The following is a 57,671-nucleotide window of genomic DNA, read 5'->3' as shown; positions in this document are numbered from 1 at the left end:
GGACAAATGTTGCGCGAAGTGATTCTTTCCGCCGCCATGTCTCAATTTTGGCATGATCACCCGAAAGGAGTACTTCCGGTACCTCCCAGCCATTAAACTCACGCGGTCGTGTATATTGCGGATACTCAAGAAATCCATTATAAAAGGAATCATGTTGGGCGCCGTCATTTGCCCCAAGTACTCCAGGAATCATTCGCGCTACTGCATCGGTAATTATCATAGCGGGCAATTCGCCGCCAGTTAACACATAATCACCAATGGAAACAGCTTCATCAACAACTTGCTGGCGGATGCGGTCATCAATACCTTCATAATGCCCGCAAACTAACACTAATTGTTCATAACTTGCAAGTTCCCGCGCCTTTGCCTGATTAAAAGGCTGTCCACCCGGACACATCAGCACAACCCTCCTGTTAGAGGAATTAGCCGCATTTACTACATTTTCTACAGCGCGGAATATCGGCTCAGGCTTCATAACCATACCGGAGCCGCCGCCGAAAGGATAATCATCAACAATATGATGCTTGTCATAAGTAAAATCACGCGGATTGGTTACCTGGACAAATATTAGATTATTATCCTGGGCCCTCTTAAGTATGCTATGTCCCAGCGGGCCTGTAAACATATCGGGAAATAACGAAATAATGTCAATACGCATATCGACCTCGTCAGTCCATCTCTTCTTGAAGTTTGACTACCATCTGCTTACCACTGATATCAATTTTTTTAACCACTTGCTTAATCGCAGGGATTAATAGGTCCTGTTTACCTTCCTGCTGTACGACATACACATCATTACTCCCTGGTTGCAATACTTCAGTGATAACGCCGAGTAATTCGCCTGTTTCGTTAAATACATTGAGACCAATAATATCAAAAATATAATATTTGCCTTCTGGTAGTTTGACTAAATCTTTTCGTTCAATTTTTATCAGCTTATCCCGAAGCCGCTCTGCATCGTTCATATTGTCAATTCCGGCAAGCTTAAGCAATATAAACTTATTATGTTGTTTAGCTGTTTCTAGTTTAAGTTGGCCAACATCATCAACAATAACTGTTTTAAGTTCATGGAATCGGTCAGGAAATTCTGTAAGCGGTACTATACGAACGTCACCCCGCACACCGTGCGGGGCAACAATTTTACCGACAATAATCAGTTCGGTTTTAGACATGTTAGCTGCGGAAAGCAACAACTTTGCCGTCTTCCAGCAAAATCTCAGTTGCCATTAGCTTGTGGAGATCATCGCCAACATTGATTGTAACGATTCTTTCCATAGTACCCTGAACTACTTCCGCACCGATTTCCAATTGCGCTGTTTCTTTCAGTTTTTCCAGCATATGATTTTTAAACTCAAGTCTTTTTTGGCGCTCGGCATCGATTTGCTGACGCAAACCTACTAATCCTTGCGCGTCTTGCTTAGCTTGTTCAGCCATCATGCGTTTAGCATGAAACTCGATTTGCTGGAGTTCCAAATCCGCTTTTTTAATAGCTTCCTGAATTTCAGCCGCCAATTGCGCTTTAAGATCTTCTGTTACTTTAGCTTTAATGGTTACCGGACACTTTATTGTCAAGTTCTCGATACTAGCCATTAATCCCACCCCTTTGGTTTCAGCGTAATAGTTGTAACTATATTATTTCCACCATGACTCGTTTATTTTCCCGGGTGGCGGCAGCTTTAACCACAGTGCGGATAGCTTTGGCGATACGTCCTTGCTTGCCAATTATCTTCCCCATATCCTCCGGGGCTACCTGCAATTCATAGACTGTTCCCGAATTATCGGTAGTCTCGTTAACATTGACTTGATCCGGGTTTTTCACTAACGCTTTGGCGATAACTTCGACTAATTTCTTCATGTAGTTATCACGCCTCGTTTCTACGGTTCTTTACTTGGAACGCTTTACTTCATCCCATTTTTTCAGAATGCCCGCTTTGCTGAGCAGATTCTTAACAGTATCAGTAGGTTGAGCACCTTTTTGGAGCCATTCCATAGCTTTTTCCTCGTCAATCTTGATAACTGCCGGCTCAGTAGTTGAGTCGTAATGACCCAGAGTTTCAATAAAGCGTCCGTCCCGCGGCGAACGGGAGTCAGCAACTACTACACGGTAAAACGGACGTTTTTTAGCGCCCATACGCTTTAAGCGAATTTTAACTGCCATTATAAAGTCACCTCCTTCACAAAATATATACTATATTTTTAAGATGAGTTACTGCATAAAAGGAAGTTTAAAACTTGGTTTCCTACCACTTTTTTGCATTTCCTGGATGCGTTTCATCATCTTTTTAGCTTCACCAAATTGCTTCAGCAGTCTGTTTACATCCTGAACCCGGGTACCACTGCCAATAGCGATACGTTTCCGCCTGCTGCCGTTAATAATGGACGGATCACGACGCTCTTTAGCTGTCATGGACCGGATAATTGCAATGATATGCTTAACTTCTTTATCATCAAAATCCAAACCTTGCAATTGTTTGAGCTTGCCCATGCCCGGCAGCATTCCTAAAATTTGATCAAGCGGCCCTAATTTGCGTACTTGTTCAATTTGCTCCAGGAAATCATCAAGAGTAAATTCTTCTTTACGAAGCTTTTTCTGCATTTCCTGTGCTTTTTCTAAATTTATAGCAGACTCAGCCTTTTCGATAAGGCTAAGTACATCGCCCATTCCCAAAATCCGGGAAGCCATTCGGTCTGGGTGAAATGGCTCCAATGCATCAAGTTTTTCGCCCATACCGGCAAACTTGATTGGCTGACCGGTTACAGCTTTGATGGAAAGCGCGGCACCACCGCGTGCATCGCCATCAAGTTTGGTTAGAATAATACCGTCAATACCAAGGTCGTTGTTAAATGATTCTGCAACATTAACTGCATCCTGACCTGTCATGGAATCGACTACTAGCAGGATCTCATGGGGTTTGACCGTTTGCTTAATGGATTTGAGCTCATTCATAAGCTCTTCATTAATATGCAGACGACCGGCGGTATCGATGATTACAATATCACGGGCCATCATTAACGCCTGGTCAACAGCCTTTTTCGCAATAGTAACCGGGTTTTCCTGGCCCATAGTAAATACCGGTATCTCAAGGTTTTCCCCAAGCACTTCTAACTGTTTTATAGCAGCCGGCCGGTAAATATCTGCAGCTACCATAAGCGGCCGTTTACCTTGCCGCTTTAGAAGATGTGCCAGTTTACCTGCAGTAGTAGTTTTACCTGCACCTTGGAGACCAACTAGCATAATGACTGTCGGCGGCCGGGAAGCTATTGCAATACGGCTTTGTGTTCCACCCATCAAAGCAGTAAGTTCTTCATTTACAATTTTGATTACATGCTGGGCCGGTGTTAAGCTTTCCAGTACTTCTTGCCCTACTGCCCGCTCTTTAATTTTAGCGATTAAATCTTTTACTACTTTAAAGTTAACATCTGCCTCCAAAAGAGCCATACGTACCTCTTTAAGAGCGTCAGCAACATCATCTTCTGAGAGCTTGCCTCTGCCACGCAGTTTCTTAAAAGTCTGCTGGAGTTTATCGGCCAAACTTTCAAAAACCATATATAGGTTACACCTCCCGGGTGTCTTCTAACAAAGAATTTATCTTAACTAATGCCTCATTGATCGCGGATAACTTGCGTATATCTGATGGCAGCTGTTCCAAGTCTGTTACGACTTCTGCCAACAGTTTGCGCTCATCGCTATAACGGACAGCCAAACCAAGCTTCTGCTCGTATTCCTCCAAAGTTTGTTCAGCCCGCCTTAGGATATCATGTACTGCTTGACGTGATACGCCAAACTCTTCAGCAATTTCGGCAAGTGATAGATCTTGTAGATAATGCATATTGAGACAATCACGTTGTTTTTCGGTTAAAAGAGCATTATAAAAGTCGTACAACTGCCCTATTCTTAACACTTTATTTAGCATACTATCCATAAAGCTCACCTGTTTCATGTGGCAAGTAAAATTACTTTACACCACAGATTATATCTAAAATCGGAAGGCATGTCAAGCAAAATTACTTGTCAGTAAATAAGGCATCAGCAAATTCTCCTGCATCAAACGGTCGAAGATCATTAACGCCTTCACCGACACCTACCCATTTAACCGGCAAGCCAAGTTCATTTTTAATAGCTATTACTACACCGCCTTTAGCTGTACCGTCTAATTTTGTTAGCACTACGCCGGAAAGTTTAACAACATCGCCGAAAATTTTTGCCTGATTAATTGCATTCTGGCCTGTTGTCGCATCAAGGACTAACAAAGTTTCATGCGGCGCATCAGGTATTTCTTTACCTATTACTCTATTGATCTTTTTGAGCTCTTCCATCAAATTCGATTTTGTGTGCAGCCTCCCGGCAGTATCAATAATGACTATATCAGCTTTCCGGGCTTTAGCGGCTTGTACAGCATCGAAAGCGACGGCAGCAGGATCAGAGCCTTCCGCATGCTTGATTACTTCGGTGCCAGTCCGCTGCCCCCAGATTTCAAGCTGGTCAATAGCGGCTGCCCGAAAGGTATCAGCGGCGGCAACAAGTACTTTTTTCTTATTTTCACTATAATAATTTGCCAGTTTACCAATTGTCGTTGTTTTGCCAACTCCATTAACACCAACTACTAGAACGACAATGGGTGGCTCGTGTGGAACCAAGGCAACTTGGTCTTGGTCTATCAGCATTCCACTGATTTTATCCCTTAAAAACGGTTTTAGATCCTCTGGTGTATTAATTAATTTTTCCTTAATCCCCTTGCGAATTTCCGCCATTAACTTAACAGTAGTCGCCACACCGACATCGGCGGACAACAATACCGCTTCTAAATCTTCGAGAAATTCATCATCAATCGAAGCGTAGCCAACTACTAGCTGCTCAATCTTTTCTGTAAAGCTCTTTCTGGTCTTTTCCAACCCAGCTTTCAGTTTATCAAAAAAACCCATTATGTTTCCTCCAAACCAAGTTTAAATATTTTTTATCCGCTGACTAACTCGCTCTAAAACTCCCATCTCTTTAGGCAGGAGTAAGAGCGACTAAGTCCCTGGATAATTCCGACGAAGCTTCAGATGGGGTAAAATCCCCACCGGAAGCAAGTCTCCATTTATCCCGCTTTGTCCATAAACTTTACCGAAACTAGTCGGGATATTCCTGAATCCTCCATTGTAACACCATGTAATACGCTAGCCGCTTCCATAGTCCCTTTACGATGAGTCACAACAATAAATTGAGTATTTTGTGCATAATCTCGTAAAAACTCGCTAAACCGCTGTACATTGGCTTCATCTAATGCAGCATCAATTTCATCAACCACACAGAATGGCGCCGGCCGGTAGGTCAGAATAGCAAATAGCAGCGCTATTACCGTAAATGACCGCTCACCACCGGATAAGAGGGCAAGATTTTGTAGCTTCTTTCCAGGTGGCTGCACAATAATATCTATTCCTGTTTCCAGAATGTTATTAGGTTCAATAAGTACAAGTTCTGCCCGTCCGCCGCCAAACAATCGAACAAACACATCCCCAAAATATTCATTAATAGCTTTGAAAGCAGTATTAAATTGGCGCGACATTGTAATGTCTATATCTCTTATGACCGACTTTAAATAATCTCTAGCCTGTGTTAAATCCCCGATTTGCTCCTGTAAAAAACTGTATCTTTCTTGCACCCGGTTATACTCATCAACAGCTGCTGGATTAATAGGACCAAGTGCTGCTATCTGTCGTTCAAGTTCGGCTACGCTTTTTAATATCTGGTCAATACTGCCGGATTGCTTCAATTCGCGTGCCTCATCAATATTCATTGCCAATTGTCCGGTGATTTGTTCACTGCAGTTTGCGGCCTCATAACTATACTTAGTAATGAGTAATTCTATTTCGTGAAGCTTAGACTGTGTCTCGGCACTCTGTCTGCGTAAGTCTTTCATTTCCTTTTCCAGCTTTTGCATAGTAGCCAGCAATTCCAGCTTAGCCGCGTAATGTGCTTGACGCATTTCTGTTAATTGTGCCTTATTCTCTTGCAAGCTTTTTCTGCGTTCAGATAATAAGACAAGCTCGCCTTGCGCTTGTTCGTTTTCACATTCGATTTGCCTTTTCTCACTTTGTAAACGAGTAATTTGATTATTTAGTGAAGTTTTAAGCTGTTCTACTTGTTCGCAGGCTGAATGACTGGCGGCTATTTCCTGACTAATAACGCTTATTTTAATTTTGGTATCAGTTACTTCATCGCTTAGCAGCTGTTGTTCTTCTTTCGTCGTTTTTAGCTCGTTCTGCCAATCAGCTACCTTTGATTTATGACTACTCTCCCTGTTTTCTAACGAAATAATAACCGTTTTACTTTGTTCAATTTTTTGTTGACAAGCTAAAAAATCATTACGGCATTCCGCTATTTCGTTGCTTATTGTTTTAATCGCCAAATCACACCGCTCTACATCCGCGCTTGCTTTATCTAAATGAATTGCTATTTCAGCCTGACGCAGCTCTGTTCCTTGGTAATCGGCTTCAAGACAAGCAAACTGAGAATTAATGTTATCAATATCAGTACCAATTGTATTTCTATGCTGGTCCAAATCAGCTAGCTGGTCTTTTAAATTAACTAAGTATTGTTTAAGGGTATCAATTTCATTATTTCGAGCAATAAAACTGGCTTCTTTTCGTCCCATACTACCACCGGTCAAAGATCCGCCCGGGTTAATAAGCTCACCGTCAAGAGTGACTATTTTGACTGAGAAGCCGCTATTTCGCGCAATACTAAGCGCATCATCAATTGTTCGTGCAATAATGACCCTTCCAAGTAAATAATTAACTACAGGTCTGTATCGCTCAGCAACCTCAATAACATCCGTGGCAAAACCCAATGCGCCATTGCTGCTTGCAGACAGTACTTCTATTTCTCTTGGCTTAACTATTCTTATTGTGTTTAAGGGTAAAAATGTTGCCCGGCCTAAATTCTGGTTTTTCAAAAAAGCAATTGCTTGCTTTGCTGTCTGATCTGTATCAGTAACAAGGTGTTGTTGGGCCCCACCAAGGGCCACTTCAATAGCGTGCACATACTTATCCGGGACAGTTAATAACTGCGCTACTGCCCCACAAATGCCACCACGCCAGCTACTCTGTGCTTTAAGTATCCCCTTTATGGCACGGCCAAAACCTTCCAGCTCATGCTGCATACTGGTTAAAACATTGAGACGGGAAGAAGTTTCATTTAGCTTATTAAACAGCTGTTGTTTTTGCTCCAATAACTTTGCCATTTTTAGTTCAAGGCTTGTCCTCGCTTGCCGGGCATCATTAAGACGTGTTTCTAAATCACTACGTTGGCCTATAATGTTATCATATTCTTCTTTAAGTTGTTTTATTTTAACATTAAACTCATCTTTTTGATTCAAATACTCATCATATTCTTTAGCGAGGTTGCTTTCCTTGGTGGTTAAAGTCGATAAATCACGTTCAAGCATGCGAAAGCTGTTACGTTCATTTACTAGCTGCTGCAGATGATCAAATGTTTGTTCCTTACCTAGTTCTACCTGCTGCTCAACTTCTTGGATACGGCTAAGCATTCGTTCATTTTTACTGTTTTTTTCCGTTAACAATGTATTTATAGCAGCAAATTCCTGCTGTTTTTCGGATAGAGAATTTTGTAGTCCGATAAGCTTTTTTACCGCAGATTGCTGTTCATCTACAATTCGGGTAAATTCGCCTTCAATTCGAGCTTTAGCCTTGTGGCTTTGTTCAATTCGTTCAGTCAATACTCCATTCCGACTGTCTATATGTTCTATTTCGTTGGTCACTTCTTGAATCTTTTGGTCATTTTCAGTAATTTGCTCGTCTGCTTGTGCTATTTGTAAAGTTAATAAATCCTTTTCATTATCTGCTGAAGCCAAGCGAGTATTAACTGCAATATTTCTGTCAGTTAGCTGGATTTGTTCCAAATGAGCACTTTCAACCATTTTTTCTGCTTTTTCCAAGCGTTCTAATAATATAGTTGCTTGGCAAGCTTTTAACTCTATAGTCAAATGATTACACTGAGTGGTTCTGGCCGCACTCTCCTTTAGTGGTTCAAGTTGACCTTGAAGCTCAGCCGTAATATCTTGAACCCTGGTTAAATTTTGTTCCGTATCCTCCATCTTGCGCAAAGCGTCTCGCTTACGATGTTTATACCTAGTGATTCCGGCGGCTTCTTCAAATAAAAGGCGACGTTCTTCAGGCTTACTGCTTAATATTTCGTCTACTTTATTTTGGCCAATGACTGTCATAGAATCACGGCCTAAACCGGTATCCGCCAGCATGTCGTGAATATCTTTCAGGCGGCAAGCAGTTTTGTTGATAAAGTATTCACTTTCACCAGACCGAAATACACGCCGGGTTATAGTGACTTCATTATAATCAAGAGGCAGTTTTCCGTCGCTATTATCAAAAATCAAGGAAACTTCTGCCACTCCTAAAGCTCTGCGATTAGCGCTGCCGGCAAATATGACATCTTCCATTTTTGCGCCCCGCAAAGTTCTGAGACTTTGTTCGCCAAGGGCCCAGCGAATAGCATCCGATATATTACTCTTGCCGCTGCCATTTGGGCCAACAATGGCAGTAACGCCTTGGCCGAATTCTAACTCAGTTTTTTCGGCAAATGATTTAAACCCATACGCCTCAAGTCTGCGTAACAGCACAGCAACCACCCTTACTCTATATTTCAAGTCACTCAAAATTTTACCATGCGGTGTACAGTAATACAAGGATGTATATTTGTACTTTACTCTAGTTATTCCAGCAAAATATAAAAAAGCCTGTAGCATAACATGCAACAGGCTCTTTCACTTTAAAAAACTTAAGTCCATTAACGGGGCTCAACAATAAACCTTATAGCCGTACGTTCTTCTCCATCAATAGCAATTTCCGCAAAAGCTGGTATGGTAACCAGATCAATGCCATTGGGAGCGACAAAACCACGTGATATCGCAATAGCCTTGATTGCTTGATTAACCGCCCCTGCGCCTACTGCCTGCACTTCTGCGGTGCCTTTTTCCCGCAAAACTGCCGCCAGAGCGCCTGCTACGGATTTGGGATTTGATTGTGCAGATACTTTCAGCACTTCCATTTTTCGCTCTCCTCCTTTGAATTCAGGGCCTATGCTAAATGGTATTCTGCTTATTTCCTAAAAATTCCTTCTTTTACATGATTTTTAAATACAATTTATCATATTTTTGTTAAAACCATAACTTAGCCCCTGATAATCAAGTAAGAGAGTACCTTTTTTTACTGCAATATTTTCGCACAGCTTAATGGTTTTTAAATTATACCGTTGCTCTAACCGGGTAATACAACGGTTATGTTGTCCCCGCACCTTTGAACTATCTTGAGGATGAAGGTGAATAATTAAATCTGACTCCGTAGTTGTAACGTTTTGTTCAATAAAGCCGGCCAGCATTAAATAAAAAATATGCGAATCTACTAATTCACCAAAAGCGGGATGATAAGGCCCCGCAAGAACAGTTACTCTATTATCAAGTTCTTCTGATGCCTGCAAACCTGTACGAACAACCTGAATACTCTGACGCTCAAAAAGCAGCTTACTATACGCGGAGCGGACGACAGCCTGTTCTAAAGTCAAAGGTCGATAAATCCCTTTAGAGTACATCTCGGCAAGAACTGTGTCGGCAATAACGATCGCCGGATATATGCGAGTAAAATCCGGGCTTAAACGAATAGCGTGGCGAACAGTTTTAATTAAACTTGGCCAATCTTCTCCCGGCAAACCAGGCATAAGCTGCAGTCCACAGGTTATATCCGCATTTTTTAGTAACTTAACAGCATCCACTACCGCCTGACTGTTGTGCCCACGGGCCGCTCCAGCGAGTACATTATCATCAAGTGATTGAACACCAAGCTCGACAATAGATACTCCTTGTCTACGTAAATTAGCCACAATTTGCTCATTTATGCAATCCGGTCTTGTGGACAAGCGTATAGCATGAATTTGACCATGTTTTAGGGCTTGACTGGCTGGTTCCAAGAGTTCATTCTGAATAGCTTCAGGTAGTGCTGTAAAACTTCCACCATAAAAAGCGACTTCAATCCTACGGTCTTGATTAATGGTAACTAGCCTCTCTTTAATAATTGCTGCAACTTGTTTACCAGTAACCGGAGTTTGTCTGCCAGTTATTTTTCTTTGATTACAAAAAATGCATTGATGTAAACAACCTAGGTGGGGGATAAATATTGGAATAATATAATATTTCATGCTTCTCCTATACAGAAAGGACGGCCATTAGGCCGCCCTAAACTATTTATTGAGTTATTTCGCCAAGTTTGATTAATGCTTGCTTAGCGGACTGCTGCTCAGCTTCCTTCTTACTTTTACCCCATCCGGAACCCATACGTTGATTGCTGAGCAATACGGCTACTTCAAAAGATTTATCATGGTCAGGACCACGTTCATTAATAACTTCGTAAGCAATCTTACTGTCATTATTTTTTTGCACTATTTCCTGTAACCAAGTTTTATAATCTTTTAAGTAGTCGCCACGTTCAACTAAAATCACTTCGGATTTTAGCTGATTTAAAACATACTTAGCAGCGCTCTTAAAGCCTGAATCAAGATAAACAGCGCCAATTATGGCTTCAAATGCATCGGCCAAAATTGATATCCGTTCTCGCCCACCTGACAATGCTTCCCCTTTGCCTAATAAAAGATATTCACCAATTCCTAATTCTAACGCTCGTTTTGCCAGAGTTTGTTCACATACAACCTGTGCTCTTGCTTTAGTAAGTTCGCCTTCAGGTAAATGAGGACATTGACTAAAGAGATAAGAACTGATGATAAGATCCAAAACAGCATCTCCCAAAAATTCCAAACGTTCATTATGTCTAACATTGATACCTTTGGTTTCATTGGCATAGGAAGTATGGATTAAGGCTTGATGCAACAGTTTATAGTCGCTGAAGGTAACTCCCAGAGTGCGGCACAATTCGGCTAATGCCTGCAAACGAGTAGTATCCAGCGTCCCTTTAGCTTCTTTCATAAACAGCACTTACGCCTGGTATTTTTTCACCAAGATGGTTGCATTATGGCCGCCGAAGCCAAATGAATTGGAAAGCGCTACGTTTACGACTTGCTCTTGAGCTTTATTAGGCACATAATCCAAATCAAGTTCAGGATCTTGGTTTTCAAGGTTAATCGTCGGTGGAATAACTCCGTTAATAATTGTAAGCACAGTTGCAATTACTTCAACACCACCGGCTGCACCTAAAAGATGGCCTGTCATGGATTTAGTGGAGCTAACTTTAAGTTTTTTGGCGTGCTCGCCAAACAGCGTCTTAATCGCCATAGTTTCATTCTTGTCGTTAAGCGGGGTCGAAGTTCCATGAGCATTTATATAATCGATTCCACTAGGCTCTATACCAGCATCTTTTAATGCCATTTCCATACATTTAGCAGCTTGTGCACCTTCAGGAGCCGGTGCAGTGATATGATAAGCGTCAGCATTGGTGCCATAACCAACAACTTCGGCGTAAATCTTAGCACCCCGGGCTAAAGCATGTTCTAAAGTTTCCAAAACCACTATGCCAGCGCCTTCGCCCATAACAAAACCTTCGCGGTCTTTATCAAAAGGACGAGATGCTTTTTGCGGTTCGTCATTACGTGTAGACATAGCCTTCATAGCACAAAATCCCGCTACTGCAGTTGGTGAAATAGCTGCCTCAGTACCACCGGCAACCATAACATCAGCATCGCCACGCTGAATAACTTTGAAAGCGTCGCCAATAGCATTTGTACCTGTAGCACATGCAGTGACCACACAACTGCATGGACCTTGCAATCCAAAGGTGATGGAAGTTTGTCCAGCAGGCATATTGGCTATCATCATGGGAACAAAGAAAGGACTAATTCGTCCTGGTCCTTTGTCAAACAGAGTCTTAAATTGATCGTGCAGTGTATCCATGCCACCGATACCGGTACCAATCAAAGTACCCATGCGGCTGAGGTCTTCTTTTTCGAAGTCAATACCCGCATCTTCAAATGCCATTTTAGCAGCAGCTACGGCGAATTGAGTGCACCGATCCATGCGTTTTGCTTCTTTTTTGTCAATGTATTGAGCCGGCTCGAAACCCTTAACTTCGCCAGCAATTTGAGTAGAATAATCGGTAGGATCAAATCGGGTAATACGATCAATACCCGATTTTCCTGCGATCAAGGATTGCCAAAAATTCTCTGTACCAATTCCAACAGGTGTGATTGCTCCTAAACCTGTAATTACGACTCTCTTTTTCAAAAAAAGTCACCTCACTAATTTATTTCCTCAACTTCTTTAAGAAGCCGTGCAAAAATTTCTTTAACAGGTAATATTTCATCTATTTTATGAATATACTCGCCGGTAAACACTAGTCCGGTATCAACATCCCCTTGTTGAGCCCTAATTAACGCATTAATTATACAAAAATTCTTTTCACAATGCTTCAAACAGGCTCCACATTTATCGGGAACAGCGGCAGTACATTCAAGAATTTTCTCAGCAAACGGATTTTTTATAGCACGTCCCGGTAGTCCAACTGGGCTTTTAATTAGCACTACATCCTCATGTTTAGCTTTTAAATAAAACTCTTTTAACGCTGGCGCAGCATTGGACTCTACGCTAGCAGCAAATCTAGTTCCCATTTGAACACCATCGGCACCAAGCTTCATTACTTCAACAATATCCCGGCCTGATATTATCCCACCGGCTCCAATAACAGGAATACTCACACTTTTTTTGATATCAGGTAATATATCTCTCAAAGATTGATCAGTACCTAAGTGACCACCAGCTTCTTTTCCCTCAACAATGACAGCAGCAGCCCCTAGTTTTTCCGAAATTTTTGCTCCTTTAGCTGTTGATACAATTGGCACGATTGGAGTACCAGACTTTTTACCCATTGGGAATACATCTCGCGAAAATCCAGCTCCTGCCACCACTATATCGATTCCTTCATCTATAGCAGTTTCCACATAGCGTGCAAATTCTCTTGCCGCCACCATAATGTTTATACCGATTATTCCTTTAGTTAAGCTGCGTGCAAGACGTATTTCATGACGCAACTCCTCAAAAGCCATGCCAGATGCTGCTATAAGTCCAATACCGCCGGCCTCAGCTACTGCCGCCGCTAGCCGTGCAGTAGAAAGTCTTATAGCCATACCACCTTGGATAATAGGAATCTTAGCAACATGTTGACCGATTTTAAGCTCCGGAAGTTTCAAGTAACAACTCCTCCAATCACTTACCATACCCATAAACTAACATATACCGCATTACCTTTAAGAAAGCCCCGCGAAAAAACTTCCACGGGACTTTCTTCGCTTTTTATAAGGTAATGTCAATTACAACGCCAGTAAAACTCTTAGTTACGCTTGCTTTTCCTTGTCTATGTACTCCACAGCGTCTTTTACTGTTTTGATTTTTTCAGCTATTTCATCCGGAATTTCGATACTGAATTCCTCTTCAAAGGCCATAATCAGTTCAACAATATCCAGTGAGTCAGCGCCAAGATCGTCAATGAAAGTAGAATTCATTGCTACATCAGCTTCATCAACGCCGAGCTGTTCAACCACAATCTCTTTAACCTTGTCAAAAGTTGTCATGATGGTGTTCACCTCCTTCCAAGGCATCTTAGAATATATTTCTGAAACCATATATTACATTACCATACCGCCGTCAATATTTAAAGTCTGTCCGGTAATATAATTCGCAGAATCTGTTGCTAAAAATACTGCTGCTGCAGCAACATCTTCAGGTGTTCCCAAGCGATTAAGCGGTATTTTTGCCGCTAGATCTTCTTTAACCTGGTCAGATAAGCCGTGGGTCATGTCGGTTGCAATAAAACCCGGAGCAATCGCATTAACAGTAATCCCTCGCGATGCAAGTTCTTTTGCCATCGATTTGGTGAACCCTATAACACCGGCTTTGGCAGCAGCATAGTTTGCTTGTCCGGCATTTCCCATAATACCGACAACTGATGTCATATTAATGATTTTGCCGCTACGTTGTTTCATCATACTTTTTGATACGGCCTTGGTGCAATAGAATAAACCCTTTAGATTGGTATTCATTACTGCATCCCAATCTTCTTCTTTCATTCGCATCAAAAGGTTATCACGCGTTATACCGGCATTGTTTATCAAAATATCAATTTTTCCATAGGCTTCTATAGTCTGCCGAACTAAACTGTCTACTGCTTCCTGATTGGCAACATCAGCTTGAACAGTAATTGCCTGCCCGCCATTATCTGTGATGAGTTTGCGAACTTCCTCAGCAGCAGCAGTGTTACCGGCATAATTGACTACAACCTTTGCCCCGGCTTTTGCTAGCGCGATCGCTATCGCCCGGCCAATTCCTCTTGAAGCCCCGGTAACTATTGCCACTTGTCCGTCTAAATGCATTTTAGCGAACCTCCTTGAAATAATCAAGGACTTTTTCTAAAGATTCTATGTCCTCAATATTCAATGGCACAATTTCTTTATTGATTTTTTTGTTGAATCCTGTAAGTACTTTTCCTGGTCCGACTTCAAGCATAGTAGTAGCTCCAAAGCTTACTATTTGTGCCACACAGTCTTCCCAAAGCACCGGATTAGCCGCTTGTTTGACGAGAGATTCTTTAATTAATGAACCCTGTGTTACGATTTCTCCGTTAACGTTAGCCACAACTGGGATATTAGCATCACTAATATTTATTTTGTCAAGTTCGACTCCCAGGCGAGCTGCGGCAGGCTGCATTAAAGTGCTATGAAAAGGAGCGCTAACCGGTAAGGAAACCGCACGTTTTGCCCCTGCTGCCTTCATTAATTCGTTGGCTTTATCTACCGCCTCAGTTTTTCCGGCGATAACAATTTGGCCGGGACAATTGAAATTTACTGCCTGTACTGCACCGATTTCAACTTCAACCTGTTGGCAAATTTCTACAACTTTGCCTCGTTCAAGACCCAAAATAGCAGCCATACTGCCTTCACCAAGCGGCACAGCTTCCTGCATGAATTGCCCACGCTTTCTTACCAGCTGTACAGCATCTTTGAAGGATACAGCTCCTGCAGCAACCAGTGCCGAATATTCTCCCAAACTATGGCCACCCACAATATCGGGAGTTATACCATGCTGCTTCAGCACTTCATAGTAAGCCACGCTTACAGTTAAAATTGCCGGTTGTGTATTATAGGTTTTCTTCAATTCTTCTTCTGGACCGTTAAAGCACATATCGGTAATTGAAAAGCCTAGAGCTTCATCGGCTGAATTAAATATAGACCGGACTATTTCAAACTTGTCATATAAGTCCTTACCCATACCTACGGTCTGAGAGCCCTGTCCTGGAAAAACGAACGCAAGTTTTCCCATTTTCTTCCCTCCTTATATATTTCCATATTATTTCAAATTATTTACATACGTTTCGTAAGTTCAGTAATAACTTCAGGTATATTTTTGACAATTTCCTGCATAATCTCCGCTACCGGCCGGATAGCACCAATCATTCCAGCCACTTGCCCAACCATAACTGAGCCGTACTCTATATCACCGTCACGTACCGCGGCTTTGAGTTTACCTGCTCCTAACTGATCGAGCTCTTCAACAGTAGCCCCGCGCTTTTCCATCTCAGTAAAATCACGGGTCAGTCTATTGGCGATAGTCCTGACCGGATGCCCTGTGGATGCACCCGTAACAATAGTAGAACGTTCTTTGGCTTTGACAATGGCTTCCTTGTATTTCGGATGTGCCGTACATTCACTCGAAGCCGCAAACAAAGTACCTATTTGAACTCCCTGCGCACCTAAAGCCAATGCAGCTACCACTCCACGAGCATCACCGATGCCACCTGCAGCAATAACAGGAATTGAAACAGCGTCAACCACTTGGGGTACTAAAGCCATAGTTGTTACTTCCCCCACATGGCCACCGCTTTCCATTCCTTCAGCAATTATGGCATCAACACCTACACGTTCCAATCGTTTTGCAAGAGCAACTGATGCAACAACAGGAATCACTTTAGCCCCAATTTCTCTTAGTGCTGGAATATATTCTCCCGGATTTCCTGCCCCAGTAGTAACAACAGGTACTCGTTCATCAATAACTACCTGCATGACCTCTTTGACAAAAGGCGACATGAGCATTATATTGACGCCAAACGGCTTATCTGTCAACTTTTTTGCTTTTCTTATTTCAGCTTTTAGTGCGTCTGGCGGCATGTGCCCGGCACCAATCAGACCTAAGCCACCAGCGTTGGAAACTGCTGCGGCTAGCTCAGCGGTAGCTACCCAGGCCATACCTCCTTGTAATATTGGATATTTAATATTTAAAAGCTGGCAGATTTTGCTATTTAGCAATATTATCGGCCTCCTTGCCCCATTTTATAACAACAGATGCCCAGGTTAATCCTGCACCAAAACCAACAAGTACAATATTATCGCCTCGTTTCACTTTGCCCCCGTGTACAGCTTCTTCAAGAGCAATTGGAATAGAGGCTGCTGATGTATTACCATATTTATCAACATTTACCATAACTTTATCCATAGGCAGTTTAAGGCGTTTAGCAGCTGATTGGATTATTCGTATATTCGCCTGATGCGGAATCAAGCAATCGACATCACTAGCACTTAGTCCAGCATTCTCCAACGCCTTCATAGCAGCTTCTCCCATAACTTTAACAGCAAATTTAAATACTTCGTTACCATTCATATGGACAAAATGCATTCTTTGGGAAACAGTTTCCTCGGTTGTCGGTTTGCGCGAACCACCAGCAGGTAGTTTTAACAAATCCCCGCCAGATCCATCCGCACCTAATTGAGCTCCCAAAATGCCATAACCTGTCTCAGTTTCAGCCAGCACTGCGGCACCGGCCCCATCACCAAACAAAACACAGGTGTTTCGGTCTGTCCAATCAAGTATTTTAGAAAGAGTCTCAGCACCAATAACTAACACCTTTTTATACAACCCAGCTTTGATAAACTGGGTGCCAGTAACCAATCCGTAAACAAATCCAGAACATCCTGCCACTAAGTCAAAAGCAGCTGCATTAGTAGCTTTAATATTTGCTTGCACTAAACAAGCTGTTGAAGGGAAAAACATATCCGGTGTCGCTGTAGCCACAATAATAAGGTCAATCTCTGCAGGAGCAACACCTGCATCTTCAAGTGCCTTTTGCGCAGCGCGGCTGGCTAAATCAGAGGTTGCCAAATCAGAAGTAACTATCCTGCGCTCTTTAATACCGGTACGTGAAACAATCCATTCATCGGAAGTTTCCACTATGCTTTCCAAATCTTTATTAGTCACTATTTTTTCAGGTACATAGGTACCCATACCAATAATGCCTACATATCTATCATTCTTCATTATTCAAAACCCCCTCGTTGGCAATGGTCTCGCGAATATGGGCAACTACCTCTTGTTCGGTAAACTCTTTAGCTACTCTAATAGCGTTTTTTATCGCTTTCGCCCGCGAACTACCATGACAAATTATAAAACCGCCGTTTACTCCTAAAAGTGGAGCACCGCCATACTCGGCATAATCTAGTTTTTTCTTCAAACTTTTTAACGCCGGTAATACAAACATGGAAGCCATTTTAGTCCAAAAGCCGCTGGCTTTAATGGAGTCTTTAACTAATTGCAAGATAGCACTCGCTAAACCCTCACCTAATTTTAACACAATGTTACCAACAAATCCGTCACATACCACAACGTCCACTGTTCCTTTCGGTATATCACGGCCCTCAACATTACCAATAAAATTCACAGTATTAAGCTGCTTTAACAAAGGATAAGTAGAGAAAACCTGTTCATTCCCTTTACTTTCCTCTTCACCAATATTTAAAAGACCTACTCTAGGCCTTGGAATATTTAGAACATATTCTGCATAAATAGAACCCATTATAGCATTCTGTACTAAATGTTTTGGCTTACTGTCAACATTTGCACCCGAATCCAAAAGTACTGTTGTACCCGTTAGATTGGGCATTGGTGTTGCTATTGCTGGTCGTTCAATCCCATTTATCCGACCTAAACCAAATAGTGCCGCCGCCACGGCAGCGCCCGTGCTACCGGCACATATCGCAACATCACAAATCCCCTGTTTTACAAGCCCTGTCGCAACAACCACCGATGCATCTTTCTTTTTCCGTACAGCAGCACCAGGTGATTCATGCATATCAATAACTTCACTGGCATGATGAACAGTTATATTCAATTCTTTCCAATTGCCCTGACGATCAAGAGCCTGAGTAATTTTCACTTGGTCGCCGACTAAAACAATTTCAACACCTTCATTTATGTACTCTCGGGCGGCCTGTATTGCACCTAAAACAATCTCGTCGGGCGCATAGTCTCCGCCCATAGCATCAACGGCAACCTTCATGCAATATCTCCCTTCACAACACCGGAAAAATGTATAGAGCCCTTGTTATTTATGGCTTTCAGGTTCTAGCGATACCATAATAAATTTAGCACGAAATACTTCTTGAGTATCATTCCTAGTTTTAACCCAAATAAAATATTTATTGCCTCTTTTTTTTACGTTCTCGGCCTTGGCAACGAGCTTATCACCTTCACGCACGGCAACCTTATATTTAATGTTAGCAACCCCTGTTACAGCCATGGGAGCGTCAATAATAGCTAAAGCTAACGAGTTTGCCTGAGCAAAAATATAATGTCCACGGGCTACCTTAGTTTTCTCAAAAACCATATCGGCAGTTACCGTCATTAGAGATATACCGGTTTTGCCTAACTCCAAATCAATTAACTCGCCAACAACATCCGCACTGGCAATAGTTTTTAGCTTATTTTGAGCTTCTTCAGCCATCTGCTTAGTTCGTTCCCGAAGCTCAGGTATCCCCAGTTCCAATCGGTCAAGACGAATTGTCTGTACACTAACACCCAAGTAGGCTGCCAGTTCTTCATCGGTAAGAAAAGGTGTAGTTAACAACTTCTCTTTTAATTGTTCCTGGCGTATTTTTTTTTGAACTCGCGCCATAACATCACCTAGTTTTATCAGTAAGTTATATTACCAATTATTAATATCTATAATTATAGCTAGTCAATATCAATTTTGCAAGAAAAAAAGTGAGCAAGATAAAATTAATTGCCTTTTATCTTGCTCACTGATTATTTTTTTATTCTGCTTGAACCACAACTTTACCATTATAATGACCACATTCAGGACACACACGGTGAGGCATCTTCTTTTCGTGACATTGGGGGCATTCTACTAAACCAGGAATAGTAAGTTTCCAATTAGCACGACGCTTATCACGGCGCGCTTTGGACATTTTACGCTTAGGTACTGCCATCTGTTTCCACCTCCTTAACAAAATTAGCCGACCTGCGCAACTTCAGTCCTTGGGCAGAAGTTTTTGTAAAACAGCAAGCCTCGGATCGGTTTTAAGCAAGTTGCAGTTGCAGGTGCTTATGTTCATGTTGGCACCACACTCGGGACACAGTCCGCGGCACTCCTCGCCGCAAACCGGCTTAAGCGGTTTCGCCAACAATATATTCTCACGAACTAGGTCGGTGATTTCAATATCATCACCATCGAAATAAGTAACTTCTGACTCAGATACTTCACTGAGTTCTTTAAAATCAACTTCCCGATATTCTTCACAGAAAGGTATGTTAAGTACGATAACAACAGGTTCTAGACATCTACTGCAAAGATCATTCATTGTAGCTTTAATTGTCCCTGCTACTTCATAAATGGTTCCCTTGTTTTTTACAAAACCTTCAGCTGAGACATCGCCTGTCCAAATTTCTTCCTGTTTTTCAAGACCAAGTTCTGCAACTGGAATCTGAAAAGAAAAAGTTTGGGTACTCCCAATCTCTTTTTTTAACTGGGCTATATTAATTTTCATCATTTTCCACCAGCCTTCATCTATTATATCGACACCCATAAAGTTTGTCAAGAAATTAGAAAAGCAGGGAGCGAAGTGTCCCTGCCTATCATATGAAGGTTATGTGGACGTTATGCAAGGTTGCCGCAGATTGATTTAGTATCGCGGGCGATAACAAGCTCTTCATTAGTTGGAATAACAAAAATTTTAACTTTAGCACCATCAACGCTGATTTCTTGGGCCTTACCACGAACATTGTTTTTAACAGGGTCAATTCTGGTTCCAAGGAATTCAAGACCGTTACAAATTTTGTCCCGCATGGAAACCGAATTTTCTCCAAGACCAGCAGTAAATACAATCGCATCAACGCCACCCATTGCGGCGGCATATGAGCCAATAAATTTACGTACTCTGTAAGCAAACATCTCAAGAGCCAGTTCGGAACGCTCATTGCCCGAATTAGCTGCATCTTCAATATCACGGAAGTCGCTGGAGACACCAGAAACACCTAAAACACCAGATTTTTTATTCAAGTAGTTATCTACTTGTTCGGCTGTCATATTTTCTTTTTTCATCAGGAAAGGAATAATAGCAGGGTCAACACCACCCGAACGAGTTCCCATTACAAGACCTTCAAGCGGAGTAAATCCCATGCTGGTATCAATGCACTTGCCATGTTTAATAGCAGCTAAGCTGGCACCATTACCCAAGTGGCAAGTAATTACTCTGAGATTAGTCAGATGTTCGTCCATAAGCTCGGCAGCTTGCTGTGATACATATTTATGGGATGTTCCGTGGAAACCGTAACGTCTAACACCATATTTTTCATATGCTTCATAAGGAAGCGCATAAAGGAAAGCATGTTTGGGCATTGTTTGATGGAAAGCAGTGTCAAAAACACCTACTTGTGGAACATTCGGCATAATCTCGGAACAAGCATTTATACCCATAATGTTAGGCGGGTTATGAAGCGGAGCCATTTCGATGCATTCTTCAAGAGCTTTCATAACAGCAGGAGTAATCAATACAGAATCGGCAAACTTTTCACCACCGTGCACAACGCGATGTCCAACGGCTGAAATCTCTTGCATGCTGGAAATTACACCATGCTGAGCATCAGTTAATGCCTCAATAACAAGCTTAATACCAATGCTATGATTGCTGATATCAGCATTAATAACTACCTTGTCTTTGCCTGCGGGCTGGTGAGTTAGTACCGAACCGTCCAAACCAATGCGCTCAACCAAACCTTTAGCCAAAACAGATTCGTCGTTCATATTAACAAGCTGATACTTAATTGAAGAACTCCCACAGTTAACAACTAAAACTTTCACAACAAAATCCTCCTCATTCATTGGGTATGTATCACGTGGTCAAACCACTAATCCAAAGCCCAAAACTTATTATCAACAATTTTTATCTTTTCGACACGAGCCTTAGTTTCCCTTCATTTGGCGAAATTATTTAATAAAAATTTTCACAAGCGCTAATTTTAGTATACAATAGTTTATAGGGTGATATGTATGATACACGCAGTAGGTATGATCGTTGAATATAATCCCTTCCATAACGGTCATTTATGGCATTTAAACGAAGCTAAAAAAAAATCCGGCGCAGCATTCTCCATAGGTGTTATGAGCGGTAACTTTCTACAGCGCGGCGAACCGGCAATGTTAGATAAATGGTCTAGAGCAGCTATTGCTGTTAAGGCCGGCGTTGATTTAATAATCGAATTACCTGTTGTATTTGCTGTACGCAGCGCTCAATATTTTGCCACTGGTGGCGTTCAATTACTTAACCGGTTGGGTATTGTCAGCCACCTTTGTTTTGGCGCGGAAACACCCGAGATAAAAAAGCTTTCCGTTGTTGCCAATGCGTTAAACCAAGAAAATACTATAAATGCAATGCTTGAAAAAATGAAAACCGGCCAAACATACGCCGCTAGCATAGCAGCCGCCCTCTCGGCTAATTGCGAGATAGACGCACAGCTCCTTCAATCCCCAAATAACCTGTTGGCAATTGAGTATATAAGGGCTATTGGTGCCTATGCCCCACAGCTTATCCCTTTATCAATAAAGCGTCAAACTGCAGATTATCATGATGTTGCAATTACTTCTTCAATTGCCAGTGCCACCGCTGTAAGGACGGCAATTATAGAAAACGGTACAATAGTTCCAAATAGTGCAGCCTGGCAAACAGTTCCGCTAAATTGCGCTCAGCAAATTAATGAATTAATTCACGCCGGCAAAGGACCCGTAACTTTAGATTCATTTAATAATATCATCTTAGCCAAGATGAGAACAATGGATCTGAATCAGTTGGCTCTTTTACCGGATGTTACAGAAGGCCTTCATAATAAAATTAGCAGTGCCGCACTAAAGGCGACTACCGCTCATGAACTACTCTTTAATGTAAAAAGCAAACGTTATACGATGACTCGTCTTCAACGAATTATTATCCATGCCCTGTTAGGAACAACCAAGCAAAAACTTACAGAATTTGATCGCCTGGGACCTTTATATGCACGAGTACTTGCCTTTAATGATAATGGACGTATGTTACTAAAAGAAATCCACAAAAAAGCTGCAATACCTGTAATAACCAAAACTTCTCATCATCTTACCAGCAAGCAACATCATACTAACCAATTAACCCCTTTACAAAATATGCTGGCTTATGATGTTACCGCAACCGATATTTTTACATTAGGGTTTCCTAATTGTGCATGGAGATCCGGTGGCCTGGACTATCGATTTTCGCCCCTTTACCTGCCTAACTAAACAAAAGTTTCTTAATTTCCGGAATAGCCGCCTCGGCAGCCACTTCACCAGCTAAAGCGCATTTATCCATTGCATCAAAAGAGCTGGGTGAAAAATTGCCAACATCAGGTTGTATCATAATATCACAGTGATGTTGGCGATGCTTACATAATTCCCTTTCCATAATATCGATAGACTGGATAATTACATCAAACATATTGCTGATATTGCATACAGTACCGGCATGAGCTAAATCTACCGCAATTACAATATCCGCTCCCATACCCCGTGCAGTATCAATTGGCGTGGGATTAACGACTGCACCGTCGACAAACAACACATTGTCAATAGCGAACGGAATAAAAACACCAGGTACTGAAATACTGGCTCTTACCGCTTTTGCAATATCGCCTTCAGTAAAAACAATTTCCCTGCCGCTATTTAGCTCTGTCGCAACAACAGCTAAAGGAATCTCAAGATCGGAAAATTGTTTTTGTTTTGTTAAGAGCCGGATTGTGGCCAATGCCCTTTCACCGGAGACCATTCCCATCTGAGGAATAACAAAATCTAACCAGTGCCTTTTTTTTAAACTCTTAGCTAATTTTAGCATGGTTTCAGGATCTAAACCAGCTGCGTATAAAGCCCCTATCAAACTGCCAATACTGCATCCGGCAATGTAATCTATCGGTATATTATTTTTTTCCAACACCTTTAAAGCCCCAATATGGGCAATACCCCGAAGCCCGCCTGATCCAAGCGCTAAACCTATTTTAGGACGCATTATAATCTCCCCCAGTATAACTATTGAGTAGTATTTGCACCGCATTTTAGTTATATTACCTCTGCCCTGTCAATATATATATTATCAAACCGCACGGCTTGGAGGAGGAGATTAATATATGCGGATTTGGGGCAGTGGCAGACGATATCGTTCACGGTTACTAGCATATTTTATGGCTTTTTGCACTGTATTTATAACCATAGCCATGGTAACTTATCCCAAAGATGCCTTTGATTCGGCTATTATGGGTTTAAATTTATGGTGGAATGTAGTATTCCCCGCACTACTGCCTTTTTTTATTTTATCAGAAATACTCATGGGGCTTGGGGTCGTCCACTTTATTGGTGTTCTGCTTGAACCCCTGATGAGACCAATATTCAATGTGCCCGGTGTAGGGGCGTTTGCTATGTCTATGGGGCTGGCTTCCGGCTATCCGATGGATGCCGTAATAACGTGCAAATTTCGCAAAAATCAGCTCTGTACCGCCGTCGAAGCTGAAAGACTGCTGTCTTTCACAAATACAGCTGATCCATTGTTCATGTTTGGCGCAGTGGCCGTAGGTATGTTTGGGATGCCGGAGCTAGGTGCTACAATTGCTTTGGCTCATTATATATCGAGTTTTTTAGTTGGCGTAGCATTTAGATTCCATGGACGTAGCAGAGATAGCTATACCCAGGAAAATAGAACAGTAAAAGGAAACATTATAATCAGGGCGTTTCGCGCTCTATATAATGCGCGCCAAGAAGACAAACGCTCAACAGGACAATTACTTGGCGATTCTGTCAAATCTTCGATGAACACCATATTGCTAATTGGTGGCTTTATTATTGTGTTCTCGGTATTTATTCGCATTATGACTGTTGTTGGTATCACCGAAGTATTAACAGATATGTTTGCCGCAATGTTAAGCTTAATCGGCTACAGTACAAACTTGGCCCCATCATTAGTAAGCGGTTTATTAGAAATTGATTTAGGCACATTGGCCGCCAGCCAGGCTGACGCGCCATTAGTTCAAAAAGTCGCCATCGCTAGCGCTATTATTGCTTGGAGCGGACTTTCTGTTCATGGGCAAGTAGCCAGTATTGTTATCGAATCAGGTATTCGTATGACTCCTTATATGATAGGCAGACTACTGCATGCCATAATTGCAGCTATACTGACAATTTTACTGCTTGGGCAAGGTCAAGTGATTACTAAACTGTTAGTAATTCCAGCATCTATGAGTTTAGCCCAAAGCAATAGTTTAAGTCTATGGTTAAACAGAATTGAGCAAACTACTTATCAGATTGGCGTGCTACTTAGCATTATGATTGTACTATCAATTGCGTTCCATCTATTTAAAGGAGTATACGGCTATATAAAAAGATAAGGAGCTTTGCTCCTTTTCATTTTTATCCTACATTATTCTTATTTTGCTGTAAATCACGGTGGCCTTGTTTAACCACTTCAAGGGTTTTTTCAAGATGAGCCGTAACATGCTTAAATACTTCATCAGCATAAGACACAGCATCAGTTTGCAAGTCTGCTGCCGTTTTTCTTGCCTGTGCAACAAATTCATTAGCTTGTTCCTGCGCTTGCTTATTTATAGCATTTTCATCGGTAAGTCTAATTACATAAGCCTTTGCCTGTTCTACAATGTTTTGCGCTTCCCTTTGTGCATCATCCAGAATGCGTTGACGATCCGTAATAATTCTTTTAGCCTCATCGATTTCTTTAGGCATTTGTTCGCGCAGCTCGTCTAAAAATCTAGCCAAATCATCTTCTTCGACTACCCTTTTATTAGTAAAAGGCACGCGAGCGGCATCAACCAACATGTTTTCCATATCATCCAATAATTTCTCAATACTCATAAAGGTTCCCCCTCCCCACTTTGTACACGAATCTAACTTTTTTCTCGAATTCTCTTTACAATTTTCTCTTCTAGACATTCAGGGACTAATCCGGTTATCGGTCCACCAAATTTAGCTAACTCTTTAATACCACTAGAACTAATAAATGAGTATTCATTGCTAGTCATCATAAAAATAGTTTCTATTTCCGGATCAATTTTTTTAATAAGCAGTGCTCGCTGAAACTCGTATTCGAAATCAGTCAATGCCCGCAAGCCTCTAATTATAAAGTTGCTATTTTGGCGCCGAACGTAATCGTTCAAAAGACCTGAAAAACTATCAACTTTGACATTAGGTAAATCCTTAGTTGCTAAAGTTAGCATTTCTACCCGTTCTTCCATAGTAAACAATGGCTTCTTATTGGGATTATGAAAAACAGCTACGATTACTAAGTCAAACATTTTGCTAGCCCGTAAAAAGATATCTAAATGACCGTTAGTTACCGGATCAAAACTTCCAGGACAAACTCCTATCCGCATGTTAAATGCCTCCCTATTGCTAAATAGTGCACGCACATTCTCGCAACAAAAATGTTACATATGTTTCGCCATAGTGTTCCGTACGAATCAACTTTAAATAGTTCCATTCAATATTTATCACTTCATGTTTGGAATGCTCTACTACAATTATTCCACCATCTTCTAAAAGATTTATCGTATCAAGTTTGAGAAGCACTTCGTTCACTAACCCCTGATTATAAGGAGGATCCACAAAAACCAGCGTGAATGTCCGCCCCAATTGGCTTAACTTAGCCAACATTTTAACGGAGTCACCACGCTGAACTTCAGCCAATTCACTTAATTTGGTAGTACAAATATTGTCGCGAATAGCCGCAAGACTCGCAGAACTATGGTCAATAAATAGCGCATGCTCAGCCCCACGGCTTAAAGCTTCCAGACCTAAGTTTCCCGTTCCAGCAAACAAGTCCAACACCTTAGCACCAACTACTGCCACTTTGGTAATCGTTAACGGCATGGTGGTGAGAATATTAAACATAGACTCCTTAACCCTGTCGGCTGTAGGGCGAACATCCAGACCTTTTGGTACTTTAAGCTTAACTCCTTTGGCAATCCCTGTTATAATCCGCATGTTTACCTCAAATTGTGCCTGAATTTCTTTTTAACATAAACATTTTAGCACATTTAACTACTTGTGGCACTTTTTTGCAAAAAAAATTATTTAATATTTTGTCTATCTATTATTCCCGCCTTAACGCCCAACAAACAAAAAATAACCGGATAACCGGCTATTTTTATGATCATAGTTATCGGCTAATGCGAAAAGCACCTAAAAACCGTTCCTGATAGTACGGTTTGGACATTGGTGTCAACGTTACTTTGCCAGCGGCAGAGCTCGCATGAATAAATTGGCCATTTCCGACATATATACCTACATGTGAAGGACCGGGCATATACGTACTATAAAAAACCAAATCTCCGGGTTGAATATCAGCAGCCGCTACACGATGTCCGAAATAGTATTGTTCATCGGCAACTCGCGGCAACAAAACTCCATAACAGTTGTAAATATAATATACAAAACCAGAACAATCAAATCCAGATGGAGCCGCTCCCCCCCATACATATGGTATACCTAAAAAGCTGCGAGCAAAATTAGCAATTTGTTGCCCGCCTTTTCTCTCAGTATTACCACGACTTATTTCGCCATTACCTGAGTAATTGCGAAGCGCCCGCCATGTACCTGAACCAACGATACCGTCATCTTCGATTCCAGCATTTTGTTGAAATTTTATAACAGCATATTTAGTATATTCGCCAAAGTTTCCATCAACGTCATCATGATAAAAACCAAATCTTCTTAATTCAGTCTGTAAAGTATAAACCGCCGCATTTGCATCTCCCTGCCTTATTACAGGCATTTCCTCTCCTGATGCAAAAGCCATTTTACCGGGAGTACTTAGTAGAAAAAACGCACAGATAAACGCTAAAAAAACCATTTTTACTATCTTCAAACACATACCTCCATCGATTCTACTTTTCTTCTTTCCTTTCGACATTTGCAAAAAAATTCCTTTAGGACAAAAGACTCATAAGAAGCTAAGAGAAATTTTAAATAAAATTTACTCAAGCTTCGCTGTTGACAAGGACATTATGAATGTGTATACTTAATAAATGTGAGCCGGGGCGTAGCGCAGTTTGGTAGCGCGCTTGGTTCGGGACCAAGAGGCCGCAGGTTCGAATCCTGTCGCCCCGACCAGTTTAATCTAGTGAATCCAGGCAACCCGAGCTGTGGATAAATCTTTAAAAAGCACAATGAGTAGTCAACTCCTAGCCGTTATTCTAACGAACGACGAAAGTTAAGAAAAAAACGTATTTTACAACCTCTTCTTTAGTATTAAGAGGTTGTTTTTATTTTGTGCGCTAGTAAGTTTCCTTCCTTATTATATGTTATGTAAAAACAAAACCATTGGTGCACACAAATGCTTGAAGTCAATGCTGTTAAATTAAGCTAACGCCCAATAAATCACTTCGTCTGGCGAAAAACCATGAAGTTACCCGCTTTTTCGCTTCTTTTTCGGTTTTTCCTGCTCTTTAATGGCGTTTATGCTTGCTTTTAGTGCGGCCACGATGTCAAATATCTTGCCGCCGGCTTCGATAGACATAACTCCAACCGTTATATTGTCTGAACTGTGAGAGATAAAACCTTGAATTGAGTGACTTCGTTAGGGATATGCCGGAAATATTTCATTTTGCCGAAGAGCTTTTCGTCTCCTGCTCCTTATGTAGAAACTAATAGTTCGGCTTCTTACTTATTTTTTTTAACTATCACCTCTTAACAACATAATCAGTATAATAAAGTAACCTGAATTAGAAGGTGGTGATAATTTGATCATTGATTTCAATGAACAAAAATTTAGAAGCGAAGTTATAAATATGGTTCGCCCCCTGGGACTCGGCAAACGTCAAATTGAACAAGTGGTGACTCAAGCATTACTAGCTGTTCGTAGAGCAAGTAGACCAGTAAGAATGTAATTAATTATTCTAATGCCCCTGGAGGTCAGCCTACTTTTGCACAAATGAAACCACTTCCACATATTGGGTTAGTTAGAACTTACTGCTTTAAATGATACCAAATTAAGTTCAGATTTTTACTAACGTTTGGGTAATACTAACCTTGGAGGTGATTCTTTTGAAAAGCTCCGGAAACTATGGTGAAAAATTCGGTAAAAAATTACCTAATACCGAAGCTAAGTATATTACCGGAAATGTTGGCGTCCAGGAAAATCCTGAGGCACCACCGAGAAAGAAAGAAAATCATACTATCGAACCACCCAAAGTTTCTACTCAGCATTTTTAAGTCGGCATATGCCGGCTTTTTTTTTGAATCACCCCATCACCAGCTGAAAAAGTTTAATTAATCTTTCATTGGTAACACTATTGCTGGAGGTGATTTTAATGGCCAATAACAGTCGTAGCCCAAACACACAACCAACAAGTCCAAAGAAAGTGTTTGACACCAGCGGTATCGAGACATCACTAATTCGGGACAGCCTCTCCCAGTCGTTCGATAATTCCCAATCCCAAGAAGGCTCCTCTCAGAAAAAATCCAAAAATGCAGATTTAGATAACCAGGCAAACGGCATTGTTAATCTTAATGGAATTCCAGTTTCTCCCTCAACAGGCTCTGCTAGACCAGCTCAACTTGATCGTGGTAAAAGCAAGCACACTATCCAAATTAGCAAAGATTTGCAAAATACCACTTATAGGTAAATGCAATTGACGCTTTTATAACCTATCTATAATCATAAACGTACCTAAAATCAATCTGCCAAACGGAATATATAACAAAAGCCCAAGAAGCGAATAAGTTTCGGACAAAACAAAATACCACATTATCAACATAAAATAAAAGTAAACTATAATCTTGCATTTGCCAAATGTACATGATATAATATGTCACGTTGTAGAAATTTTCAGTTTGATAATAGGGCTTCTGGTTTGAATTGGAGGGATTCCCGAGTGGCTAAAGGGAGCAGACTGTAAATCTGCCGTCTTTGACTTCGGTGGTTCGAATCCACCTCCCTCCACCATTTTATTTATATAGGGGCGTAGCCAAGTCGGTAAGGCAACGGACTTTGACTCCGTCATGCGTTGGTTCGAGTCCAGCCGCCCCTGCCAAAATTAAAGCAGAGCATGTTGCCTGCTTTTTTTTGTTTTTATTCAATTACTTGCATATTCTCTTCAACTTTACAATTATCTAAAAGATACTCATGGAGGATTAATATGGCAAAAAATTCGTTTATTATTTGTCTTATACTGCTATTAATGTTGACAACCCCCTGTTTCGCGGGACAAAGTTCAATTGTCACCAGCTCCTTTGTCGCCGTAGCTGTACATATCGACACTGCCAACAAAGATATAATAGGTGTTGATCTTTTGGAAGCCGGAATCAATAAGTTTATTCAATATAAGTCTAGTCTGGTAATGATGGATGGAATGATACTCTCAGGCAGCAGTGTTTTACGAGAACTGAAAAAAGCAGGAATTGATGATTTTAGCAACCCTAATCCTACAAAACTTCAAGATTTCGGAAAAATTAACGATGTATCCTATGTCTTACTCCTGACTCTCTATCCCCTGGATATTTCAGCTGATATTAAAGCATTTGACGTTAGCAAGGGAGACTATCTTGTTGGAAAAAAAATTACTCAGCCTAAGGAGGCTGAGTCTAAATTCGGATTCATGGATACTATGCTTAATAAGTTTTCTCGTTTAATTGACGGTGAGCTTGACGAGATATTTAAAATTATTAGTATTAATAAATCCTAATTTATTTGCAAACACCACACCTTTTACACCCAGCAACACATGGCTGGGTGTATTTTTCTGCCTGGGCTTGTCGATATTCTGACAACAAATATGACATATCAAAACCCATGTCTAAATTATCCCAAGGAAGAATTTCTGTTTCTCCCCTAGTACGATATAAATAGAAGTCTTCATCAATTTTGTGAATTTTGATTGCTTGTTTCCATCCTTTTGTACCACCATTATTCATGGCCGTAAGTAATACCGATCCTAATTTTCTGTCTCCTCGCGCCAGTACGCTTTGAATGTAGGCCTCCCTAGGATGTTCAATTAAAATTTCAATTCCCTTAACCTTTTTTAATGTGCTTTGAATGTATTTTAATCTGGATGAAGCTATCTCCAGGGGAGCCATAGGCAGCCATTGGAATGGTGTAAATGGCTTGGGGATAAAAGGATTAATACTTAAAGTCAACAACCCCTTACTGCCTAACCCCTCCATGTATGCCTTGATATTACGTGCCATCCCGACAATGGCTTCTATATCCTGATCAGTCTCCCCCGGTAAGCCAACCATAATATATAACCGAACATGCGGAATGCCGGCTGTTGCCGCAGCTTTTATTGCTTGATACAGGTGTTCATCACTAATCTGTTTATTAATCACTTTGCGCAAGCGTTCACTGCCAGCTTCCGGCGCTAACGTTATTGTTTTGTGACCACTGGAAGCTAACGCTTCTACCAACGATTGCGTGAGCGAATCAGCTCTAAGTGATGCAACTGACATAGTTAGACCCTGATCCAATATTATTTGACACAATTTATCAATTTCAGGATAGTCTGAAATCGCCGCTCCCATCAGCCCAACTTTTGCCTGAAACAGCTTAGCTTTTTTCACAGCTTCGGTAATTTGTGTTAAAGAACGTACCCGTGGGTTACGGAAACAGTACCCTGCCATACAGAATCGGCAATGCCTGCCACAGCCCCTGGCAACTTCAATTAGATACATATCTCTGAATTCAGTATCAGCAGTTACAATAACAGTTTGGCCAGGGTAGCTGCTCAAATCTTTTATATAGCGGCGTTTTACGTTAGCCGGGATACCGTCATAGCGCTCATATCGATTAACTATGCCCGCAGCATCATATATCGGCCGGTAAAATCTCGGTACATATACTCCTTCTATATTAGCTAACTTTAATAAAAGTTTTTCTCTCGACAAACCACTGTTTAAACCATCGTAATAAGTGTCTAAAAACTCATGAATTACTTCTTCCCCTTCTCCAATAATACAAGCATCAACAAAGTCAGCCAATGGTTCGGGGTTAAATGTAGCACACGGTCCGCCAATAATAACGAGCGGATCGCCTTCTTGCCTATCGGCCGCCAACACTGGAACTTTACCTGTAGCTAATATATTAATCATATTAAAATAATCCATTTCAAATGAGACAGCAAAGGCAATCAGCGGAAATTCATACAAGGGCAGCTGGTTTTCCAAACTTAATAAAGGCGTATTTGTCCGAACATATTCATCCATGGTCTTTTTATCAGGCAAAAACAGCCGTTCACAGGCAGTATCGCCCCGGCTGTTTACTTGCTCATAAATAATATGCAGTCCTAGATTGGACATCCCCACGTGATAAGTATTCGGATAAACAAGCGCCATAGGCCGGCGAGACCCGGGAGCATAGACCATTGTTCCTTGTTCTGCCGCCACAATTTTTCGCAGGCGTTCTTTAAGCTGCCATGACATGTTAATCACATCCACCTTTATCGTAGTAACTATACCATTACAATAGTATACAAACATTTATTAAAATTATAGCAGCATTTAGGCCCAGCGCTTTTGCAAAGCATCTTCCCAGAGGACGACCTTCATAACTTTTAAAGTTGCCTTCACATCGATCAAGCGCTGGTTACGGGAACCACGAAATGCTAAGCTTAAATCACGCTCAGCTTCACGGTATTTTCCATCTATAAGTATATCGGTTTGTTTAAGGAGTTGCCCTACAGCTTTATTCGTTAAAGCCATTGCCGTTAACTGTTCAAACCTAAAGCCACTATACGTGACGATATCAAGCCCCAACGTTTTTAGGCGTTTTGCCAGCTGAACTAATGGTTCAGGTTGCAGAAACGGTTCTCCACCCGAGAATGTTACACCCCTTAATAACCGGTTGTGAAGAACCTTCTTTTCAATATGGTTAAAAAGCCCTTCTATATCAACAACGTAACCGCCATTACTATCATGAGTATCGGGATTATGGCAACCTGAGCACCCATGTGGACAGCCCTGTGCAAAAACTACCAAGCGTAAGCCTGGGCCATCAACAACGCTTTCCTCTGTTATTCCAGCAAGCCTAATTTCCATACATTTTCCCTACCTTAGATATGTCTTACTCTTTGATTTAATTCGTTCAATTTAGCGTCATTAAAGCGGTCAACCGTACTAAGATAACCAGTAATCCGCCGAACTCGACGCACATTGCTAGTTCCACATGAAGGACACTCCTCAGTGTCAATTACCCCTAAATGTCCACAGCCTTCACAAAAATCAACAGGATAGTTAAAGCCAGCATATCCAAAATCACATTTTCGCATATAACGAATGATCTCTTCCAAAGCCCCCAGATTATTAACAGGCGGCGCTCCAAATTCCACATAGCTGATATGCCCCGCATTAGCATACTTGTGATATACACCTTCAATCCGAATCTTATCAAAAACACTAATCGGATAGTTAACAGGTATATGGAATGAATTCGTATAATATTCTTTATCTGTAACTCCTGGGATAATACCATATTCACGGCGATCCATTCTAACAAAGCGTCCTGATAAGCCTTCAGCCGGGGTCGCCAATAATGTATAGTTCAAATCATAATGTTCTGCTGCCCGGTCCATTTTATCCCGCATAAATGCCACAATTTCTTCACCCATAATCTGGGCTTCTTCGTTTTCCCCATGATGATATCCGGTTAAAGCAGTTAAAGCTTCAGCTAAACCAATAAAGCCCACCGAAAGAGTACCATTTTTAATTACATCTTCAATATAATCGTTGGCTTTCAACATGTCCGAATCAATATATAAGCCCTGCCCCATTAAAAACGGCATATCCCGAACTCTTAATTTAGCCTGAACTTCAAAACGGTGGTATAACTGTTCGCAAGTCAAATCGATAAATTCGGACAGACTTTGATAGAATTTCATTAAATTGCGTTCTGCTTTAATAGCTAACCGCGGCAAATTAATGGTCGTAAAACTCAAATTGCCGCGTCCATCGGTTACTTCCGGGCCGCAACGGTTAGACATTACCCTGGTGCGACATCCCATATACCCGACTTGATCTCCATAAGGCTTATTAAAAGATGAATCCATAAAGCTAAAAGTAGGATTAAGCCGTTGCGCCGCAACACGAATCGCTAATTTAAACAAATCATAGTTGGGATCCCCGGGGTTAAAGTTTACTCCTTCTTGAAGACGGAAAATAATGTTAGGAAAAATTGGGTTTTCACCTCGACCTAGCCCCTTTTCATAGGCTAGCAGTAGGTTTTTGGTTACGGTCCGCCCAGCCGGTGAAGTATCGGTACCTACATTTAAACTAGAAAATGGTACTTGTGCACCTGCCCGTGAATGCATGCTATTTAAATTATAGATCAATGCTTCCATAGCTTGATATACTTCTTCATTGCTGGCCTTTTCCATAAAAGGTGCCATGTCCCGGTCAAAAAAAGCAAAGGACTGCCCTCCATGCATATCATTCTGTGAACTTTGCAGAATAATAGCTGCGAGAGCAGTAGCTGACGCAGGCCGCCTAGGTGAGCGAATAAAACCATGTCCATTATTAAAACCATTTTGCAATAGTTTGCCCAACGGAATTTGAACACATGTTAGTGTCTTTCCATAAAAGTCCAGGTCATGAATATGATAGTCACCTTTTACATGAGCTTGGGCATATTTCTCTGGAATAAGACGGTTCAAGTAGTATGCCTTACTGGCTGCACTGGCAATCTGCAGCATTTTAGCAGATGGAGAGTTAGAAACATTGGCATTTTCCCGGCTAGTTTCTACTAAAATTTCACCAACGGCATCCATAAGCTCTGATTTAGCTTCACGCATACGGGTACGCTTGTCCCTGTGCAAAATATATGCTTTAGCTGTTTTAGCATGACCTGTCTCAATTAACGTCTTTTCAACAGCATCCTGAACATCCTCAACACTAAATATTCCACCATTATATCTTTGTTTTAAAAATTTTAAAACATCCAAAGTAATTTCTAACGCCAGCTGCCGGTCAGCACCGCCCACTGCTTTTGCCGCTTTATAAATAGCCTCTGTTATCTTACTCTCATCGAAAGAGGCTTCCCGACCATCGCGTTTTTTTATTTTCACAAACATACCCTTCCTCCATATTCATTTACTCTTTATGCTGAACCTTCATAAGCATTTCAAGCTCTTGCATAAAATTATTAATGTCAGCAAATTGCCGGTATACCGAAGCAAAGCGTACATAAGCTACCTGATCAATTTCTTTCAGCCGCGCCATTACAGCTTCGCCAATCTGACGGGTAGACACCTCTCGCTCAGTATTATTACGAATCTCTTTTTCAATCTTACTAACAGCTGTTTCAATAACGTCAACAGGTACTGGCCGCTTCTCACATGCTCTTACTACTCCGCCAAGCAATTTTTTTCGGTCGAACATTTCTCGGCGACCATCCTTTTTAATAACCATTAAAGGTATTTCTTCGACAACTTCATATGTAGTAAAACGGCGCGAACAAGCAGAACACTCTCTGCGCCGCCGTATTGAATTTCCTTCGTCGGCTGATCTAGAATCAATAACTTTGCTGTCAGCCACTCCGCAAAATGGACAGCGCATTTTCTCTCACTCCTTGATTAGTCTAATAGTTATGTTATAATATCTATAGTTCGTTAGACATTGCACACTATATATTGTATCTGCATTATTAATATACGCCATATATTGTGTATTTCCTGCCTACAGGGGAAAATTCTACAAAAAAAATCTCTAACCTTGATTATCAGGTTAGAGATTTTTTTTAATCATGCTTAAGCTCACCAGAATTACCAGCTTCCACCAAGATTACGTCCGTGCCAATTTTATTAATCTTATCCCATGGAATGACAATATCCTCACTTCGTCCAAATAGTCCCAGAAATTTCCCTAGTCCTGGCACTACTATGGCAGTAAGCCGGCCTGTTTCAACATCAATTTCTATATCTGTAATATTACCCATTCGTTTGCCATCGATTACATTGATAACTTCTTTCATTTTCAAATCGCTGGTTTTTAACATCCGCTCCCCCTCCTCAACTAACACTTATCAAATATGTAGCATCAAGTTCTACAATAAGTATATGAGGGACAAGGGATATGTGTGCCTAAATATTTATTTATTAAAAATCTCAGCTACCTTCCAACGGATCTTCGGCACAGGTGTACCTTCAGAACTTCCCGCATCGGCAGAGGCTGTCATTGGCGCCACTGAGGCATTACTGCCGTCGATAAAGCACAAAGGCGGAAATAACACGCACCACCAATTTTGTCCTGCCGCATCTCCTAACAGGATACGAACAGCACGATAGTCACCAGCCGGCAGAATAAGGCTGCCATAGGAACGGACCGGAAACTCAAAATTTCCCAATTGTACATCAACACCATAATTTGCGCCGTTTTCAGCCAGCGTATGCTTAGCCAGCCTAATAATATCTTCTTTGTGACTTGAAATAGTATTCTCAGCTTCTTTAGCATCTTGAACATCTTTTACATAAGGAGTTACATAAGCAACAACCGCGTCACGCACTTTTAGCTTAAGCTTTTGATCTTCTATACTATCGCTGTTGGCTAAAATATGCAGCCGGACATAATCACTTCGATTAGGAATAGCCGTACCGCGTTCTTGTTGGTAAAATAATAGACTCCAGCCACTGACAACAAAACAAACTAACGCAGCAAATAAGATACTTTTATTTCTAGGTAATGATTTTCTCCTCATTTTCTTTTTCCCCCATTACGAATTAAGTTTTTATATATATTTGCGCATATGCCCCAAAGCGGCTTTTTCCAGCCTAGACACTTGCGCTTGTGAAATACCAATTTCTTCAGCTACTTCCATCTGGGTTTTACCTTCAAAAAACCTTAACGTAAGAATATGTTTCTCGCGATCACTTAATTTACGCAAAGCTTCCTTAATAGCCACACCTTCAAGCCAGCTTAAATCAAGATTTTTGTCATCACTAATTTGATCCATTACAAAAATCGGATCGCCGCCGTCGTGATAAATAGGTTCAAACAACGAGATAGGTTCTTGAATAGCATCAAGAGCAAAAATAATTTCTTCTCTTGGCACTTTTAATTCGTCAGCAATTTCGTTAATTGAGGGTTCCCGCGAATAGCGACTGACAAGAGAATCTCGAACTTGCAACGCTTTATAAGCAATATCCCGCATGGATCGACTTACTCTTATCGGATTATTGTCTCTCAAATAGCGCCGGATTTCTCCAATAATCATGGGTACTGCATAGGTAGAAAATTTAACATTCTGTGATAAATCAAAATTGTCAATTGCTTTCATCAGACCAATACAGCCAACTTGAAATAAATCATCAACATATTCACCCCGATTATTAAACCGCTGAATTACGCTAAGAACTAATCTTAAGTTACTGTAAATCAGCTGTTCCCGTGCCGATTTTTCGCCCCCTTGCATTACCTCAAACAACTCACGCATTTTAGTGGCAGAAAGTACCGGGAGCTTTGCTGTATTTACACCACATATCTCAACCTTATTTACTATCATGTTGTTACCTCCCCAGTTTTCTAAGCTACTAAAAATTTACTTACTCACACAAGCATTATTGCCATGGCTTGGAGGTTTTATACTTACTCTGGCAAGATAAGCTATTTCTGACTAAAAAAAGGTAAAGAAAACACGGCTTGCGCCGAGCCTTTGGCGAAAACGGAAGCCGATGTCGCCCTTATCCAGGCGGAAAGTTGCACTTTCCTACAGGACAAAAAAAATGAGCCTTTCGGCTCATTCCATACGACTTATTTCTTTGCGCAACCTCTTTATTATCCTTTTTTCCAGACGTGATATGTAGGATTGTGATATTCCAAGCATATCAGCTACTTCTTTTTGCGTACGCTCGTTACCGTCATCATTTAATCCGAATCTAAGTTCCATAATTCTTCGTTCCCGGCCGGAGAGCTTGTTCATAGCCGTGTAAAGCAGAGTTTTATCAACCTCTTCTTCCACCGATTTGTAGATTATATCATTGTCTGTTCCTAAGACATCCGAAAGTAAGAGTTCGTTTCCGTCCCAATCGATATTAAGCGGTTCATCAAACGACACTTCAGCCCTGGTTTTACTATTGCGGCGTAAATACATCAATATTTCATTTTCAATACAGCGAGAAGCATAAGTAGCAAGTTTGATCTTTTTGATTGGATCAAAAGTATTAACCGCTTTTATAAGTCCTATGGTACCGATACTAACCAAGTCCTCTACACTAACTCCGGTATTTTCAAATTTTCGAGCAATATAGACCACAAGACGAAGATTACGTTCAATAAAGACGCTTTTGACAGACTTATCACCCTTTTGCAGACGGTTAAGCAAAAAGACTTCTTCGTCACTTGATAAAGGCGGTGGCAAAATTTCCGCACTACCCACATAAAATACTTCATCCGGTTTGAGCCAACCAATCGCCTGAAGAAAAGAAATTAATTTAAGCTTAATATATAGTTTAACTATCGGCCAGGTAATGCGCATACACCCGCCTCCTTTGTCGTATTAAAACTAGTAATAAGCGCAGGATGCAAAAGAGCCTGACAGTCGCTGCCATTACCAAATACGCCGTCATAGAGACCAATTAAAACCTCTGACGTATAGGCTAATCCCTCTTCAGTCATCACTGTAATACTATCTGGTCTAAAACCCAACAACATGCTCTTACCACCAACTGATTGGCAAGGTATAATTTCCACCCGAGCCAGCCAGACTGAATCCTTGCATTCATCAAGCCTAGCAAGCCATGCCTCTGAACTGTTTGCTGTCAAATAGGAAGCAACTTGTGACCCTACCAAATTTAGTGCCGATTGCCAAGCCAAAAGAACCACCGGTTTGCGTCCTAACAATGAATAAAGGCCATTACCGGTATCCATCATTCCAACAATCTCTTCGCACCGCCCGTCATACTCAATTTTGGCACGATAAAAAGTCTTTCGTCGAAACATACTGCTAAGCATTCTTCTGGCCAAAAATACAAGAAGCGTTACTGCAACGGCACTTCCTACCGCCAATGTTTTCCACGATATCTGAATATTACTGTCTGACCAATAAGGGCTTTCGCTTTGAATAAAATAAAGCCAGCCTAACGTTGCTCCGCCTAATGCAAAAGATACGATAAAAAAAATACCTACAAGCATTATAGTTATTTTGACTGGTCTACGACCAAAGGCGGCCAAGATAAGTGCTACCGAAACTATTAACTTCCCCGCAGTCCCGTATAATATTTTCAGTTCAGGGAAAATGCCAATCAAGACATACATACCACCCGCTAATGCCGCCAAAAATAACCGATACCAGCGGAAAGAAATCCCTGCAGCATACGCTGTAACTGCCAGGATAATGCTGTTCATTATAAAGTTTACAACTAACACTACATCAGCATAGATATACACAATGCCATGCCCTTCTTATTTGGTATTTAATACCATGATGAGTATCTTATACATAGCAATATATGCTCTTGATTTAACCACTATTCCATTATAACAAGCAAATAAATAGAATAATGTAATTTTTTGCCAATTAGTTAATTCAAAAAAAGACAAGAAAACACGGCTTACATCAAGCCCCGAGAAAGCTGAAGATAATGCTGCCCTTATCCAGACGTAAGGTGCCGCTTTGTATTAAAATATAAAAAATCCCCGGCTCAAAATTTGAACCAGGGATTCTACTATCTTTTTTTTATCGGCGCATCCAAGCCGGAATATCGAGGTCCCGACCTTTAAACGGTTCTATCACCGGAGTCTCTGTTTTTCCTTCACCGGTTTTAAAAGGCTTAGGATCAAAACCAGTTGCAATTACGGTTACTCGAACTTGGTCGTCAAAACGTTCATCGATAGTTGCGCCAAATATGATAGTTGCTTCAGGGTCTGCAGCCTTGGCAATAATATCAGCCGCTTCATTAACCTCGAATAATGTAGTATTAGGACCACCAGTGAAGTTAAGGAGAACACCTTTTGCTCCATCAATTGACATTTCTAACAGCGGACTTTTAACTGCTGCCTCCACTGCTGCTATCGCTCGGTTATCGCCTGTACCAAAACCAATACCCATCAGTGCTGATCCAGCTTCACTCATGATGGTTTTGACATCAGCAAAGTCAAGATTAATCAAAGCGGGTACAGCGATTAGATCAGAAATACCCTGTACACCTTGCCGCAGCACATCGTCAACGATTTTAAATGCATCCATAATCGGGGTACGCTTATCGACAACTTGCAGCAAACGGTCATTAGGAATAGTAATTAGCGTATCTACTTTTTCTTTTAGTTTTGCAATTCCTCTTTCAGCCTGAAGCTGACGTTTACGACCTTCAAAATTGAATGGCTTGGTAACAACACCAACAGTTAATGCGCCTACCTCTTTAGCACATTCAGCAACTACAGGAGCTGCGCCGGTTCCCGTACCGCCTCCCATACCAGCTGTAATAAATACCATGTCAGCGCCCTTAAGAACCTTTATTATATCATCACGGCTTTCCTGGGCTGCTTTTTCACCGATATCAGGATTGGCACCAGCGCCTAACCCTTTAGTAAGCTTTTCACCAATCTGAATACGATAGGTAGCCTCGGAACCAATTAATGCCTGAGCATCAGTATTTACAGTAATAAACTCTACACCTTGCAGCCCGGCTCCAATCATACGATTGACCGCGTTGTTGCCACCGCCACCCACGCCGATAACTTTTATCGAAGCAAACTGATCTAAGTCCATGTCAAATTCCAACATTACTAAGTTTTCCCCCTTAACATCTATCAAATTTTCAGTAGTCTTTTTGCTTTGTGGATAAACAAGTTCCAGGGACTACGCTCGGAAACAGGCGTATGCGCCGAAACACGGGCACCGTGGTTTATAAGGCCATAGCACACAGTATTAGCCGGATATGCATATTCAGCAGCCAGCTTAGTAGGACTAACAGTTTCAGTATGTATCTGAAAAACTCTAGCTACGCAAGCAACCATACTCGGCATTATCCCCGAACCACCAGTTAAGTAAATACATTCAGCCCCTTGACTCTCAGGTAGGTGCTTATCTAACAACGGGATAAGATATTCATGCAGCAGAGATACAATTTCTTCTACTCTGCTTTCAATAATATCATACAAGAAGTCAAAAGGTATATTCTTATCTGTAGTTCCATAGTCATTGCAATCTAAAATTACTCCTTGATTGCGTAAATCGGGAGATAATCGGGAGTAATAGCGCTTAATCTCTTCAGCATGAGCCCAATTAACGCTTAATCCTTGCATTAAATCATTTGTTATGTAATCACCGCCTAAGGGTAAAGAAGCAGAGAAGCAGAGATTACCGTTAGCGTAAATAACAAAGTCAGCAGTACCTGCACCAATATCCATAAAAACAAAATTGTTCGGACGGTTAGGCAACTCTTTTTTTATTGCTTCAGCAGCTACAATATTACTGGCTACAATCCCCTGTATGTTCACGCGGTTCCCAGCCAGTGCATTAGTAAGATCCTGCATCACTGCCTTAGGGGCTGAAACAATATGAGCTTCCACTTCAAGGGCTTCGCCTGGGTGAACAGCAGATTCCCGTACCGGAAACACATGTAAAACATCATTTTCATTATTAGCAACGGCAAAAACTGCAGCTTGGCAAGCTCGATCAATATCTAGTTGAGTAATCGTCCCGGAAAGAGGTGACGCAATGCTGCCAATACTATTTTGAGCGCTAAGCGTTGATCCACTTATTCCTAAATACATACAGTCGGTATTCTTGCTATCAGAAGCCATAACAACACAATCTACTGCTTGTCTTATAGAATGCGCCAAAGCGTTACAATCAGTAATAACTCCTCTGGTATATCCTCCCGTTGGAGCAGTTCCACTACCTATAATCTCTACTCTGCCATCGGCTTGTGGTCTCCCGGCAAACACTTTGACCATACCTGTGCCAACATCAATAGCTAATATAGTTTTTCTGTTCATAATTCCCTCGCAGCACAGTATTATGTTTCTTCCCAATAGTTTCAACAAAAGTAGCATTTTCCCTTTTTTTTTACTAGGAAAATCGACGCTTTTTTTTAAAATAATAGTAAAGCTTCAAAGCCGATAAAATTACCAAATGGCCTTGAAGCTTTATTATTTATTTTTTTAGAAAATATCGCCTAATAATGGCCAGGTTTTGGAAAATACGTAAACCAAACGCTAAAAGCGAAACATAATACAAATCAATTCCTAACCTGTCGCCAATGTACACTAAGCCGGCCGCCAGCAAAGCATTAGTAAAAAACCCGGTTATGAACACAGTGTTATCAAATTTTTCCTCAATACCTGCCCTAAGACCACCAAATACTGAATCTAAAGACGCCAGCAAAGCAACTGACATAAATTTAGCATATTCGACTGGCACTGTAATAGGAAAAGAAATACCAATAATTAAACCTATAATAAGTCCGGTAATCGGCAATGCCATAGTTAACGACCACCCTCCTTAACCGGTTTAGCAAACTCAAACCGGAAAGCGCCTTTATATGCCGGCACGTTTACAATATCTTGTCTTTTGATAGATACCTGAATTCCCCAAAACTGCAATGTCTCAATTACACCGCCACGCATTTTTAAGGCATTTTCTAAAGTTGTCGGGTCACCTATTGCGCGAATGTCATAGGGTGGAGAATAGCGGGAATTATTAACAGATAATGTTGGGCCTGCACAGCGAATTTCAGAGCTAGCAATAAGCCTTTGTTCATTAATCGAGATAGCTTCGCCACCTGCCGCCCATAACTCATTAATTACTTTTAAAATATCGTCATCATGAATTAAATATAAGTTAGGATTTTCTCCCGGTTTGGATTGGCGTTTGCTGTCGTCAATAGTTACAATAATTCCAGGGCCTTCCACAGCTACTACGCCCGCTCCCATTTTTACTAGTTCAAATTCTTTTGTTGCTGCCTCGGCACCTGAAGCGCGTTTAAGTTCTTCGACTTGTTTAATAAGCGTGTCCCGCTCTTTTTCAGTTTGACTTAAACGCTGAGATAAGTCTTCGACTCTTTGGTAAGGAATGCTTGATTTGATGTCCTGCGTAGTACGGAATTGCACTGCAAGCATAATCCCCAATACTACACAGACTAGAGCAATCGCGAATTGCCCTTGTTTGATGGGTAACAAAATATCGTCTCCTTTCAAAATACCTACTTATTACGCAATTTAATGATAGGGGAAGTGTAATTGAGGTCTATATAGTCAACCACCATCTTCTTCGCGACAATTTCCTGCAAGATTTCCCCTGTTAATTTTGCTTTTTCATTAAGACGCTGACTATCGCCAACTCTAATATAAACAGAATTAGTAGTGTAGGCAACAAGCTCATCTGTCGATTTTATATTAACTTCTGATAATTGATTTAATACATCCTCATCTAATGCCGCTAAATATGTTAAGACATTTAACAGACCAGCGTTGTTTACTTGATCCCCAACATATACATTTCCCAAACGAACACCTGTAATAATAGGTACTTTTACCTGTTTCAAATTTTTAAATGCCGCCATTACTACGCCCTCGCGATCGATCTCTACAAACCCGTATTGACTGGCGACGAAAGCTAATGGCTGACGTTCCTTAATGTTAATGATAATAGTAGCTGGAAATTTTCTTTCGACATGAACTTCTGCTACCCGGAGATCACTTATCAGCCGCTCCGACAATTCAGTGGTTTTTAGTCTAAAAATATTTATCCGCTCGGGAACTCCGGCTACCCGCAATACTTCTTCAACGGTTACATACTTATTGCCTTCGACTAACACTGTACCAACAGTAAAATATGGGGAATTAACAAACAAAAAAAATGCTATCAGCAAGGCCAAAGCCGCCAGCCAAAGTGCCAAGATGGACGCTCGTCTCTGCCTGGCCACTTTCAAGCGTTCTGCCGTCTGCATACAATCACTCCTGTAGACGTCTTCTGCAGTAATTATACACCGGATTGTCCACTAAATAAATAAAAAAATGAGCAGTTAATACTGCCCATATTATCATTATTCTTCCACCATTAAAAGAATGCGTTCGCACAAATCAGCAAAAGATATGCCTATGGATGCTGCAGCCTTAGGTACTAAGCTAGTGGCCGTCATGCCGGGAATTGTGTTAATTTCCAAAACATAAGGCTGATTTTTCTGGTCAAGCATTACATCAACCCGGCCAATCCCCCGGCATCCTAACAGTTTATAAGCCTCGAGTGCAATCTGCTGTACCTTCTCAGTGACATCATCTTCTAATCTGGCGGGAACTATATACTCGGTAGCACCCTTGGTATATTTTGATTTATAATCATATTTTCCTGATTGTGGCACTATTTCAATTATTGGCAGTGCTTTGGGCCGGTCAGTACCAAGTATTGAAACTGTTAACTCTTTTCCTTTAATAAATTCCTCAACAATAATATGACTGCTATACTTAGAAGCTTCAGATACGGCAAATTCTATGTCTGCCGCTTTTTCCACGATTACAACACCGATACTTGAGCCCTGAGCAGCAGCCTTAACCACCACGGGAACACCAAACTCAGCTAAAATTTCGTCCGCCAACTTCTTTTGTTCTACATCCAGCTTGCTGTACAAGCGAGAACGCGGTGTTGAAATCCCTGCAGCTATAAATTGACGCTTTGTTACTCCCTTATCCATTGCCATTGCACTTGCCAGGACTCCTGAGCCTGTATAAGGTATGTTTAACATTTCAAGTGTACCCTGCATTAAACCATCTTCACCGTAAAGACCATGAATAGCATTAAATACTATATCAATCTGCTGCTTTTGTAATTGCTCCACAAAACTACGGGGGTTGAGGTCCATGCCGACGGCATTATACCCTTTTTCTTGCAACGCTGCCAGAATAGCCTTCCCTGTATTCAATGATACTTCTCTTTCAGCAGATGGTCCACCCATGACAACTGCAATCTTTTTATTTTTCATAGAAAATCCCCCTCTAGTTACCCTGTGCCTTTACGATTTGAGCCCCCAAGGCCTGCAATTTTTTTTCAATACTTTCATAGCCGCGTTCAATATGGTATACTTGCTCAATTTCTGATGTACCTTCTGCTGTAAGTGCCGCCAGCACTAAAGCGCTACCAGCTCTCAAATCGGGTGCCGCAACAATGGCCCCCGTCAGTTTAGGTACACCGCGAATAACAGCAGTCCGGCCCTCTACTTTAATTTTAGCACCCATTCGGGTAAGCTCGTCAACATGCTTAAAACGATTTTCAAAAATAGTTTCTGTAATTATACTTGTTCCTTTGGCGATTGTTACCAAAGATAGCATTGGTGCCTGCAGATCTGTCGGAAAACCCGGATACGGCAAAGTTTTAATATCCACGCCACGAAGTTCTCTTGCCCGTATTCTAATCGAATTCTTACCAGTTATTATCTGAGCACCAATATCCTGAAGCTTATCAGTAACAGAAAATAGATATTCAGGAATGATATTCTCAACTAAAATATCGCCACGTGTCATAACACCTGCCATTAAAAAAGTGCCGGCTTCAATCCTGTCGAACATTACGGTATGTTCGGCAGGCATTAATTTATTCACGCCATCAATTCTAATTGTATCCGTACCTGCGCCACTAACTTTAGCACCCATTTTATTAAGCAAAGCCTGCAAATCAACAATTTCAGGCTCACGTGCTGCATTACGAATAATAGTAGTGCCTTTTGCCAACACAGCAGCCATAATAGCATTTTCGGTAGCACCAACACTAGGAAAATCAAAATTTACTTCCCCGCCGCTCAGCTCTTCTGCCTCAGCATCTATATATCCAAAACTTTCATCTACTTTTGCACCGATTCGTTCTAAGGCTTTGATATGTAAATTAATAGGTCTAGGACCAATAGCACAGCCGCCTGGATAAGATACTCTTACTTTGCGGAATCTACCTAGCAGTGGGCCCATTAAAAAAACAGAAGCCCTCATCTCTCGCATAAGATGCTCAGGTATTTCAGCCTTATAAACATTAGTGGTATCGATTAGCATTGTATGACCTTGCCTGGTTATCTTAGCCCCCAGAACTGTCAATATATCCTGCATAGCTTGAATATCACGCAAATACGGCACATCGTGAATAACGCTGATACCAGAACACAAAAGCGTCGCCGCCATAATTGGTAAAGTAGCATTTTTCGCTCCGCTAATACGGACGGTGCCACTTATTTGTACTTCTCCTTTGACGATAAATTTCTCCATCGTCTTCCCTCCCAGAAAAGTACAATCACCCTTATTTATATATCTAATCTCTATTTCTAAATCTTACTGTTGCTGGGTGAGCTTTTCAACTAACTCCTCGCCAGCCTGATAAATATTGCCAGCTCCCATCGTCATGATCAAATCCCCGGGTTCGGCTATTTCCGCCAGATAACGGGCAATTTTGTCTTTGTCCGGAATATAAGTAACCCGCTGGCTAGTTTGCCGTTCAACTTCATCCTTAATTGTTTCTCCGCTAATTCCTGGAATCGGCTGCTCACCGGCCGAATAAATGTCGGTAAGAATCAACATATCCGCCGGAGTAAACGCCCCGCCGAACTCTTTACATAAAAATTTCGTACGTGTATACCTATGAGGCTGAAAAACACAAATCAAACGTTTAGGTTCTGTCTGACGTGCTCCTTTTAAAGTGGTTGCAATTTCCGTAGGATGATGAGCATAATCATCAACTACCCAAATACCGTTAACTCTGCCTTTGGACTGAAAACGGCGTTTAGCACCTTGGAACATACTCAATCCTTCTGCAATTTGGGAAAAATTCAACCCGACTTCCATACCTACGGCCACGGCAGCCAGAGCATTTGTTACATTGTGCAAACCTGGCACACAGATTTTGGCAGTACCTAACGGCTCACCTCCATGATATACATCAAAGGTGGTAACCGGACCATCGGATTTTATATTGCGCGCAGTATAGTCTGCCTCATGCTCCAATGCATAGGATACATAGCGTCTCCCAATGTTAGAGGCAATATCTCTTACATAAGCATTGTCAAAGCATAAAACAGCCACCCCTTCTTTTGGATCAAGCTTATGTAAAAATTGATCAAAGGTACGCAATATATTGTCCATAGTCTTGTAATAGTCCATGTGGTCATTTTCAATGTTTGTTACAACGGCAATCTGAGGCGAAAGTTTTAAGAAGGAGCCATCGCTTTCATCTGCTTCCGCAACCAGATAGCGGCCTTTACCAATTTTCGCGCTACCACCAATAGACTCCAATTCACCACCAATGATTACTGTCGGATCCACTCCTGATTTCTCCAGCATAAGTGCAATCATCGAAGTAGTTGTTGTCTTGCCATGAGCACCAGCTACCGCAATTCCTTGCTGTTTAGACATCAAAAATGCCAACATATCAGCTCGGTGATAAATGGGGATTTTATGGTCACGCGCAGCGTTAACCTCAGGATTATTGTCGGGAATAGCAGTCGAAACAACTACAGCTTGCGGATCGCCGATATTTTCATAATTGTGGCCAATATGAACTGTTGCTCCAGCTTGTTCAAGCTTAGTGGTAACAGCTGATTTTTGGGCATCAGACCCGGAAACAGTGTACCCCATATCAAGCAAAACTTTTGCAATGGAACTCATACCCGAGCCACCGATACCAATGAAATGAAATTTTTTTATGCTACTTAACAATAGATTTCTCCCCTTTCTTGCGCCCCTGTCTCCAGTGACCGCATTAGCAGAAGAAGCTTAACTCTGGCACGACCCGGTTGCCACCTTGGCATACAACATTGTATGCGTTACCAGTAAGCGTTGCTACCAACAATTAATATTAAGGTTTTTTCAAACTTAACGCCAATTTGGCGATCGTCTCAGCAGCTTGGGGTCGTCCTAACTCTCTGCTCTTATTAGCCATATTAGCTACCGTCTGCGGATTATTGAGCAGTGTTTCGATTGAATGTATCAGTTTAACATCTGTTAACTCTTTATCGGCAATAACCATAGCTGCTCCATGGTTTTCAAGAACCCTAGCGTTAAATTCTTGATGGTTTTCTGCGGCATAAGGATATGGAATAAGAATCGCAGGTATGCCTCTGGCCGTTAGCTCAGCCAACCCTACCGCACCGGCCCGAAAAACAGCCACATCGGCAGCCGCCAAAGCTAAAGGCATATTATACAAATAAGGTTTGATGATAATATTACCATCACCGGAAAGCTCTATACCAGATTGTTTAATATTGCCAACTATGCTATTATACTCGCTTTGACCTGTCACATGCAATATTTGAATGCTTTCATTACCATTAAAATGTTTGCAAATCCCTAACATCGCGGTATTTATACTACGTGCACCACGACTTCCGCCTACCACCAGCAGTGTAAGTCTATCGGGTTTAATCCCCAAAACTTTTTGCCCCTCTTCACGCGTAGCCGACATCACTTCTGGCCTGATTGGATTGCCTGTAAAGACTATCTGATCAGGCTTGTACTTCTTAAAGTATCGTTCCGCCTCGGCGTAACCCACAGCGATTTTATCAACAAACCGAGCCAAAATCTTATTAGTTATGCCCGGTATAACATTTTGCTCTTGAATTAGGGTAGGTATTTTAAGCAAACTGGCTGCTAGTAAAACTGGACCGCACACATATCCGCCAGTACCAATAACTACATCAGGTTTAAACTTTCTTATTATTTGAACTGACCGCCAAACGCTGCCTGCTGTCGTAAACAGTGTTAGAACATTCTGCCAGGAAATTTTTCGTTCCAGGCCTCGAACTTCAATTGTCGTAAAATTAAAGCCTTCCTTAGGAACTATATCGGCTTCAAGACCATGTTTTGTTCCCACAAATAAAATTTCGCAATTATTAACTAACTTGGCTACTTCTTTTGCGATAGTAATGGCGGGGTAGATGTGACCACCTGTTCCCCCGCCAGAAATAATTATTCGCATATGTATTGCCTCCTAATTCATTTCAAGCTGACAAACCGGGATATATTGAGAAGAATACCCACTCCGGATAACGTAAAGAGCAAAGATGATCCACCAAAACTAAGAAAAGGAAGTGGTATTCCCGTCACCGGCATTGAGGCAGTCACTACTGCAATATTCATAAGTGCTTGCAGTACTATCATACTAGTTATACCTCCAGCAAGCAAACTCCCATAAATATCTGGCGCCGAAATTGCTATTTTAAAGCCACGCCAAGCAAACAAGAAAAAAAGTATTACAACAGTAGCTGTACCTATAAAACCAAGTTCTTCAGCTAAAATCGCAAATATAAAATCCGTATGCGGTTCAGGCAAATATAAAAACTTTTCCCGGCTGCGTCCAAGCCCTACGCCAAACAAACCGCCGGAACCTATAGCATACAAAGACTGAATAATATGGTAGCCGCTATTTAACGGATCTGCCCATGGGTCGCTGAAAGCCAGCAATCGTTTTAAACGATAAGGCTCTGCTATAATCGCCGCAACTATGCCCGCAACACCTACAGCACCGAGGGAACCTAAATGTGACAACTTAGCCCCCGCCGCAAATAAGAGGATAAATACGGTACCGCTGACAACAAGTGCAGTCCCCAAATCAGGCTCTTTTAAAATTAAACCAAACACTAATAGCAGCATCAACAGTTGCGGAACGACACCTTTTACAAAATTTCCAATCTTATCTTGGGACCTTGCTAGGCTATTGGCGGTAAACAAAACCATACTCAACTTGGCAATCTCGGATGGCTGTAAATAAAGAGACCCAAACCCCAGCCAGCGTCTAGCACCATTAACTACTTTGCCCAAACCGGGAACAAGAACAAGGACTAATAGGACCAAGGTAACTATCATGATAGGCTTAGCCAGTTTACGCCATGCATGATAATCAATATTCATTGTAAGCAACATGGCCAGTATTCCCAATGTAGCCCATATCATCTGGCGCTTCAAAAAATAGTAGCTGTCATTATAGTTTACATATGCTGAAACAGCACTCGAACTATAAACCATTACTATACCAAACCCCAACAAACCAATAATGGCAAAAAAGATGACGTAATCGGGCGACTTAGGTCTGCCTACCAATCTCGCTCCCCCCCTTAGCCTAAACGGCGCACTAACTCCTTGAAAACCGTCCCCCGTTCCTCGTAATTGTTAAACATATCATAACTAGCACAAGCCGGAGATAATAGAACTACTTGCGGCGGCTTAGCCAACTTATGTGCCAGAGACACCGCCTCGTCAAATGATGCCGCGTTATGAATATTTTTAACATCATTACTTGCTGCCGCCTCAGCAAAGCGCTCTTGTGCTTCACCTAACAATATTAGGTGATCTACCTTTGCCTTTGCTAACTGCATAAATTCAGTTAAATCTGTATTTTTATCCCGTCCCCCGGCAAGTAAAATAATATGCCCATCAAAGGCTTCTAAGGCTTTTATAGAAGACTCGGGGTTGGTCGCCTTGGAATCATTATAATAAGGTACACCGGCAATTTCCGTCACAGGTTCAATTCGATGTTCGACACCGGGGAAGGTTTTAAGAATCTCTGCCATAGCTTCCGGCTGAGCTCCGGCAAAATAACCTATTGCACAAGCTGCTAATGCGTTTTCTACATTATGCCCGCCTTTTATTTTTATCGCATCAACCGAGCAAATATCTATTGTTTTACCGTCCCATCTGAGTCTAATAGTACCATCCTTGACAAAAATACCGGAATCAAGCTCCTGCTGACGACTAAAATAGACCACTTTACTTGGTGCCCGTTCGGCCATTCCCCGTACAGCAACATCATCATAGTTTAAAATTATAAAGTCATCAGCTAGCTGATTGACAAATACCCTTTCCTTCATTTCCTTATACACAGCCATACTACGGTGTCTGTCTAGATGATCAGGTGTCAGATTTAAAATAGCGGCAATGTGCGGCCTGAATTTTATAACACCTTCCAATTGGAAGCTTGATATTTCAGCTACAACAAAACCTTTTTCAGCCGATTCCAGAGTCTGTTCGGAAAGTGCCGCGCCAATATTACCGCCCACAACTACTGGACAACCAGTAGTTTTAAGAATTTCCCCAACAAGAGTTGTGGTTGTAGTTTTACCGTTGGTTCCGGTTATAGCTACCATTAGTGCAGAGCTTAGACGGTAAGCCACCTCGACTTCACTAACAACAGTAATTCCCCTGTTTTGAGCTGCAGCAACCAATGGGATGTAAATGGAGATGCCTGGCGATAATACCAAATAGTCTATACCATCCAAGAGATCTTCATTCTGATTTCCTAGTTCCAGCATAACACCCGATGCTTTTAGCGCTGAGAGATCTTTATCAATTTTTTCTTCGGTTTTAGCGTCGCTTAAAGTTACGCGAGCGCCTAATTGCTGCAAAATGCACGCTACCGAAATACCACTTATACCAGCACCTAAAACCAAAACTTTTTTATCCGCAAATTCTGTCCTTCTAGCCACTTATATCCCTCCTGCCCGGCTGATTGCTAATATGCTTAGGGCTACAACTGCAAATAACACGCCTGTCAGCCAAAATACCGTTACTACTTTTGTTTCTGTCCAGCCGGATAACTCAAAATGGTGGTGAATAGGACTCATTTTGAAAACACGTTTACCGGTTGATTTAAACGAAGCTACCTGAATAATAACTGATAATGCCTCAATCACAAACACCCCGCCAACAATCACCAGTAAAAATTCGGTTTTAGTCATCACTGCAACTGCTGCCAGCGCCCCTCCTAAAGCTAACGAACCAGTGTCTCCCATAAACACTTTAGCAGGATGAGCATTATATCTTAAAAATCCAAGACAAGCCCCCGCTAACGCTACACAAAATATAGCAAGGTGAGGCTTGTTAAAGTAAAGTGCGATTACAGAATAAGCCAATGCCGCAACAGTCGTTGTACCCGCGGCCAAACCGTCAAGTCCGTCGGTCAAGTTAACGGCATTGGTAGTACCTACAAGCACAAGAAAAATCAGCAAATAATATAAAGCCCCAAAATCAACATTAATACCAAGTACAGGTATCCATAAGTCAGTACCACGTCCGAAATAAATACTAGCAATATACGAAAGCGCTAGCGCCATAATAATTTGCCCTAAAAGCTTTTGCCGGGCCTTTAGGCCTAACGAACGCTTAAGCACTACTTTAATAAAATCATCGAGAAACCCGATTACCCCATGGCCTAATGTAACAAATAAAGCCAACAATACTTCCGCATTATTTCCTGCAAATATGAGACTGGGAATAACGAGTGCCACTAAAATCAGCACCCCACCCATAGTAGGTGTGCCAGCTTTGGCATAATGGCGTTCAGGACCTTCTTCTCTGATGCTTTGCCCAAATTTAAGCTTTCTTAACATAGGAATAAGCATCGGTCCGGCTACTATAGCAATACCAAATGCCATAGCGGCAGCATACAACAATTCCTGCATGATAACCTCCTGTATTGGATCGTTGCGATTACAGCGATATATCCTTAAATGTCTCCAGCATAGTTTCCATCTTCATACCGCGAGAACCTTTAAATAAAATATAATCTCCAGGCTTTATAATACTCCGTAAAGCTTCAATAGCTTCCTTATGTCCGGCAAAAGCCTGAACCTCTTTTATTCCATGCTCACGGGCGGCATCGGCAATATGTTTTGCGAGTTTGCCCACAGTTAGAAGAACTTCAATTCCTTTTTCCGCGGCTATTTTGCCAATTTTGTGGTGAGCCTCGATAGCGGCTTCACCTAATTCTAACATATCACCAAGAACCGCTATTCTGCGGCCTTGACTAATGCTAGCCAGAGTATCAAGCGCAGCCGTCATAGATAATGGACTGGCGTTGTATACATCATTAACGACCGTATATTCGCCATATTTCTGTACTTCAAGCCGCATTGCGCCAGGTACGAAACTAGCGATTCCGGCTTGTAACTCGCTAAGTTTGAGGCCTAGCTCCCACCCAACTGCGATAGCGGCTAATGCATTGTAAACATTGTGTATGCCAACAGCATGTAAAACAATTGAAACAGAACCGCGCGCACTTAAACAATCAAAGCGTGTAACTAATTGACCATTTTCTCCACTGACAATGTTTTCTGCACGAACAGAGGCGCCGGGATTTAATCCATAAAGTACTACCTTCCCCCGGGTTTTATTTTGCATGGCCAATACATAGGGATTATCCGCATTAAGTATTACTAAATTATCATGACCTATAGCTTCCACAAGCTCGGCTTTAGCTGCAGCAATATTATCAAGCGAACCTAGTATTTCCATATGCGTTTCCCCTACGTTGGTTACTACTCCTACCGTAGGCAGCGCAATTTCTGCCAACTCCTGAATTTCCCCCCGAGCCCGCATACCCATTTCTACTACAGCGGCTTCATGACTTTGTTCAAGCTTTAATAACGTTAGCGGCAAACCTATTTCATTATTAAAGTTAGCTTCTGTTTTAAGAACTTTAAACCTACTGCCTAACACGGCAGCTAACATGTCTTTGGTAGTAGTTTTCCCATTAGACCCAGTAACGGCAATTACGGGAATAGTAAAACGCTCCCTATGAAATCTTGCTAATTGCTGCAACGCGATAAGCGTATTTTCGACCTCGATTACGGTAACATCCTCAGGAACAGTAACAGATTTACTGGCAATTACCCCAGTAGCTCCTCTTTCTGCAGCCTGACCGGCGAATTCATTCCCGTCAAACCGCTCACCTACCAAGGCAACAAATAAATTTCCAGGTTGAATATTCCTAGTATCAGTAGATACGCCCTTAAACATTTTATTGCCTTTAGCGTTTATCAGCCGCCCCCCGGTTGCTTTTAATATTTCAGTTAAACTAAAATCAGCCATTTACATTCATCTCCTTGATGACCTCTCGTGCTACCTGCCTGTCATCAAAATCAATAGTTCTTTCTTTTAATATTTGATAGGTTTCATGGCCTTTACCGGCAATAAGTACAATATCCTGCAACTCGGCCAGCTTTATTGCTTTGGTAATTGCTTGGCGACGGTCAGGAATAACTTCATACATTTTGCTGGTACCATCTTTAACTAATGTTTCTTTAATGCCTACTTCAATATCCGCTAATATTTTTTCTGGCTCTTCACTCCGCGGGTTATCTGATGTGGCTATCACTATATCACCGTATTTAATGGCAAGACCACCCATAATAGGCCGCTTTGTGCGGTCACGGTCGCCACCACAGCCAAATACCACAATAATCTTACCTTTGGCAAGCTGCTTTGCGGTTGTAAGCACATTTTCTAAACCGTCAGGCGTATGTGCATAATCAACAATAACGGAAAATGATTGACCGGCCTGAACAAGTTCAAAACGTCCCGGAACGCTGGTAAACTTCTCAAGAGCCTTTTTCACAGTTTCCGGTTTAACGCCTTCCGCCAATGCGGCTCCGACAGCTGCTAACACATTATAAACATTAAACATACCTGTTATGGCCAGATTAAGCTTCATTATGCCAAAGGATCCTTTGATATCGAAACTAGCCCCTGTTGCCTTAACATCAACGTTAGTAGCAGTTAAAGCTGCATCCTTGTTAATCGCATAACTAATAACCGGGCAAGTTGAGTATTTGGCCATAATAGCACCGGCATTATCGTCAAAATTTATTACCGCGGTTTTACCTTTCTTGGTACTGTTGGATTGGCTTAGCCGGCGAAACAGCTCTGCTTTAGCTTCGGTATATTTCTCGACAGTTTGATGGAAATCCAAATGATCTTGGGTCATGTTAGTAAAAATACCTACGTCAAACTCGCATCCGGCTACTCGGTTAAGCACTAGAGCATGTGAAGACACTTCCATTATCGCATATTCTACTCCGGCAGCTACCATTTCCGCCAATGTTTGCTGTAATTCAATAACATCCGGCGTAGTGTTCTTTACCGGCAGTACTTTATCATCGATCAACGTTTGAATAGTTCCAATAAGCCCCACCTTGTGACCGGCTTCCCGTAAAATAGTACGAATCAAATAAGTCGTCGTCGTTTTACCATTAGTGCCTGTTACACCAATCATTCTTAGCTTATGACCGGGATAATCAAAAAAGTAAGGTACGATGGCCTGCATGGCAGCCCGGCTGTCACTAACTTTAACTATAGTTATATCATTGGCTGATAACTCGGGAACATCTTTTTCAATAACTACAGCTACAGCGCCCCGCCTAGCGGCTTCTGCTGCAAAATCATGTCCGTCAACATGAGCACCAGGCAAACAAAAGAACAGTGTCCCCGGAATTACTTTACGTGAATCGTGAGTTACTGTCTCAATAGTTCTATCGATTCGGCCCTTAACCTCAGGCTGCATCAATAATTTCAGTAGTTGTTCTAAATTCTTGACCATTTGATTTCCTCCTGCCCAAATATAGAAAAATTTACTTAGTTTAGCAATCTCTTATTTTATTTTTACCAATATTATTGCTTTTAACGCTTTTACTCAAAATAGGTACTAATACTTGTTCCTGCTGATACTTTGCTGCCAGGCAGAGGGTCTTGTTTTATAACTTTCCCACTTGCGCCTACCGGATTGATAACAAGCCCCAGTTCCGCCAAGACATCCGATGCTTCGCGCTGGGTCCGCCCTGTTAAATCGGGTACCGTAACCTCGCCCGACGAATATCTTGACGTCAGGGTATACAAAAGTACTCCACCGCCCGCGGGGATGCGGCTTCCTGGTTTAGGAATCTGGTCTGCAACCCTATCACCCGACTCCTCAACCCTGGGGTTTAAACCAGCCTTTTGCAGCTCCTTAATTGCTTCAGGTACACTCAGATTAATTACACTGGGAACTAATACATGTGCATCAGCGTTACCAGTTTTCGTCGATTCTGTAACCTGCGGATTTACCTTTAAATATTGTAATACATCTTTCATTACAGCGCTAAATACCGGAGCAGCGATTTGCCCGCCGTAATACAATCCAACAGGCTCATCAATAATAACCAACATCGCTACTTGTGGATTATCGGCAGGCGCAAACCCAACAAATGATGCAACATATTTATCAGGAAGATAGCCGCCTGCTCCAACTTTTTGCGCTGTACCGGTTTTACCGGCAATCTTAAAGCCTTCAATATAGGCATTTTTACCTGATCCTTGTGAAACTACCGATTCTAATATATCCTTAACTTGCTTTGTTATTGAAGTATCAAGTACTTGCCGGACAACGTCAGGCTGAAAACCTCTGATAACTTGGCCGGATTTATCTTTAACTTCTTTGACAATTTGAGGCCTTAGCAATTTACCGTCATTTGCTACTGCGGCTACCGCCGTTACCAGTTGTACAGGCGTTACAGCAATACTTTGACCAATAGACATAGTAGCAATATTTATGGGTGTAGCCTTGGCACGGTCAATCATAATGCCTTTGGCTTCTCCCGGTAAGTCAATATTAGTGTGCTGACCAAAACCAAAAGATTCAATATAGCGGTAGAATGGGTCACGTCCTAAGCGTAATCCTACATTCACAAATCCAACGTTGCAGGAGTTTTGAACTACTTCAGTAAAACTCTGGCTGCCATGGCCGCCATGTTTCCAACAGTGAATATTTCGTCCCTGAACTTCGACTTCACCCGGATCAAAAAATCTTTCTTCAGGTTTAACAATATGCTCAGACATAACTGCCGATGTCGTAATAATTTTGAACGTTGAACCAGGCTCATAAACATTCGATACAGCAATATTCCGCCACAATTTCGGTGAGAATTCACTGAACTTATTAGGATTATAATCTGGCCTGTTAGCTAATGCCAAAATCGAACCATCACGAGGATCAATAGCGATAATAGTAGCCGCCTTGGCCTGGGTTTCCTTCATTACCTTTTCAAGCTCACGCTCAACAATTTGTTGAATAACTACGTCAATTGTTAGATAAACATTGTGTCCCTCTACTGGCGGAACAAACCGATGGGAAGCATGAGGAATCTCTCTTCCTCGTGCATCATATTCAACAACAATACTCCCTGAACGGCCTTTTAAGTAACTGTCAAACGTCATTTCCACACCGTCAAGTCCTTGACTGTCAATCCCATTAAACCCTAAAACATGAGCTGCTAAATTATCGTAAGGATACTGACGCTGACTTTCTTGAGTAAGGCCAATTCCTGGAAGACTAAGCATCTGTATTTGACGAGCTGTTTCGGTGTTAATTTTGCGTTTTATCCAAGTAAAGGCCTGACGCCGTTTTAATTTGTTTTTAAGATTGTTTTCATCTAATGCCAAAATAGCAGCCAGTTTGGCTGCTGTCTCTTCAGGATTACGTATTTCGGCTGGTATCGCATATACAGATTCCGTGCTGACACTGACTGCAAGTTCACGGCCATTCCTATCATAAATAATGCCACGTTTGGCCTCAACTGGAATTTCACGTATGCGCTGATCCACAGCATTCTCCGCTAGCCAACTACTCTTATAGAACTGGAGATATAGTAAGCGACCAATCAACCCCATCATAATTACCGATATCAAAAGAAAAAGGAATGCCACCCTTTTCCTGATGGTAACATGCGAAACAGATGCCACTTATGTATCTCCCCCATCATCTAAATTACCGCCCTTTACTCGCCTCCGCTTTGTTGACTTTAAACGCACTTAACATCTTATCAGCTACCCCTTCAGTCTTAGCAGCGACAGGCTGAGGCTGACTGGCTGCAGGAGCAGTTGCCGATGCGTAATAAGCGTTCTTAGGCATAACTAATCCCAACTCTTTTGTCGCGATTTCTTCGATACGCTGCGGCGACTTAAGTTTGGCAATATCCAGCCGCAAAAGTTCATTTTCCTTTTCGACTTTTGCAACTTGGCTTTTAACTTTTACCAAATCATAACCGGCTTGAACAATAGCAGCACTCTGCATGGTTGTAACCACAGCCATTACAGTCGCAATAACTACTAATATCAAGCACTTAGCACGCAGCCGTTTGTCGGCTTTTTTTACAACCTTGGGCGCAGGCGAAGCGGCTTCTTGTTCATATACATACATTTCTTGCTTTTTATGTACTAACATTTTTATTGTTCCTCCCCACTATTTAGAACAATTCCCAGATTATAACTTTTGTGCTAGCCTAAGTTTAGCACTGCGAGCCCTTGGATTGTTTTCTAGTTCGTCGGCCGATGGTGGAATTGGTTTGCCTAATACCTTGACTTTAGCCTTGGTATTGCAAACACATATCGGCAACTGTGGCGGACAAATACACGTTTTGGCTAACTCCTGCAAAGTTTGTTTAGCGATTCTATCCTCTAGCGAGTGAAAAGTTATTATACCGATACGTCCACCGGGTTTTAATCTTTCAACCGCCGTAATAAATGTATCACGTAGAATTCCCAATTCATTATTTACTTCAATTCTGATAGCTTGAAATGTTCGTTTTGCAGGATGTGGACCATCGCGACGCGCCCCGGCAGGTATAGCTTTTTTT

61 protein-coding genes and 3 tRNA genes (2 of these 64 cut by a window edge) are annotated in these 57,671 nt (G+C 41.6%); 9 read left to right on the top strand and 55 right to left on the bottom strand.

Going from position 1 to position 57,671, the window contains the following annotated elements:
- The 24 genes from trmD to SRRS_RS11410 all read right to left on the bottom strand — a co-directional run.
- Positions 1–658: the 5' portion of a tRNA (guanosine(37)-N1)-methyltransferase TrmD gene (gene trmD / locus SRRS_RS11525; RefSeq protein WP_371368921.1), read on the bottom strand. Its footprint begins 89 nt before the window's first position; only the first 658 of its 747 coding nucleotides appear in the window; its start codon is at positions 656–658; its stop codon lies off the left edge, out of view.
- Between the two features lie 10 nt (positions 659–668).
- Positions 669–1,193, bottom strand: a complete 525-nt coding sequence (rimM, locus tag SRRS_RS11520; protein ID WP_371368920.1) for a ribosome maturation factor RimM — start codon at positions 1,191–1,193, stop codon at positions 669–671.
- A complete protein-coding gene (locus SRRS_RS11515) occupies positions 1,174–1,590 on the bottom strand; it encodes a YlqD family protein (protein WP_371368918.1) in 417 nt (138 codons plus the stop codon). The genes rimM and SRRS_RS11515 overlap by 20 nt, the downstream gene beginning before the upstream one ends.
- Before the next feature lie 37 nt (positions 1,591–1,627).
- Positions 1,628–1,855 carry a KH domain-containing protein gene (locus SRRS_RS11510; RefSeq protein WP_371368916.1) on the bottom strand — a complete coding sequence of 76 codons (228 nt, stop codon included), beginning with the start codon at positions 1,853–1,855 and terminating at the stop codon, positions 1,628–1,630.
- A 30-nt stretch (positions 1,856–1,885) separates the two neighbouring features.
- A complete protein-coding gene (gene rpsP / locus SRRS_RS11505; protein WP_371368914.1) occupies positions 1,886–2,158 on the bottom strand; it encodes a 30S ribosomal protein S16 in 273 nt (90 codons plus the stop codon).
- Positions 2,159–2,206: 48 nt separating this feature from the next.
- Positions 2,207–3,547: a signal recognition particle protein gene (gene ffh / locus SRRS_RS11500; protein ID WP_371368912.1), complete on the bottom strand. Its 1,341-nt coding sequence runs from the start codon at positions 3,545–3,547 to the stop codon at positions 2,207–2,209.
- Positions 3,548–3,554: 7 nt separating this feature from the next.
- Entirely contained in the window at positions 3,555–3,923 is a 369-nt protein-coding gene (ylxM, locus tag SRRS_RS11495; protein WP_371368911.1) for a YlxM family DNA-binding protein, read from the bottom strand.
- An 82-nt stretch (positions 3,924–4,005) separates the two neighbouring features.
- Complete coding sequence (gene ftsY / locus SRRS_RS11490) at positions 4,006–4,923, bottom strand: signal recognition particle-docking protein FtsY (protein ID WP_371368909.1); 918 nt, start codon at positions 4,921–4,923, stop codon at positions 4,006–4,008.
- Positions 4,924–5,081: 158 nt separating this feature from the next.
- Positions 5,082–8,639, bottom strand: a complete 3,558-nt coding sequence (gene smc / locus SRRS_RS11485; protein ID WP_371368908.1) for a chromosome segregation protein SMC — start codon at positions 8,637–8,639, stop codon at positions 5,082–5,084.
- A gap of 167 nt (positions 8,640–8,806) precedes the next feature.
- A complete protein-coding gene (locus SRRS_RS11480) occupies positions 8,807–9,067 on the bottom strand; it encodes a stage V sporulation protein S (protein WP_371368906.1) in 261 nt (86 codons plus the stop codon).
- An 84-nt stretch (positions 9,068–9,151) separates the two neighbouring features.
- Positions 9,152–10,210 carry an elongator complex protein 3 gene (locus tag SRRS_RS11475; protein WP_371368905.1) on the bottom strand — a complete coding sequence of 353 codons (1,059 nt, stop codon included), beginning with the start codon at positions 10,208–10,210 and terminating at the stop codon, positions 9,152–9,154.
- Between the two features lie 46 nt (positions 10,211–10,256).
- A complete protein-coding gene (gene rnc, locus SRRS_RS11470) occupies positions 10,257–10,991 on the bottom strand; it encodes a ribonuclease III (protein ID WP_371368903.1) in 735 nt (244 codons plus the stop codon).
- Between the two features lie 9 nt (positions 10,992–11,000).
- The gene (fabF, locus tag SRRS_RS11465) at positions 11,001–12,242 is read right to left on the bottom strand and encodes a beta-ketoacyl-ACP synthase II (RefSeq protein ID WP_371368902.1); all 1,242 of its coding nucleotides are present in this window, start codon (positions 12,240–12,242) and stop codon (positions 11,001–11,003) included.
- A 14-nt stretch (positions 12,243–12,256) separates the two neighbouring features.
- On the bottom strand, positions 12,257–13,204 hold the full coding sequence (locus tag SRRS_RS11460; protein ID WP_371368900.1) for an NAD(P)H-dependent flavin oxidoreductase: 948 nt from the start codon (positions 13,202–13,204) through the stop codon (positions 12,257–12,259).
- Between the two features lie 144 nt (positions 13,205–13,348).
- Positions 13,349–13,585 (bottom strand): acyl carrier protein, encoded by a 237-nt coding sequence (locus SRRS_RS11455; protein WP_084575468.1) that lies wholly within the window; start codon positions 13,583–13,585, stop codon positions 13,349–13,351.
- Between the two features lie 54 nt (positions 13,586–13,639).
- On the bottom strand, positions 13,640–14,383 hold the full coding sequence (fabG, locus tag SRRS_RS11450; RefSeq protein WP_371368898.1) for a 3-oxoacyl-[acyl-carrier-protein] reductase: 744 nt from the start codon (positions 14,381–14,383) through the stop codon (positions 13,640–13,642).
- A 1-nt stretch (position 14,384) separates the two neighbouring features.
- Positions 14,385–15,329 carry an ACP S-malonyltransferase gene (gene fabD / locus SRRS_RS11445; RefSeq protein ID WP_371368896.1) on the bottom strand — a complete coding sequence of 315 codons (945 nt, stop codon included), beginning with the start codon at positions 15,327–15,329 and terminating at the stop codon, positions 14,385–14,387.
- Positions 15,330–15,370: 41 nt separating this feature from the next.
- The gene (fabK, locus tag SRRS_RS11440) at positions 15,371–16,252 is read right to left on the bottom strand and encodes an enoyl-[acyl-carrier-protein] reductase FabK (RefSeq protein WP_371369800.1); all 882 of its coding nucleotides are present in this window, start codon (positions 16,250–16,252) and stop codon (positions 15,371–15,373) included.
- Positions 16,253–16,301: 49 nt separating this feature from the next.
- Positions 16,302–17,318: a beta-ketoacyl-ACP synthase III gene (locus SRRS_RS11435; protein ID WP_371368894.1), complete on the bottom strand. Its 1,017-nt coding sequence runs from the start codon at positions 17,316–17,318 to the stop codon at positions 16,302–16,304.
- Complete coding sequence (plsX, locus tag SRRS_RS11430) at positions 17,308–18,336, bottom strand: phosphate acyltransferase PlsX (protein WP_371368893.1); 1,029 nt, start codon at positions 18,334–18,336, stop codon at positions 17,308–17,310. The genes SRRS_RS11435 and plsX overlap by 11 nt, the downstream gene beginning before the upstream one ends.
- Positions 18,337–18,381: 45 nt before the next feature.
- The gene (fapR, locus tag SRRS_RS11425) at positions 18,382–18,951 is read right to left on the bottom strand and encodes a transcription factor FapR (RefSeq protein ID WP_371368891.1); all 570 of its coding nucleotides are present in this window, start codon (positions 18,949–18,951) and stop codon (positions 18,382–18,384) included.
- 139 nt (positions 18,952–19,090) lie between these two features.
- Complete coding sequence (gene rpmF, locus SRRS_RS11420) at positions 19,091–19,267, bottom strand: 50S ribosomal protein L32 (RefSeq protein ID WP_021167506.1); 177 nt, start codon at positions 19,265–19,267, stop codon at positions 19,091–19,093.
- A 42-nt stretch (positions 19,268–19,309) separates the two neighbouring features.
- Positions 19,310–19,828: a DUF177 domain-containing protein gene (locus tag SRRS_RS11415; RefSeq protein ID WP_371368889.1), complete on the bottom strand. Its 519-nt coding sequence runs from the start codon at positions 19,826–19,828 to the stop codon at positions 19,310–19,312.
- A 107-nt stretch (positions 19,829–19,935) separates the two neighbouring features.
- A complete protein-coding gene (locus tag SRRS_RS11410; protein ID WP_371368887.1) occupies positions 19,936–21,138 on the bottom strand; it encodes an acetate/propionate family kinase in 1,203 nt (400 codons plus the stop codon).
- Positions 21,139–21,327: 189 nt separating this feature from the next.
- Here SRRS_RS11410 and SRRS_RS11405 point away from each other — a divergent pair, with 189 nt between their 5' ends.
- Positions 21,328–22,584: a nucleotidyltransferase gene (locus tag SRRS_RS11405; protein WP_371368886.1), complete on the top strand. Its 1,257-nt coding sequence runs from the start codon at positions 21,328–21,330 to the stop codon at positions 22,582–22,584.
- Here SRRS_RS11405 and SRRS_RS11400 read toward each other — a convergent pair.
- Entirely contained in the window at positions 22,577–23,344 is a 768-nt protein-coding gene (locus tag SRRS_RS11400; RefSeq protein ID WP_371368884.1) for a patatin-like phospholipase family protein, read from the bottom strand. The genes SRRS_RS11405 and SRRS_RS11400 overlap by 8 nt on opposite strands.
- A gap of 118 nt (positions 23,345–23,462) precedes the next feature.
- Between SRRS_RS11400 and ylbJ the strand changes: the two genes are divergently transcribed.
- Positions 23,463–24,713 (top strand): sporulation integral membrane protein YlbJ, encoded by a 1,251-nt coding sequence (gene ylbJ / locus SRRS_RS11395; protein ID WP_371368882.1) that lies wholly within the window; start codon positions 23,463–23,465, stop codon positions 24,711–24,713.
- A gap of 22 nt (positions 24,714–24,735) precedes the next feature.
- Here ylbJ and SRRS_RS11390 read toward each other — a convergent pair whose 3' ends face one another.
- From SRRS_RS11390 to SRRS_RS11375, 4 genes are all read right to left on the bottom strand, one after another.
- Positions 24,736–25,194, bottom strand: a complete 459-nt coding sequence (locus SRRS_RS11390) for an ATPase (protein WP_371368880.1) — start codon at positions 25,192–25,194, stop codon at positions 24,736–24,738.
- 32 nt (positions 25,195–25,226) lie between these two features.
- Positions 25,227–25,712, bottom strand: a complete 486-nt coding sequence (coaD, locus tag SRRS_RS11385; RefSeq protein ID WP_371368878.1) for a pantetheine-phosphate adenylyltransferase — start codon at positions 25,710–25,712, stop codon at positions 25,227–25,229.
- A 19-nt stretch (positions 25,713–25,731) separates the two neighbouring features.
- Complete coding sequence (gene rsmD / locus SRRS_RS11380; protein ID WP_371369798.1) at positions 25,732–26,346, bottom strand: 16S rRNA (guanine(966)-N(2))-methyltransferase RsmD; 615 nt, start codon at positions 26,344–26,346, stop codon at positions 25,732–25,734.
- A gap of 151 nt (positions 26,347–26,497) precedes the next feature.
- Positions 26,498–27,205, bottom strand: a complete 708-nt coding sequence (locus SRRS_RS11375; protein ID WP_371368876.1) for an NlpC/P60 family protein — start codon at positions 27,203–27,205, stop codon at positions 26,498–26,500.
- Positions 27,206–27,373: 168 nt separating this feature from the next.
- Here SRRS_RS11375 and SRRS_RS11370 point away from each other — a divergent pair.
- The 7 genes from SRRS_RS11370 (at position 27,374) to SRRS_RS11340 (ending at position 30,023) form a co-directional block, all read left to right on the top strand.
- Positions 27,374–27,450, top strand: a tRNA-Pro gene (locus tag SRRS_RS11370).
- A 629-nt stretch (positions 27,451–28,079) separates the two neighbouring features.
- Entirely contained in the window at positions 28,080–28,226 is a 147-nt protein-coding gene (locus SRRS_RS11365; protein ID WP_371368874.1) for a hypothetical protein, read from the top strand.
- Positions 28,227–28,383: 157 nt separating this feature from the next.
- Positions 28,384–28,551 carry a hypothetical protein gene (locus SRRS_RS11360; protein ID WP_371368872.1) on the top strand — a complete coding sequence of 56 codons (168 nt, stop codon included), beginning with the start codon at positions 28,384–28,386 and terminating at the stop codon, positions 28,549–28,551.
- A 98-nt stretch (positions 28,552–28,649) separates the two neighbouring features.
- Entirely contained in the window at positions 28,650–28,964 is a 315-nt protein-coding gene (locus SRRS_RS11355; protein ID WP_371368870.1) for a hypothetical protein, read from the top strand.
- A gap of 235 nt (positions 28,965–29,199) precedes the next feature.
- Positions 29,200–29,284: transfer RNA gene (locus tag SRRS_RS11350), tRNA-Tyr, on the top strand.
- A gap of 12 nt (positions 29,285–29,296) precedes the next feature.
- Positions 29,297–29,372, top strand: a tRNA-Gln gene (locus SRRS_RS11345).
- Between the two features lie 105 nt (positions 29,373–29,477).
- Positions 29,478–30,023, top strand: a complete 546-nt coding sequence (locus SRRS_RS11340; RefSeq protein ID WP_371368868.1) for a hypothetical protein — start codon at positions 29,478–29,480, stop codon at positions 30,021–30,023.
- Position 30,024: 1 nt separating this feature from the next.
- Here the strand turns inward: SRRS_RS11340 and SRRS_RS11335 are convergent, their stop codons facing one another.
- The 26 genes from SRRS_RS11335 to rsmH all read right to left on the bottom strand — a co-directional run.
- The gene (locus tag SRRS_RS11335) at positions 30,025–31,755 is read right to left on the bottom strand and encodes a TIGR03960 family B12-binding radical SAM protein (protein WP_371368866.1); all 1,731 of its coding nucleotides are present in this window, start codon (positions 31,753–31,755) and stop codon (positions 30,025–30,027) included.
- A 78-nt stretch (positions 31,756–31,833) separates the two neighbouring features.
- On the bottom strand, positions 31,834–32,370 hold the full coding sequence (gene nrdG, locus SRRS_RS11330) for an anaerobic ribonucleoside-triphosphate reductase activating protein (protein WP_371368865.1): 537 nt from the start codon (positions 32,368–32,370) through the stop codon (positions 31,834–31,836).
- 14 nt (positions 32,371–32,384) lie between these two features.
- Positions 32,385–34,397 carry an anaerobic ribonucleoside-triphosphate reductase gene (gene nrdD, locus SRRS_RS11325; protein WP_371368863.1) on the bottom strand — a complete coding sequence of 671 codons (2,013 nt, stop codon included), beginning with the start codon at positions 34,395–34,397 and terminating at the stop codon, positions 32,385–32,387.
- A gap of 19 nt (positions 34,398–34,416) precedes the next feature.
- Complete coding sequence (gene nrdR / locus SRRS_RS11320) at positions 34,417–34,881, bottom strand: transcriptional regulator NrdR (RefSeq protein ID WP_371368861.1); 465 nt, start codon at positions 34,879–34,881, stop codon at positions 34,417–34,419.
- A 181-nt stretch (positions 34,882–35,062) separates the two neighbouring features.
- On the bottom strand, positions 35,063–35,320 hold the full coding sequence (locus SRRS_RS11315) for a YlmC/YmxH family sporulation protein (protein ID WP_371368859.1): 258 nt from the start codon (positions 35,318–35,320) through the stop codon (positions 35,063–35,065).
- A 93-nt stretch (positions 35,321–35,413) separates the two neighbouring features.
- Positions 35,414–36,019, bottom strand: coding sequence for a stage II sporulation protein R (spoIIR, locus tag SRRS_RS11310; RefSeq protein WP_371368857.1), 606 nt, complete (start codon positions 36,017–36,019; stop codon positions 35,414–35,416).
- 30 nt (positions 36,020–36,049) lie between these two features.
- Entirely contained in the window at positions 36,050–36,823 is a 774-nt protein-coding gene (gene sigG, locus SRRS_RS11305; RefSeq protein WP_371368856.1) for an RNA polymerase sporulation sigma factor SigG, read from the bottom strand.
- A gap of 234 nt (positions 36,824–37,057) precedes the next feature.
- Positions 37,058–37,795 (bottom strand): RNA polymerase sporulation sigma factor SigE, encoded by a 738-nt coding sequence (sigE, locus tag SRRS_RS11300; RefSeq protein WP_371368854.1) that lies wholly within the window; start codon positions 37,793–37,795, stop codon positions 37,058–37,060.
- Positions 37,774–38,706, bottom strand: coding sequence for a sigma-E processing peptidase SpoIIGA (locus tag SRRS_RS11295; RefSeq protein ID WP_371368852.1), 933 nt, complete (start codon positions 38,704–38,706; stop codon positions 37,774–37,776). Before SRRS_RS11295 ends, sigE begins: the two co-directional genes overlap by 22 nt.
- A gap of 289 nt (positions 38,707–38,995) precedes the next feature.
- The gene (gene ftsZ, locus SRRS_RS11290; protein ID WP_371368851.1) at positions 38,996–40,042 is read right to left on the bottom strand and encodes a cell division protein FtsZ; all 1,047 of its coding nucleotides are present in this window, start codon (positions 40,040–40,042) and stop codon (positions 38,996–38,998) included.
- Between the two features lie 26 nt (positions 40,043–40,068).
- Positions 40,069–41,259 carry a cell division protein FtsA gene (gene ftsA / locus SRRS_RS11285; RefSeq protein ID WP_371368849.1) on the bottom strand — a complete coding sequence of 397 codons (1,191 nt, stop codon included), beginning with the start codon at positions 41,257–41,259 and terminating at the stop codon, positions 40,069–40,071.
- Between the two features lie 157 nt (positions 41,260–41,416).
- Complete coding sequence (locus tag SRRS_RS11280) at positions 41,417–41,746, bottom strand: small basic family protein (protein ID WP_371368848.1); 330 nt, start codon at positions 41,744–41,746, stop codon at positions 41,417–41,419.
- A gap of 2 nt (positions 41,747–41,748) precedes the next feature.
- Positions 41,749–42,441, bottom strand: a complete 693-nt coding sequence (locus SRRS_RS11275; RefSeq protein ID WP_371368847.1) for a DUF881 domain-containing protein — start codon at positions 42,439–42,441, stop codon at positions 41,749–41,751.
- A 23-nt stretch (positions 42,442–42,464) separates the two neighbouring features.
- Positions 42,465–43,211, bottom strand: coding sequence for a cell division protein FtsQ/DivIB (locus tag SRRS_RS11270; RefSeq protein WP_371368846.1), 747 nt, complete (start codon positions 43,209–43,211; stop codon positions 42,465–42,467).
- A gap of 96 nt (positions 43,212–43,307) precedes the next feature.
- Positions 43,308–44,240, bottom strand: coding sequence for a D-alanine--D-alanine ligase (locus SRRS_RS11265; protein ID WP_371368845.1), 933 nt, complete (start codon positions 44,238–44,240; stop codon positions 43,308–43,310).
- Between the two features lie 13 nt (positions 44,241–44,253).
- Positions 44,254–45,507 (bottom strand): UDP-N-acetylglucosamine 1-carboxyvinyltransferase, encoded by a 1,254-nt coding sequence (gene murA / locus SRRS_RS11260; protein ID WP_371368843.1) that lies wholly within the window; start codon positions 45,505–45,507, stop codon positions 44,254–44,256.
- Positions 45,508–45,570: 63 nt separating this feature from the next.
- On the bottom strand, positions 45,571–46,950 hold the full coding sequence (gene murC / locus SRRS_RS11255; RefSeq protein WP_371368841.1) for a UDP-N-acetylmuramate--L-alanine ligase: 1,380 nt from the start codon (positions 46,948–46,950) through the stop codon (positions 45,571–45,573).
- A gap of 139 nt (positions 46,951–47,089) precedes the next feature.
- Complete coding sequence (gene murG, locus SRRS_RS11250; RefSeq protein ID WP_371368840.1) at positions 47,090–48,208, bottom strand: undecaprenyldiphospho-muramoylpentapeptide beta-N-acetylglucosaminyltransferase; 1,119 nt, start codon at positions 48,206–48,208, stop codon at positions 47,090–47,092.
- 17 nt (positions 48,209–48,225) lie between these two features.
- Positions 48,226–49,329: a stage V sporulation protein E gene (gene spoVE / locus SRRS_RS11245; RefSeq protein WP_371368838.1), complete on the bottom strand. Its 1,104-nt coding sequence runs from the start codon at positions 49,327–49,329 to the stop codon at positions 48,226–48,228.
- Positions 49,330–49,343: 14 nt separating this feature from the next.
- Entirely contained in the window at positions 49,344–50,711 is a 1,368-nt protein-coding gene (gene murD / locus SRRS_RS11240) for a UDP-N-acetylmuramoyl-L-alanine--D-glutamate ligase (protein ID WP_371368836.1), read from the bottom strand.
- Positions 50,712–51,686, bottom strand: a complete 975-nt coding sequence (mraY, locus tag SRRS_RS11235; RefSeq protein ID WP_371368834.1) for a phospho-N-acetylmuramoyl-pentapeptide-transferase — start codon at positions 51,684–51,686, stop codon at positions 50,712–50,714.
- Between the two features lie 28 nt (positions 51,687–51,714).
- A complete protein-coding gene (murF, locus tag SRRS_RS11230; protein ID WP_371368832.1) occupies positions 51,715–53,094 on the bottom strand; it encodes a UDP-N-acetylmuramoyl-tripeptide--D-alanyl-D-alanine ligase in 1,380 nt (459 codons plus the stop codon).
- Positions 53,087–54,601, bottom strand: coding sequence for a UDP-N-acetylmuramoyl-L-alanyl-D-glutamate--2,6-diaminopimelate ligase (locus SRRS_RS11225; protein ID WP_371368831.1), 1,515 nt, complete (start codon positions 54,599–54,601; stop codon positions 53,087–53,089). The genes murF and SRRS_RS11225 overlap by 8 nt, the downstream gene beginning before the upstream one ends.
- An 89-nt stretch (positions 54,602–54,690) precedes the next feature.
- Entirely contained in the window at positions 54,691–56,778 is a 2,088-nt protein-coding gene (locus tag SRRS_RS11220; RefSeq protein WP_371368830.1) for a stage V sporulation protein D, read from the bottom strand.
- 25 nt (positions 56,779–56,803) lie between these two features.
- On the bottom strand, positions 56,804–57,259 hold the full coding sequence (gene ftsL, locus SRRS_RS11215) for a cell division protein FtsL (protein WP_371368828.1): 456 nt from the start codon (positions 57,257–57,259) through the stop codon (positions 56,804–56,806).
- 39 nt (positions 57,260–57,298) lie between these two features.
- Positions 57,299–57,671, bottom strand: partial view of a 16S rRNA (cytosine(1402)-N(4))-methyltransferase RsmH gene (rsmH, locus tag SRRS_RS11210; RefSeq protein WP_371368826.1) — the 3' end only. 569 nt of this gene lie beyond the right edge of the window; the window shows 373 of its 942 coding nt (coding positions 570–942); its start codon lies beyond the right edge, outside the window — the gene reads right to left on this strand; it ends in the stop codon at positions 57,299–57,301.

It is taken from the genome of Sporomusa rhizae (assembly GCF_041428845.1).
In the GTDB taxonomy this organism is placed as follows: Bacteria; Bacillota; Negativicutes; order Sporomusales; family Sporomusaceae; genus Sporomusa; species Sporomusa rhizae.
Note: the sequence above shows the minus strand (reverse complement) of the source record. Positions and strands in the feature narration are given on the sequence as shown.

Bases quoted from the DNA above. Each gene is read 5' to 3' on its own strand.
- SRRS_RS11515 (WP_371368918.1), bottom strand. From the start codon at position 1,590: ATGGCTAGTATCGAGAACTTGACAATAAAGTGTCCGGTAACCATTAAA.
- SRRS_RS11510 (WP_371368916.1), bottom strand. From the start codon at position 1,855: ATGAAGAAATTAGTCGAAGTTATCGCCAAAGCGTTAGTGAAAAACCCG.
- rpsP (WP_371368914.1), bottom strand. From the start codon at position 2,158: ATGGCAGTTAAAATTCGCTTAAAGCGTATGGGCGCTAAAAAACGTCCG.
- ffh (WP_371368912.1), bottom strand. From the start codon at position 3,547: ATGGTTTTTGAAAGTTTGGCCGATAAACTCCAGCAGACTTTTAAGAAA.
- ylxM (WP_371368911.1), bottom strand. From the start codon at position 3,923: ATGGATAGTATGCTAAATAAAGTGTTAAGAATAGGGCAGTTGTACGAC.
- ftsY (WP_371368909.1), bottom strand. From the start codon at position 4,923: ATGGGTTTTTTTGATAAACTGAAAGCTGGGTTGGAAAAGACCAGAAAG.
- SRRS_RS11480 (WP_371368906.1), bottom strand. From the start codon at position 9,067: ATGGAAGTGCTGAAAGTATCTGCACAATCAAATCCCAAATCCGTAGCA.
- SRRS_RS11475 (WP_371368905.1), bottom strand. From the start codon at position 10,210: ATGAAATATTATATTATTCCAATATTTATCCCCCACCTAGGTTGTTTA.
- rnc (WP_371368903.1), bottom strand. From the start codon at position 10,991: ATGAAAGAAGCTAAAGGGACGCTGGATACTACTCGTTTGCAGGCATTA.
- SRRS_RS11455 (WP_084575468.1), bottom strand. From the start codon at position 13,585: ATGACAACTTTTGACAAGGTTAAAGAGATTGTGGTTGAACAGCTCGGC.
- fabG (WP_371368898.1), bottom strand. From the start codon at position 14,383: ATGCATTTAGACGGACAAGTGGCAATAGTTACCGGGGCTTCAAGAGGA.
- fabD (WP_371368896.1), bottom strand. From the start codon at position 15,329: ATGGGAAAACTTGCGTTCGTTTTTCCAGGACAGGGCTCTCAGACCGTA.
- fabK (WP_371369800.1), bottom strand. From the start codon at position 16,252: ATGGCCTGGGTAGCTACCGCTGAGCTAGCCGCAGCAGTTTCCAACGCT.
- SRRS_RS11435 (WP_371368894.1), bottom strand. From the start codon at position 17,318: ATGAAGAATGATAGATATGTAGGCATTATTGGTATGGGTACCTATGTA.
- plsX (WP_371368893.1), bottom strand. From the start codon at position 18,336: ATGAAGGTTGCCGTTGATGCTATGGGCGGAGACTATGCGCCCGACGAG.
- fapR (WP_371368891.1), bottom strand. From the start codon at position 18,951: ATGGCGCGAGTTCAAAAAAAAATACGCCAGGAACAATTAAAAGAGAAG.
- rpmF (WP_021167506.1), bottom strand. From the start codon at position 19,267: ATGGCAGTACCTAAGCGTAAAATGTCCAAAGCGCGCCGTGATAAGCGT.
- SRRS_RS11415 (WP_371368889.1), bottom strand. From the start codon at position 19,828: ATGATGAAAATTAATATAGCCCAGTTAAAAAAAGAGATTGGGAGTACC.
- SRRS_RS11405 (WP_371368886.1), top strand. From the start codon at position 21,328: ATGATACACGCAGTAGGTATGATCGTTGAATATAATCCCTTCCATAAC.
- SRRS_RS11400 (WP_371368884.1), bottom strand. From the start codon at position 23,344: ATGCGTCCTAAAATAGGTTTAGCGCTTGGATCAGGCGGGCTTCGGGGT.
- ylbJ (WP_371368882.1), top strand. From the start codon at position 23,463: ATGCGGATTTGGGGCAGTGGCAGACGATATCGTTCACGGTTACTAGCA.
- SRRS_RS11390 (WP_371368880.1), bottom strand. From the start codon at position 25,194: ATGAGTATTGAGAAATTATTGGATGATATGGAAAACATGTTGGTTGAT.
- coaD (WP_371368878.1), bottom strand. From the start codon at position 25,712: ATGCGGATAGGAGTTTGTCCTGGAAGTTTTGATCCGGTAACTAACGGT.
- SRRS_RS11355 (WP_371368870.1), top strand. From the start codon at position 28,650: ATGGCCAATAACAGTCGTAGCCCAAACACACAACCAACAAGTCCAAAG.
- SRRS_RS11340 (WP_371368868.1), top strand. From the start codon at position 29,478: ATGGCAAAAAATTCGTTTATTATTTGTCTTATACTGCTATTAATGTTG.
- SRRS_RS11335 (WP_371368866.1), bottom strand. From the start codon at position 31,755: ATGTCATGGCAGCTTAAAGAACGCCTGCGAAAAATTGTGGCGGCAGAA.
- nrdG (WP_371368865.1), bottom strand. From the start codon at position 32,370: ATGGAAATTAGGCTTGCTGGAATAACAGAGGAAAGCGTTGTTGATGGC.
- nrdD (WP_371368863.1), bottom strand. From the start codon at position 34,397: ATGTTTGTGAAAATAAAAAAACGCGATGGTCGGGAAGCCTCTTTCGAT.
- nrdR (WP_371368861.1), bottom strand. From the start codon at position 34,881: ATGCGCTGTCCATTTTGCGGAGTGGCTGACAGCAAAGTTATTGATTCT.
- SRRS_RS11315 (WP_371368859.1), bottom strand. From the start codon at position 35,320: ATGTTAAAAACCAGCGATTTGAAAATGAAAGAAGTTATCAATGTAATC.
- spoIIR (WP_371368857.1), bottom strand. From the start codon at position 36,019: ATGAGGAGAAAATCATTACCTAGAAATAAAAGTATCTTATTTGCTGCG.
- sigG (WP_371368856.1), bottom strand. From the start codon at position 36,823: ATGATAGTAAATAAGGTTGAGATATGTGGTGTAAATACAGCAAAGCTC.
- sigE (WP_371368854.1), bottom strand. From the start codon at position 37,795: ATGCGCATTACCTGGCCGATAGTTAAACTATATATTAAGCTTAAATTA.
- ftsZ (WP_371368851.1), bottom strand. From the start codon at position 40,042: ATGTTGGAATTTGACATGGACTTAGATCAGTTTGCTTCGATAAAAGTT.
- ftsA (WP_371368849.1), bottom strand. From the start codon at position 41,259: ATGAACAGAAAAACTATATTAGCTATTGATGTTGGCACAGGTATGGTC.
- SRRS_RS11280 (WP_371368848.1), bottom strand. From the start codon at position 41,746: ATGGCATTGCCGATTACCGGACTTATTATAGGTTTAATTATTGGTATT.
- SRRS_RS11270 (WP_371368846.1), bottom strand. From the start codon at position 43,211: ATGCAGACGGCAGAACGCTTGAAAGTGGCCAGGCAGAGACGAGCGTCC.
- SRRS_RS11265 (WP_371368845.1), bottom strand. From the start codon at position 44,240: ATGAAAAATAAAAAGATTGCAGTTGTCATGGGTGGACCATCTGCTGAA.
- murA (WP_371368843.1), bottom strand. From the start codon at position 45,507: ATGGAGAAATTTATCGTCAAAGGAGAAGTACAAATAAGTGGCACCGTC.
- murG (WP_371368840.1), bottom strand. From the start codon at position 48,208: ATGCGAATAATTATTTCTGGCGGGGGAACAGGTGGTCACATCTACCCC.
- mraY (WP_371368834.1), bottom strand. From the start codon at position 51,686: ATGCAGGAATTGTTGTATGCTGCCGCTATGGCATTTGGTATTGCTATA.
- murF (WP_371368832.1), bottom strand. From the start codon at position 53,094: ATGGCTGATTTTAGTTTAACTGAAATATTAAAAGCAACCGGGGGGCGG.
- SRRS_RS11225 (WP_371368831.1), bottom strand. From the start codon at position 54,601: ATGGTCAAGAATTTAGAACAACTACTGAAATTATTGATGCAGCCTGAG.
- ftsL (WP_371368828.1), bottom strand. From the start codon at position 57,259: ATGTTAGTACATAAAAAGCAAGAAATGTATGTATATGAACAAGAAGCC.